Below are 56,980 nucleotides of genomic sequence, written 5' to 3' on the forward strand. Positions count from 1 at the left end.
GGCCTGCCCACCATCCCGGGCCTGCCGGGCGGCAACGGCGGAACCGGCACCATCCCCGGCCTGCCCACCATCCCGGGCCTGCCGGGCGGCAACGGCGGAACCGGCACCATCCCCGGCCTGCCCACCATCCCGGGTCTCCCGGGTGGTAACGGCGGAACCGGCACCATCCCCGGCCTGCCCACCATCCCGGGCCTGCCCGGTGGTAACGGCGGGACCGGCACCATCCCGGGTCTGCCGAGCATCCCCGGCCTGCCCACCATCCCGGGCCTGCCCGGCGGTAACGGCGGGACCGGCACCACGCCCGGTGGGTCGAACCCTGGCACTCCCGGCACCCCCGGAACGGGAACCGGCACCCCCGGCACCGCCACCGGTTCGGGCTCGGGGAGCGGAAACGGCACCGGTTCGGGCAACGGCAACGACAACGGGTCTAACTCCGGTGTCGGAACCGTTCCGGTCTCCGTTCCTGGTGTGATCGTCCCTGACGCCACACCGGGCACGGTGGCAGGATCCTGGGTCGACCCGGCATCAGCCGGCTTCGATCGCTACTCCCTGGCGGGAGCGCCGGCCAACGTGACCGGTGACTCCTCCAAGGAACTGGCCCGCACGGGCGCCATCCCGGCAGAGGCCACCCTGGTGGTGGGCCTGCTGATGATGGTCGGAGGATTCCTCCTCATGCCGAGGCGTCGCGGCTGACCTCGGAGCATCCGGTTCCTGAACCGGACCGGCCTGGCGGGCGGTGAGCACCGTCCACCAGGCCGGGCTCCCCCGGTCCTCCCGGACCGGACGACGCACGGAAAACACCCTCATCCCCTCACACTCCCCAACTCCGCACCCCTGAAGCACCCGCAACCGTCCGGGAACGGCCCCCACCGCTCCCGGACGGTTGCCCCATGTCCCGAAGGCGGCCCTCCGCCGTCGTCGCGCATCGAAGAATGGTGCACGTGAGCTAAATAAGCTCGCCGCATCCTGTCAGACCCCTCGGCTAGCCTGCTGTCATGCAATGGGCCGAGTATCCGATCCGGCGCGTGGAACCGGACGATCGCAGGCCGGCTCCGCGCGACGAATGGCCTGCCACCTTGCCGCCGGTCGCGCAGCTGCTCGAGGAAGGGCTGGATCTCGGCCCGGCCACGGTGTTCGTCGGGGACAACGGCACCGGAAAGTCCACCTTGGTGGAGGCCATCGCCCTCGCCTTCGGATTCTCTCCGGAAGGCGGCTCGACCGGCGCGATGCACTCGACGCGCGTGTCCGAGTCACCCCTTCACGAACATCTCCGGCTGATCCGCAATGCCGGCGCCTCCCGGCGCGGATACTTCCTGCGAGCGGAAGCGATGCACGGCTTCTTCACGTACCTCGAACGGAATCCCGGGACAAGGCCGGAGGCCGTCTTCCACGAGCTGTCCCACGGCGAGTCCTTCCTGGAACTGGCGGTGGAACGCTTCCGCGGCGCCGGCCTCTGGATCCTCGACGAACCCGAATCCGCCCTCTCCCTCTCAGGCTGCCTGGCGCTCATGGGCATCCTCAAAGACCTGATCGACCGCGGCGATTCCCAGGTCATCCTCTCGACCCACTCACCGCTCCTCGCCGCCCTCCCAGGAGCCACCATCTACGAGGTCGGCGCGTGGGGCCTCCGCGCCGAACCCTGGGAGGACCTCGACCTCGTCAAGAACTGGCGCAACTTCCTGAACGAACCCGAGCGCTATCTCCGCCACCTCTGATCGCCCACCGTCCCACAGATCAGAAGAACGACGACGGCGCGCGGCCGCCGCCCTGCCCGGGCACCTGGCCGCACACCGCCGTCGTCGTGCGTGCGTCTGCGGGAGCTTTACTCCGCGAGGATTGCGTCAATCTGTCCCAGGGCCTCCTTCATGCCTTCCTCCATGCCCATCTCCACGAGCTCCTGGAGCTGTTCGACGGTGTCGTTGTGGGATTCGATGGTCATCCGGGTGCGCCCGCCGAGGTCCTCGAGCGTGATCCGCATGGTGCCGGAGGGCGTGTTCGGGTCCGGATCGCCGTTCGTGTCGGCGAAGCCGTCCTCGATCTCCAGACCCGTGGGACGGGAGATCGAGAGGAACTTCCACCAGCCGTGGGCCTTCTCCCCCTCCGGGCCGGTCATGTGATACCTGGCCTGGCCGCCGGGAGCGAACTCGAAAGATGTGAACGTGGCGGGCCAGGTCGGCGGGCCCCACCAGCGCTCGAGCTGACGCGGGTCCTCCCAGAGCTGCCAGACGCGGTCCACGCCGGCGTCGAACTCATTGACGATGGTGAGGGTCAGGGCCTCGTAATCCTTGACCGAGCTGATGACTGTCATGTCGTTGCCTTCCTGTGCCTACCGAGTGTCCTGCGAGGTGGAGTCGTGCGGTGTTTCGGCGAGGATCCGGTCCATCCGGAGGGAGCGATCGCGCCAGATCTCCTCGTAGCGGTCCAGCACCCTGCGGGCCAGGGCCAGTCGTTCGTGATCGGCGCTCACCATCTGCTCCCTCCCCCGCTTGTCCTTGCGGACCAGGCCTGCACGTTCCAGGACGGCGACGTGCTTCTGAACCGCGGCGAAACTCATGGCGTAGAGGGCGGCGAGGCCGGACACGGAGCGTTCCGCCAGGGACACCTGCGTGAGAATGTCGCGTCGGGTGGCGTCGGCGAGTGCCTGGAAGAGTCGATCGAGCTCTTCCGGCTCGGGGGTTCGGAGCTGTTCTACAACCATTTGGTTGTACGTTATCGCTCGGGGAGGGTTGCGTCAAGGGTTCTGCTGTCGCGATGTGATTTGGATGACACAAATCCGCATCAGCGATGATGGCCCGATTTTGGGTCACACCGGGTGTCATTCAAGACAGCGTGTCGAGCTCCGGATGTGCTTCGTTGGGAGTGCACCTGCGCTAGAAGCTCTCGTTAGCTAGGAGGCGCAGTGCGACCAGTCGATATTGCGAAGCAGATCACTGCTCGCCGCCATTCGTCTTCTTCCGAGGTTCACTGGGTGCCTCGCGGGGAGAACCAATCCGGTGCCACATCCGGCAGCATCCAGGAGTGGGCTCCCGTGACGTGTCAGACACCACTTCACCGGCGCCTTGTACCTCTGGCAGCGAACTCACAACCACGTATGGTTCGAGTCCCAATAGGAGAGCTGGGAAGTCCCGGGGCTGGACTACACCGGTCAGGCAGACCGGATATGGTCGCAGCCCATGGCGGTCGCCTTCGGGCTGGGGTCACAGCTGACAGGCCATGGGCATATTCTCGATCTGCTGGCACAGTTCACTGACGGCAGCAATGGCCACCTGCGTCATCCAGCCGCGAGAGCGTCCATTTTGATTTCCTTGGCATCCAGCCTCTCGCCGGAGTTGGCACGCTTTATGGTAGTTGACCAGGAGTTCCAGCCGCCGCCACAGGCACTTCTTGCCAGGTCTCTTCGTAGAGCCCCCCATGGAAGCACCCATCTGGTCGCCGTGTCGTGGAGGGATCAGCTCGGCTTCCGATTACGGTCGACACCTTCGCGACCTGCTGCTTTGATGGCTGGGGCGGCAGCAATAGTGGATTAGATGCGACCGCTGTGCAAGGTGATAGTTCGGATGGAGCCTACCCAAGAGCAGCTCATCGGCTTCAGGAGCGAGCAGAGTGCAAGGGACCCGGAATGTAAGGCGTGCATGCCACGAGCCCGCCATTCAGTCAGCTCCGCGCGTGCATACTACAGAACAACGCGCCGCCCCCAGAGAAGTCGGGCGGAGGTTGCCTGGCGCGGACCACATCCACGGGCATGATTCGCCTCTTCGTCCATTTTGACTGGAAAAGCTCCTCCGGGCCGCGTACCGTCCGGGACTGTTCGAACAGATGTCGGTCGCCTCATAGAGGCGATTGCGTGAGAAGGTGACGTCGGAGGAGAGCCTTTGAGAAGCACACGGGAAAAACAGTCGCCGCGTGATCCTGCGTCGCCGAGCCTGTCAATGGCCGCGAAGCAGATCGCTCGTTACCCCCATCCAAGTTACTGGTTCGCGTCAGATTCGCAACGCCGGAACCGGATCTCCTTTGGATTCGGCTTGATTGCTATCTTCGTCCTTGGCGCCTTACTCCTGACGTGGTTCGGCGACCACAGCCTCAGAAACAGCCTGTTGCCCGCGTTCGTAGTGCCTACCTTCACCGCTGGCCTCATCCTCATCCTCCCCGCCTGGAACTTCTCAGTGTTCATCTGGATTGACAGGTGCGCTTCCTACGTCACATACCACCTCGGGCGCCTGATGACTGCGCTAGCCGTGGGAGTGATGACGGTGGAGGCGCTGGCGGCTATTGCATGGGCTCAGTTATCCCAGGCTGGTCAGCTCCAATGGGATGCGGAGGGCGTATCGATTCTTCAGGCCGCTGTCGCTGCCGTAGGGCTTCTTACCGTAGTGATGGCCTTTGCAGGGTCAGTCGTTACAGGGTCCTTCATTGATGCGCGCTGGGATCAGACCAGCTACCTGCGACGAAGGTACGCCGGCCGGGTCTTGCTGTGTTCAATCGCCGTGGCCGGGATCCATGCAGCAGCACTGACCGTTACGGTGTTGCCGCCCCAGGACCGCGCTATCCCGATGTCTCTGATCCTGGCCGTGTTCCTTCCTCTGCTGCGATGGCAGTCGCAGCGCATCGCCCAGAACGATTCGACCAAGGATCACCTTCGCACCTGTGCACGCAATGCCTGCGAAACGATGCAAACCTGGGCGAGTGAATCCGCGAAGCGTTCGGAACGAATCAGGCCGGCCAAGGAGTCCGCTCTGAGCGCCTTGGGAGTCTTCGCAGACGCTTTGAAGGCTGGAAACATTGCACCGGCTGGCACCCGGCAAGCGGACAGCGGCACTCTCATCGTCATCGACTACCTCCGCGAAGCACTCCCGGAAATCACCCAAATGCGAGCAAAGCTCGTCAAGAGCCAAGGGGCACGCTACCCCGAACCACTGGAGCCTTTCCACGACATGAGGCCGAGTGAGTTGCGCACTGCTGCCCTGCAGTACCTAAGGGAGCTCTACGAGCGGCTCGAGGACGCCCGTCATATTCAATACAGGCAGACCCCGGCCAAGACGCAACGGCGATGGCTGCTTCGCCGTGGCTGAAAACCGTCAACACGGTTTGGACGGCACCGACGCAGATCCGAGCTACAGTAGCGGGCCTCGCAGGGGGAACGAAGACTCTTCAGACCGCAGCCTTCCCTTCGAATTTGGGTCAAGTGTGCATCACTTCCCATGTGGCCGCTGCTTCATCATGTGTGAGGAGGCAACGGCCTTGCGTCGCTGTCAAAGCAAAGATGCTTGAGTTCAACCCCTCTGGCTGAGGTCCCTCCGAGTGTCCGCTCCGTATCGCGGGCATCACGACGTGCGAATCTACGAGGACGTTCGCGGCCCTCACTTCCGACACGTGCAGGATCCGGTCAGGGCACTTGCGCGCTTCGGCGTGCGATCTCGCTTTGTGAGTCACCTCGACAATCAGGAAGGGTAGCAATGGGCTGGATGGAGAAGATCGTCACCGCTGCAGGACACGTCTCGTTCTCGGCAATGCACGGTAGCTTGAACGGCTATGGCACTGCCATCGTGCGGATTCAGTTCCTGGCCCGTAGATATCTGCCGCAGATTACGGATGCGGTTCAGGCGCTCGGTTGGGAAGTCGAGGACGCCAATTGGGGTGCCTCCGGCGAAATCACGCTTATCCGCACAGGAGCAGGCTTAGCGGGTAAGCAGGCCGAGCTCGCCAGGGAGCTCTCAGTGGCGTTGGCTCCGATTCCTAACGAGATTCTCTTTCTGGAGCCGAAGGTCTCCCGGGTCGACTACTCCAGGCTGCCGAAATGGACCGTCCAGCAATCCTCTGGCGCTCCAGCGACATCACGCCACGTGGTGTTTGGCAGCAACCCAGGTAAGGCATTGCCTCGTCATTACGCCGTAGCACCGGCCAACGGCGCAGCGCGGATCCTCGACGGAAAGCCGCTCTGGAATTGGCCACCAAAATGGCGCGTCATAGGCCGGACACTCGCCTACCTCGCCGGCTCCTTTGCCACTCTCGCCGTTGGCGCCGGCCTCGAGCTGTTGGTTCAGAGTCAAAACCTCACCAGCGTTGCACGAGACATTCCCGGGGTAGCAATGCTCTACTGGCCAAGGAACCTCTTCCAGCTGGGTTTCACACTATGGCTCAGCGTATTGGGGGTCGGGCTTGCTATCGCCAGTGCGATCGCAATCGGACTTGTTCATCTAGTCCGATTGGTCGCTTCAAGGACGCGACCCGCTCCCGCGGGCAGCCACCCGGACAGACGGCCCGAACCGTCAACTACCGATACCCCAACCAGGACGCCGAAAATCGACGCTCCCAAGGAGTCGAGCAAATCAAGACACGCAGTTGGCTACCAGGTCATTAAGGTCGCGTTGTGCCTCTATACAGTTGGCGCGGGGTATGCGATTCCACCGGTTTGCGCGTATACCTCCGACCTTTGGGAGAGCACCGGCCCCGATAGCCTTGGCTATTTCGCACTAACCTTGGGTATCTTCGGTGCGCTCGGAGTCGGCGTCGGACTCTGGGCAGCCGCCCGGAAGATGACGCTCAGGCGCTACCCGCGGCTCGCCATAAATGTGGGCGCGATCGTTGCAGTCTGCGCTTTGTTGCTAAGAGCCCCGGCGTGGGCCTACTTAGATGGACTGGGAGCAGCTTGGCTGTGGGATAGCCTCGACTCGACCTCCCTACTGTCCCTGAGCACACAGTTCATCTTGTACCTTCTCGTTGCTGGGGCCTACGGCGCCATACTTCTGTGGTTTTTCCGTGTCGCCCCGTCGACGTTGAAGCATCTCATGCAGGTGCCCATACTGCTCATCCTCCTGCTCCAGGGATTCATCGTTCTGGGTCCGGCATGGCAAGCTGGCCGTTCACTGGGTGAGACCGGCACTGCTGCCAACGCTCGCGGCAACTACCCTATTGCCGCCTGCCTTGCACAGGCGCACACCATGTCAGAGTCCAAACCGGGCGCGTATGGAAGCTCTCAGGTGGCCGTGTGGATCCTTGCAGCCAAGGACGGGCGATTGATCGTCACCGACCGCGCGGAAGACGATCACCCGCTAGATCACCCCGGACGCATCCGGTCGCTCCCCGCCGCGGACTACGTCGTTCAGATGGTGAGGTATTCATCAGGCAACGCTTCAGCCGAGAATAAGTGCATCCAGAACTGACCATCGGCAGCCCCGACCAGTGCTATTTTGGCCGGGTCGCTCAGCTCGGTTGGGCACTTCCGCGCTGGGCAAATTGCCGATTAACCCGCTGAAAATCTCAGACCACTCCATGACAAGTGAGCCGCCCCGGCCCGGTCATCGATCTCCGACAACGGCAGCCACCCAAGCGACACACGCAGGTACAGCAAACGACATCTACGCCACTGAGCAATTGCTTTAAAGCCATCGATGCTGAATTCCTTCGCCGAGCGCCAAACTCACAGTCCACCGCACTCATCCGATCTACACGAGATCGTTGAACACAACCTCTGTTTAATCCGGACAACACGCAACGCCTTCAAGACGGTCCCGCGGAAAGGCGAAGCGCCCCCCGGCACGCACACACCATCTGAGCGGGCGACTTCGCGACTGGAAGTTCCCCAGCACCCCGAATCACTGGCTGCACCACCCATAACACCCAGCCGGGACTCAACTCAGCGGGCAGTCGACACCCGCCCACAAGGACGCGGCTCGAATCGGTCAACGATGCCGCCCATGCCACCCGTGTCCGAATGCAGATTCCGAGTGCACCATGCCAACTCCCGCCGCAGACGGCCTTCTCCGACTTGCCCCACGTCTGAGCTCTCGGCCAGGGGCTAAGACGGATGCTCCAGAAAAGTGTCCCGACAAGGTCTCCACTAATCACCCGCTTCAACCCCAAATACGCGACACTTAGTGTCATTCCGCGCGGTTCCCGACATCTGCGCCCTTCTTCGCGTCCTGCGCCTCAATGGGGGCGCAGAAATCGATTCCGGGCGCGGAACGGCCACGCGGAACCGACCCACCCCCACCGCTCGCGTCACGAAAACCCAACCCATTGCCCCGCCCCCACCCCGGCAGTAGCGTGACAGAACCGTCAAGTTGCATGACTCGATCAGGAGGATTCACGTGAACCGGTTACCCAGAAAAGCTGCGGCAGGCCTCTCCGCCCTGGCCCTGGCCCTCACGGCGGGGGCCGTCTCGCTGCCCGCCGCGCATGCCGACCCCCGGCACACCGAGAAGACCCCGACGGCGTCGGGTTACGGCGGCGCCGTCAGCACCGTCGACCCGGAGGCCTCCGCCGCCGCCATCGAGGTGCTCCGCAAGGGCGGCACCGCGGCGGACGCCGCCGTCGCGGCCGCCGCGACGCTCGGCGTGACCGAGCCCTACAGCGCGGGAATCGGAGGCGGCGGCTACTTCGTCTACTACGACGCGAAGTCCCGCACCGTCAGCTCCATCGACGGTCGCGAGACCGCGCCGGCCGGCATCACGCACGACGCGTTCATCAACCCGGCCACGGGCCAGCCGTACCCCTTCACTCCGGAACTCGTCACGAGCGGCGTCGCTGTCGGCGTGCCCGGAACGCCGGCCACCTGGGCCCGGGCACTCCAGCGCTGGGGCAAGCTCAGCCTGGGCGAGGCCCTGAAGCCCGCCATCCGGGTGGCCGACCGCGGTTTCGTCGTCGACGACACGTTCCGCCAGCAGACCCTCGACAACAAGGCCCGCTTCGCCGCCTTCACCTCCACCAGCAAGCTGTACCTGCCGGGCGGGGACGCTCCGGCGGTGGGCACGGTGTTCCGCAACCACGATCTCGCCGCCACGTACCGGCTGCTCGCGAAGCAAGGCACCAAAGCCTTCTACCGGGGCCCGCTGGCCCGCGAGATCGCGCAGACCGTGCAGGCTCCCCCGAAGACGCCGGACACCACGCTGCCGGTGCCGGTCGGGTCCATGACCGCGGCCGATCTGGCGAAGTACACGGTCACGGATCAGGGCAGCACCCACGTCACCTACCGAGGCCTGGACGTCTACGGCATGGCGCCGTCCAGCAGTGGCGGCACCACCGTGGGCGAGGCGCTGAACATCCTGAAGGCCTCCGAACTGTCCGGGATGAGCCCCACCCAGGCTCTCCACCACTACATCGAGGCAAGCTCCCTGGCCTTCGCGGACCGCGGGAAGTACGTGGGCGATCCGGCCTTCGTGAACGTCCCGACGGCGGCCCTGACCGATCCGCTGTTCGGCAAGGAGCGCGCCTGCCTGATCGATCCCGCGAAGGCGCTGCCGAAGCCGCTTGCACCGGGGGATGTCACGAACTACGACGGCGTCTGCCCGTCCTCCACGGCGAAGCCGGCCGAGGAGCGCGACACGGAGAACATCTCGACCACGAACCTGACGGTGTCGGACCGCTGGGGCAACGTCGCGGAGTACACCCTGACGATCGAGCAGACCGGCGGGTCGGGCATGGTCGTGCCGGGCCGCGGCTTCCTCCTGAACAACGAACTCACCGACTTCTCGACCGTCTGGAGCGCCGCCGACCCCAACCGGATCGAGCCCGGCAAGCGCCCGCGGTCCTCGATGTCCCCGACCATCATCCTGCGCGACGGCAAGCCCTTCCTGGCCCTGGGGTCACCCGGCGGCTCGACCATCATCACCACCGTGCTGCAGACCATCCTGAACCGGGTGGATCTGGGGATGAACGTCTCGGACGCGATCGCGGCCCCGCGAGTGTCCCCGCGGAACGGGGCGACGGTGGTGGCGGAACCGGCGTTCATCGAGAAGTACGGCGCCGGGCTGAGCGCGCTCGGCCACCAGCTGGTCGCCTCCGGAGACTCCTTCACCTCGGCCTCGGAGATCGGGGCGGCCACGGCGATCGAGTTCCGGCCGGACGGCAGCACGGTCGCGGCGGCCGAGCCGGTCCGGCGCGGCGGGGGTTCGGCGATGGTCGTGTCCGGCAGACGCTGAGCCGGCCACACGCGAAAAGACCGACGACGGCGGAACGGGGGGTTCCGCCGTCGTCGGCCTTCTCTGTCGGCTCAGGCTCTGTGTCGGCTCAGGCTCTCTGTCGACTCAGCGCGCCGCGCTCACCAGGCAAAGACACGCGTGGTGGACGGGAGGACCGGCATGGAGCTGGCACGGCCGCTGATGTCGGTGTCATTCGCCCTCAGGCCGGTGGGGTCGTAGTAGGAGGCGACGTGGCCGCCGGTCACACCGATCATCACCTGACCCACGTCGCAGCTGCGCGCGGAGATCGTGGTGAAACCTTGCCAGCCCGACCCCGCGGGGCGGATCGTGCGCGAGCTCCACTGGGTGGGCGTGGCGCCCGGGATGAGGTACTGGCGCAGCTCCCCGGTGGAGAGGGTCGCCATCAGGACGGCGGTCGGCTTGCCGTTGACCGTGATGGACGGTGCGGCGCCGATCGCGTTGATCGCCCCGCCCCCGCTGAAGACCTTGACGGCCCCTCCGATGGTCTTGCCATAGAAGTCGACCGGGTAGCGGTAGAGGTCGCCCGCCGCGGTGAGGCGGTAGAGGTAGTCCTGACCGGGGGAGTTCGCGACGGCGGACGGGAGATAGGCGGTCGTCAGGGACTTCTGGAACCAGCCGTTGCCCAGGGTGGTCACCGCGCCGTCGACGAACCGCTTCCAGGTGCCGTCCGCCTGCTTCTCGGAGCGGGAGCGGTAGAACTTGGTGGTGCCATCCGCAGCCGTGCCGAAGTAACTCTCCTGGAACGTCGACGCGTCCCCGGACGCCCCGGTCTGACGGAGGTAGGTCGCGTCGAAGGGCACCGCCGCGGAGGCATTCTGCTCCCAGCTCAGCTTCGAATTACTGAGACTGACGACGCCGACGCTCCGGTCCGCGTTCACGGTCTGCATGCCGGTATAGCAGTCAGCCGGAGTCGGCGTGGGCGTGGGGTACTGCGTGGCCGCCTGGGCCGGGGTTGCGGTGGCCAGGGCCAGCGCCGCGACGGCCAGGCCACCCAGGAGTTTGCCGGTGAGTTTCATGAGGAATCCTTCAGGAGATCAGGCGAGGACGCCGGTTATTCCAAGCGATGTATAAACACTCGAAGTGTAACCCTCGCGGGCCCTAGGGCGGGAGGGTTACGGCCCCAAGAGAAAAGGCTGGGCAAGCGCGCGGAACCCTGCTTGACTGAGCCTATGGCGCATCCACTGGTGTACATCCATTTCCCCGGCACGGCGCGGCAGGCGCTCGAGTTCTACCAGGGCATCTTCGGCGGCGAGCTAAGTCTGAACACGTTCGCCCAGTTCGGGCGCGACGACGGCCCCGCCGACGCCGTCGCCCACGGCATGCTGACGGGCACCGTGGAGCTGGCCGGGGCGGATGCCGCGGGCGAGGACCGGCCGTTCCAGGCCGAAGGGCTGATGCTGTCGCTGCTGGGCACGGCGCCCGGCGAGACTCTGCGTACCTGGTTCGACCAGCTCGCCGACGGTGGCGACGTCGTGGATCCGCTGCAGGTAAGGCCCTGGGGCGCGACCGACGGGCAGGTCGTGGACCGGTTCGGGGTGCGGTGGCTGGTGGGGTTTGAGGACTGAGGCGACGCGGGTGACCGCCGTGGACCCGCAGCCGATCCGCATCGAGTGCGACGCCGAGCCCTCCCTGGTCGACGTGCTCGCACTGTATGAGGCCGTCGGCTGGACGGCCTACACGGATGATCCCGAAACACTGTCAGCCGCGATCCGCGGCTCGTCATTCGTCGTGGCCGCCTGGGCCGACGACCGCCTCGTCGGACTGATCCGCGCGCTCTCCGACGACGCCACGATCATGTATCTCCAGGACATCCTGGTCGACCCATCCCATCACCGGAGAGGCGTCGGCCGCGCCCTGGCCGAGACCGTGCTCAACCGGTTCCAGCATGTCCGCCAGAAGATGCTGCTCACCGACGACGACCCGGCCCAGAAGGGTTTCTACGAGTCGCTCGGATTCACGCAGGTCGGAACGGACGGCGCCGAACGGCTCCGGAGTTTCGTCATCTTGGGCTAGCCGCCCACCGCACCCCTCCCTTTTTCGGTGCCCGGATTTCGTTCGGGTGCGGTAATTGCCGCACCCGGACGAAATTCGGGCACCGGAACCGCCGCCGCACCCCCGCACGCCCTCACCCACACCCAACACGTCAGATTTTTGTATCCCATCCACTCCGACGTGACCCACCCCACTTGACGCCCACCCTCGGCCCTCCGTAAACTTTCACTAAGCAAAACTTTCCTTCCACAATGTGGAATCTAGCCGTAAACGGCGAGAGGACACAGACGGAAGGACTCCGAAGACCACCAGCAGGGCAAAGACGCCCGGGAAGGACACGACATGACCTACTCCGTGAACTGCTCAATCCTCTTGACCGAGCTCCCCCTCCTCGAGCGCCCGGCCGCCGCCAAGGCCGCCGGCTTCGACGCCGTCGAGTTCTGGTGGCCCTTCGCCGAGGCTGTCCCGGGCGATACGGACGTGGACCAGTTCGTCAACGCGATCAACGACGCCGGCGTTCAGCTGGCCGGCCTCAACTTCTTCGCGGGCGACATGCCCGGCGGCGACCGCGGCCTGGTCTCCTGGAAGGGCCGGTGCGGCGAGTTCAAGGACAACATCGACGTCGTCGTCGGCATCGGTGAGCGCCTCGGCACCAAGGCCTTCAACGCCCTCTACGGAAACCGCCTCGACGGCTTCACCCCGGAGGAGCAGGACGAGCTCGGCCTGAAGAACCTGGTCGCGGCGGCCGAGGGCGTCGCGAAGATCGGCGGCACCGTGCTTCTGGAGCCCGTCTCCGGCACCCCCGCCTACCCGCTCAAGACGGCCGCCGACACCTTCGCGGTCATCGCCAAGACCCAGGAAGCCGGCGTGGACAACGTCAAGTTCCTGGCGGACTTCTACCACCTGTCCGTCAACGGCGACGACGTGGCCGCCGTGATCGAGAACCACACCAAGGACTTCGGCCACATCCAGATCGCCGACAACCCCGGCCGCGGCGCCCCCGGCACCGGCGACCTCCCGCTCGGCGAGTGGGTCAGCCGCAGCCGCGAACTCGGCTACACCGGCTACATCGCCCTGGAGTACAAGCAGCCCCAGGAATCGGCCTTCTCCTGGCTGGTCCGCTGAGCGGCTGCCGCCCCGGCCGCCCCAGCAACACCACAGATTTTTAGCTCACCTCAGCTAGCAAAGGATTTCCAATGACCAACGTCACTGTGATCGGCCTCGGCATCATGGGCCTGCCCATGGCCAAGAACCTCGTCAAGGCCGGCTTCACCGTCACCGGCTTCAACCGCTCCCAGGACAAGATCGACGCGCTCGTCGAGGCGGGCGGCAACGGCGCCGGCAGCATCGCCGAGGCCGTCAAGGACGCCGACGTCATCATCACGATGGTCCCGGACTCCCCGGACGTCGAAGGCGTCGTCTCCGGCCCCGAAGGCGTCTTCGCCAACGCGAAGTCCGGCACCCTCTGGATCGATGCCTCCTCCATCCGCCCGGACGTGGCCGCACGCCTCTCCGCCGACGCCCGTGAAGCCGGTCTCCGCCCGCTGGACGGCCCCGTCTCCGGTGGCGAGCAGGGCGCCATCGACGGCGTGCTGTCCATCATGGTCGGTGGCGAGGCCGCCGACTTCGAGGACGCACAGCCGGTCCTCAATGCCGTCGGCAAGACGATCGTCCACGTCGGCCCCTCCGGCTCCGGCCAGACCGTCAAGGCCGCCAACCAGCTGATCGTGGCCGTCAACATCCAGGCCCTGGCCGAGGCGGTCACCTTCCTCGAAGCGTACGGCGTGGACACCGACGCCGCCCTCAAGGTCCTCGGCGGCGGCCTCGCCGGCTCCAAGGTCCTCGACCAGAAGGGTCAGAAGATGCTCGACCGCAACTTCGACCCCGGCTTCCGCCTGGCCCTCCACAACAAGGACCTCGGCATCGTCACCTCGGCAGCCCGCGAAGCAGGAGTGGTGGTCCCGCTCGGCTCCGCCGTCGCTCAGCTGGTCTCCGCCCTCGTCGCCCGCGGCGACGGCGGCCTGGACCACTCCGGCCTCTTCAAGCTCACCACCGAGCTGTCCGGCAAGAACTGACCACTCGACTGACGTTGCGTGCTCAGCAGATGCGGCTTCCGGCCCGGAACACCCGCGACAACTGAGCACACAACACCCCAAGACCGTACGACGGCGCGTGCGCACCACCCGCTCACGCATCACCTCCCGCAACAAGGCCGCGAGAGCAGCCCACGCGCCGTCGTCGCACCCCTTTCAGACTTTTCAAGGAGCAAACCATGGCAAAGATGCGCACCGTTGACGCTGCCGTAGCCATCCTGGTGAAGGAAGGCGCCATTGAGGCGTTCGGCCTGCCTGGCGCGGCGATCAACCCCTTCTATTCCGCGATGCGCGCCAACGGCGGCATCCGCCACACGCTGGCCCGCCACGTGGAAGGCGCCAGCCACATGGCTGACGGCTACTCCCGTGCCGCCGACGGCAACATCGGCATCTGCATCGGCACGTCCGGCCCCGCCGGCACCGACATGATCACCGGCCTCTACGCCTCCTGGGCGGACTCCATCCCCATGCTCTGCATCACCGGCCAGGCGCCCGTGGCGAAGCTGCACAAGGAGGACTTCCAGGCCGTGGACATCGAGTCCATCGCCAAGCCCGTCACCAAGATGGCCATGACCATCCTGGAGCCCGGCCAGGTCCCCGGCGCCTTCCAGAAGGCGTTCCAGCTCATGCGCTCGGGCCGTCCGGGCCCGGTCCTCCTGGACCTGCCGTTCGACGTGCAGATGGCCGAGATCGAGTTCGACATCGACGCCTACGAGCCGCTCCCCGTGGAGAAGCCCCGCGCCAACGCCGTGCAGCTGGGCAAGGCCCTGGACATGCTGCTCGCCTCCGAGCGTCCGCTGATCGTGGCCGGCGGCGGCATCATCAACGCCGGCGCCTCGGAGAAGCTCGTGGAGCTGGCCGAGATCCTGAACGTCCCCGTGATCCCGACCCTCATGGGCTGGGGTGTCATCCCGGACGACCACCAGCTGATGGCCGGCATGGTGGGTCTGCAGACCTCGCACCGCTACGGCAACGCGACCTTCCTGGAGTCCGATTTCGTGATCGGCATCGGCAACCGCTGGGCCAACCGCCACACGGGCGGCCTGGACCTCTACACCCAGGGCCGCAAGTTCGTGCACATCGACATCGAGCCCACCCAGATCGGCCGCGTGTTCGCGCCGGACCTGGGCATCGCCTCCGATGCAGGCGCCGCGCTGGAAGGCCTCGTGGAACTCGCCAAGGAGCGCCAGGCCGCCGGACAGCTGCCCGACTACACCGCCTGGGTGGACGCCGCGCAGGAGAAGAAGGGCAAGCTGCAGCGCAAGACCCACTTCGACAACGTGCCGATCAAGCCGCAGCGCGTGTACGAGGAGATGAACCGCGCCTTCGGCAAGGACACCACCTACGTCACCACCATCGGCCTCTCGCAGATCGCCGGCGCGCAGATGCTGCACGTCTTCGGCGCACGCCGCTGGATCAACGCCGGCCAGGCGGGCCCTCTCGGCTGGACCGCTCCCGCAGCCCTCGGCGTGGTGCGCGGCAAGCCCGGCGAGACCGTGGTGGCCCTCTCGGGCGACTACGACTTCCAGTTCATGATCGAGGAACTGGCCGTGGGCGCGCAGTTCAACCTCCCGTACATCCACGTGGTGGTGAACAACTCCTACCTCGGCCTGATCCGCCAGTCCCAGCGCGGCTTCAAGATGGAGCAGAACGTCTCCCTTGCGTTCGAGAACATCAACTCCCCGGAGACCGCCGGCTACGGCGTGGACCACGTCAAGGTGGCCGAGGGCCTGGGCTGCAAGGCCATGCGCGTCCAGAACCCGGACGACCTGGGGGCCGCTTTCGAGAAGGCCCGCGCCCTGACCGAAGAGTTCCAGGTCCCGGTGGTGGTGGAAGTGATCCTCGAGAAGATCACCAACATCTCCATGGGCACCGAGCTGGATAATGTGACCGAGTTCGAAGAGCTCGCGGAAAAGGGCGAGGACGCCCCCACCGCGGTGGTCTCCCTGCTCGACTGACACCTCCACGTCCGGCCGGGCGCACCCGGCCGGACGAGGGCCCCAGGCTTCATGCCGCACCCCGGGTGGCCCGCCGTCGCTGTCATCAGCACGGCAGGCCGCCCGGACCTGAAACACCCACCGCACTGACGAAGGAGTCCACATGCGGATCGTGATCGCACCGGATAAGTTCAAAGGCTCGCTCTCGGCCCCCGAGGTCGTGGCGCACCTGGAAACCGGTCTGCGCGCCGTGGACGGCTCCCTCGACATCGTGGGCGTCCCCGTGGCCGACGGCGGCGAGGGCACCCTTGACGCGGCGATCGGCTCCGGCTTCTCCCGCCGGACGGTCCGCGTCGCCGGGCCCACCGGACGGCCCCTCGACGCAGACTTCGCTCTCCGCGGAGACGAAGCCGTCATCGAGATGGCCCTCGCCTCGGGCCTCGCCGTCCTCCCGGACGGTGTGAAGGACGGCCGCGGCGCCACCAGCCTCGGCACCGGCCAGCTCATCCGCGCCGCACTCGACGCCGGCGCCCGGACGATCGTGCTCGGCGTGGGCGGCAGCGCCAACACCGACGGCGGCGCGGGCGTCATCAAGGGCCTGGGCGGCCGTTTCCTGGACGCCTCAGGAGCCGAACTGCCCGACGGCGGCGCCGCGCTGGCCGCGCTGGACCGCATCGACCTCTCCGGGCTGGACGTCCGCCTGGAACAGACCCGTTTCGTCCTCGCCAGCGATGTGGACAACCCCCTCCTCGGAGCTCAGGGAGCACCTGCGGTGTTCGGCCCGCAGAAGGGCCTGAGCCCGGAGGACGTCACCGAGCTCGACGGCACCCTGGCGCACTTCGTGGAGGTTCTGGGCCGCGAGATCGGCCTCCAGGCGTCCACCGCCGCGGCGGCACCCGGCGCCGGGGCCGCGGGCGGTGTGGGCTACGCCGCCCTCGCCGTGCTGAACGCCGAGCGGCGGCGGGGGGTCGACGTCGTCCTCGACTTCACCGGCCTTGCCGAGAAGCTCGACGGCGCCACCCTCGTCATCACGGGCGAAGGCAGCCTGGATGAGCAGAGCCTGGGCGGCAAGACCCCGATGGGCGTCGCCGACGCGGCACGCGCCGCGGGGGTCCCTATCGTGGCCGTCTGCGGACGCACCACCCTCACCGACGCACAGATTTCCACATCCGGAATCCAGACCGTGTACTCGCTGACCAGCATCGAGGAAGATGTTGAGAAGTGCATCACTCAGGCCGGACCGCTGGTGGAGAAGCTTGGCGGCATCATCGCCAACAGCCTGATCAAGCAGAGCAACTAGAACAGGATCAGCATGTCTGAAGAACAGAACACCCCCGCAGAGTTCGACCTCGTCATCCGCGGCCAGCGCGTCCTCACCAGCGCCGGCATCGCGCCGCGCGAGGTCGGCGTCAAGGACGGCCGCGTCGTGGCCATGGAGCCCCTCGGCAACAACCTGGTGGGCGCGGAGACCGTCGAGCTGGCCGATGACGAGACCCTCATCCCCGGCCTGGTGGACACGCACGTGCACGTCAACGAGCCCGGCCGCACCGAGTGGGAGGGCTTCGCGTCCGCCACCCGCGCCGCTGCCGCGGGCGGCGTCACCACCATCATCGACATGCCGCTGAACTCCGTTCCGCCCACCACCAGCGTGGAGAACCTCGAGCTCAAGCGGTCCGTGGCCCGTGACCAGGCGTTCGTGGACGTCGGGTTCTGGGGCGGGGCCATCCCGGGCAACACCGGGAACCTCCGCCCGCTGCACGACGCCGGCGTCTTCGGTTTCAAGTGCTTCCTCCTGCACTCCGGCGTGGACGAGTTCCCGCATCTGGAAGCGGACGAGATGGAGACGGACCTCGCCGAGCTCCGCAAGTTCGACTCCCTCATGCTGGTCCACGCCGAGGACTCCCACGCGATCGACCGCGCCCCGCACGCCGAGGGTGACGTCTACGCGAAGTTCCTGGCCTCCCGCCCCCGCGGCGCGGAGAACAAGGCCATCGCGGAGGTCATCGAGCGCACCCGCTGGACCGGCGCCCGCTCGCACATCCTGCACCTCTCCTCCTCGGACGCGCTGCCCATGATCGCCACGGCCAAGCGGGACGGCGTGAACGTCACCGTGGAGACCTGTCCGCACTACCTGACCCTGAACGCCGAGGAGATCCCCAACGGCGCCACGGCGTACAAATGCTGCCCGCCGATCCGCGAGGCGTCCAACCGCGAACTGCTGTGGAAGGGCCTCGAAGAGGGCACCATCGACTGCATCGTCTCGGACCACTCCCCCAGCACCCTGGACCTCAAGGACCTGGAGAACGGCGACTTCGCCGTCGCGTGGGGCGGCGTCTCCTCGCTGCAGCTGGGCCTCTCGCTCATCTGGACCGAGGCGCGTCACCGCGGCATCCCGCTCGAGAAGGTCATCTCCTGGATGTCCACCCGTCCGGCCGAGATCGCCCGGGTCCCCAATAAGGGCCTCATCGCGGTCGGTTATGACGCGGACTTCTCCATCTTCGCCGCGGACGACGCCTTCGTGGTGGACGTCCAGCGTCTGAAGCACAAGAACCCGATCACCCCTTACGACGGCCGGGCCCTGTCCGGCGTCGTGCGCAAGACCTTCCTCCGCGGCCAGGTGGCCGACGGCACCCAGCCGATCGGCAAGCTGATCCGCCGCGGGGGCATCTAGGCGGCAGGCATGAGCGCCCAGCCAGTACACCACCGCTCCGACGCCGGACATCCCGTTCCGGCGGGCGGTCCCCGCACGGGGGCCGTCCGCCGGGCGGCGGCGCCGGACACCGCGCAGGGTGCGCGTCCCCGCATGGCCGCACACGGGGCCGCACTCTTCTTCCAGACTCCGGAGGAGCTCACCGACGAACAGTTCGCGCGTCTCGAAGAGCTCATCCTGACCCGTTTGCACCACCTGAATGCGGACGCCGAGGCGATGCTCTGGAACGTCCCGGACGCCGAGCTCGAAGATGCCCGGGAGACCGCCCTGGCCGAGGACGCGGCGGCTCTTGAGGCCGCCGACGCGGGGGCTTCGGCGGACGACGGGCTCGTCCACGAGGTCGACGTCGACCTCGCCGCCGATCAGGTGCGCGTGGACGGGGTGCCGGTCTCCTTCAGCGGGGTCGAGTACCGTCTGCTCCGCTATCTGGTGCAGCACTGCTCCCGCTCCGTGCCCCGGCAGGAACTCGCTGATTTCCTGATCTCCCTGGATGCGACGGCAGCGCCCCGGTCGATCGATGTCTATGTGAGCCGGATCCGCCGCAAGCTCGGTCCCGTGCGTCACGTAGTGGAAACCGTGCGCGGAGGCGGATACCGTTTCCAGGCAGGCAGGCACTCCCGGGTGCGCGGCCCCGCCGAGTACAGCATCTGAACGACAGCGCCTGATCCCGCCCATCGCATCGGACCGGAATAGGTGTGCCCCCGGAAGCGCTGTAGTCCTCAGAGACGAGGAGGGGTGGGTCGTCCCGGCCGTCTCGGACCGAAAATCCGCGGCGCCGCGGCCGGGCGGCCCTGCCCCTGACCATTGCGATTGACCATTGCGACCGACCACCTCCGCCAGGCCCCTGTGCGGCAGAGACCACTGACCAGAGACCACTGACGAGAACGAGGATCCACCATGACTGCACCGAGCACCGTCAAGCTTCTTCCGGGCGCCGAAGCCCCTGATTTCGCCTTGACCGACGCCCGTGGCGAGACCCACAGCCTCTCGGACTACCGCGGCAAGAACGTGGTGGTGTACTTCTACCCGAAGGCCGCGACCCCCGGCTGCACCACCGAGGCCTGCGACTTCCGTGACTCCCTGGCCAGCTTCAAGGGCCACGGCTACGAGGTCCTGGGCGTCTCCCCCGACAGCCAGGACGCCATCTCCACCTTCGCCGACGACTTCAGCCTGACCTTCCCGCTCCTCGCGGACGAGGACCACAAGGTCGCGCTGGCCTACGGCGCGTGGGGCGAGAAGCTGCTCGACGGCGAGGTCGTCGAGGGCATCGTCCGCTCCACCGTCGTGGTGGACCCCGAGGGCAAGGTCAAGCTGGCCAAGTACCAGGTGGCCGCCGAGGGCCACGTCTCCGAGCTGAAGACCGAACTGGGTCTCTGAGCCCTCTCGCACCAGCTCGGCCGCGAGAAGCCAGTTGAGCACAGTCTCCCCTCCCGGGATTGTGCTCAACTGGCTTCTCGCGCACCGTCAGACCAACCGGCCTGCACCAGCGCTCGACGGATCTTCTGCAGAACACGTGGGAAGAACCCGTCAAGGTCCTCCTTGCCGACCCTGACCTCCCGCCAGCCGAGTTCCTCGGTGAGAGCCTGCCGTCGAATGTCCCTCGTGTACTGGCCGGGCGAGCCGTGATGACCGCCGTCGTACTGTATTGACACCCGGAAATCCGGGTACGCAAGGTCCGGCCACACCACCGCTTTCCCATCCCGCCTCCGGAGGACGTGGTTGAGATGGGGCTCCGGGAATCCATGGTCCACGAGCAGCAGCCGCAGCGTCGTCTCCTGGGGTGAATCAGCTCCGACCCTGATGCGGTCGAGTGCCGCGCGGGCCTTCTTCACGCCACGCATTCCGGCATGCGCGACGACCGTTCGTTCCAGGTCGGCCACCGTGCAGATCGCTCGGCGCGGAACCGGCGCCTCCGGTCCGTGTTCACACACCAGATGGTCCCCTACGACCACGAGCTCATCCACGCTCAGACGAAGCGCCAGGTCCAACCAGGTCCTCCACGGGCTGGTGATCCGCAGCCCGTCGAGCATCACCACTTCGCCCACACGGAACGTCATCATCCGGCCCACCACATTGAGGCGCCGGGCACGGTTCCGGCCGCGGGGCCTGCCCAGGTGAACGCGCCAATCGCCTTGATGACGTCGCGGCAGCGGAAGCCCTGTCAATTGAGCCGCCGTGAGGTCCATGACGACGGCGCCGGGATCGTCCGCCGTATAGGCCAGAAGCGCCGCGGGACCCCTCAGTCCGGCCTCGAGAGGCACCCTGATGCCTCTCGACACGACCGCCACATCCCGTGCGCGGCTCCTGCTGCGGCTCAATCCGGCGTCGCGGGCTTGGAGCGCAGTGAAGGATCCACCCGCCAGTTCCGGCGGCAGAGGTTTACGCTGCATGGTCCATGCTTGCGCGGATCGGACCGACGTGGGCCGTTATCCACAGGCTATGTACCCTCCGCCAACGCGAGAAGCCAGTTGGGCACGGTCCCGAGGCGGAATACCGTGCCCAACTGGCTTCTCGCGAGCAAGAGGGGAAGGGGAGACTACTTCCCCGCCACCGTGTCCGAGGACAGCTTCTGCGCCAGCCAGATCGGGACGATCGACACCACGATCAGGACCACGGCCACCACATTGACCACGGGCGCCTGATTCGGGCGGAACAGGTTCTGCAGGATCCAGATGGGGAGCGTGGTCTCGCCCGCACCGATCGTGAACGTGGTCACGATGATCTCGTCGAAGCTGAGCGCGAAGGCCAGCAGACCACCGGCCAGGAGAGCCGAGCGGAGCTGCGGGAACGTCACCTGCCAGAAGGTGGTGAACACCCCGGCGCCCAGATCCGCGGACGCCTCCTCGAGCCCGGGGTTGACCCGCCGCAGCCGGGCGATGACGTTGTTGAACACGGTCACGATGCAGAAGGTCGCATGGGCCACCACCACGGTGAACATGCTCAGCGGCACGCCCAGGATGGTGGTGAACATGTTGTTCAGCGCGATGCCCGTGACGATACCGGGCAGTGCGATCGGCAGGATGACCAGCAGGTTCACCACGTCACGCCCGAAGAAGCGGTACCGCTGCAGCGCCAGGGCGAGCAGCGTTCCCAGGACGAGCGCGATCAGCGTCGCCACGGCGCCCACCCAGAGGGAGGAGACCAGAGCCGAGCGCACGCCGTCGTTCTCAAAGGCCCGCGTCCACCACTCCAGCGTGAAGCCCTTGGGCGGCCAGCCGAAGGTGCGGTCGGCGTTGAACGAGTTGACCACCACCAGGAGCAGCGGCGCGTAGATGAACAGCAGGACCAGCCCCGTGATCAGGCCGAGGATCCCTTTGGCACTCCGTGAAAGTCTCATGGGACGCCTCCTTACAGCTCGTCCAGGGCGCCGGTCCGGCGCACCACCAGCAGGTAGATCATGATGATCGCGATCGGGATCAGGGAGACCGCCGACGCGAAGGGGAGATTGTTCGCCGCGCCCACATTGCTGTAGACCACGGTGCCGAGCATCTGGGTCTTGCCGCCCACGATCTGCGCCGTGATGTAGTCGCCCAGGGTCAGGGAGAACGTGAAGATGGTCCCCGCGATGATCGACGGCACCAGCAGCGGCATGACCACCAGGCGCACCGTCGTCCAGGGCTTGGCGCCCAGGTCACCGGAGGCCTCGAGCAGATTGCCGGGCACCTTCTCGAAGCCGGCGTGGATCGGCAGGATCATGTACGGCAGCCAGATGTAGGAGAGCGTGAGGATCACGGCCGTCTCCGAATACCCGGGAGAGCTCACCCCGAGCGGGGCGCCCAGCCATTCGAGCAGCCCGCCTTCGGCGAGCACATTGCGCCAGGCGTACGCCTTGACCAGGTAGCTCGCCCAGAGCGGCATGAGGACCGCGGCCAGCAGGAGTTTCTGCCAGCGGGCGGAGGCCACCTTCGCGATGAAGAACGCCAGCGGGATGGCGACGACGGCGTCGATCACCGTCACGAGCACGGCGATCCACAGCGTGCGCAGGGCGATGCCCTGGTACACCGGGTCGAAGAGAGCCTGCTTGATGTTGTCCAGGGTCCAGACCTGGGACACCTTGCCGGTGAACGTGTCCACGCTCCACAGCGCGGTAATGAGCAGGGTCGCGAGGGCCGCGATGTAGACGAGGACCAGCCAGCCGGCCGGCGCCGTGAGCAGACCCGCCAGGCGGGCACGGGGTGAGCGGTACAGGAACCCGGAGAGCGGGCTCACTTTGGCCCGGGGGACGCCGCCGGAGGCGCTTCCCCGTCCCGGATCGACGCCGGGCCGGCTGAGCTGGAGTGACATGATCAGCCCTTGATTTCCGTCCAGGCCTTGGTCCAGGCCGAGTAATCCGTGCACTTGGCATCGGTGCGGCCGTCCAGGCACTTCTCCACGGGCGTGGTCCAGTACCAGATCTTGGACGCGTAGTCGGCGTCCTTCACGTGGTAGCTGTCGCAGAACTTCTTGTCCGTGGTGAGCTCACAGGCCTTCGGGTTCGCCGGAGCCTCGCCGAAGTACTCGGCCACGGCGGCCTGGGCCTTGGGGCTCGCGATGTAGTCGAGCCACTTGTAGGAGCAGTTCGGGTTCTTGGTCTTTGACCCGATCATCCAGGTGTCGGACCAGCCGGTGGCCCCTTCCTCGGGCAGCACGGTGGCGACCTTGGTGCCGTTGCCGGTGGCGATGTTCGCGCCCACCTGCCAGGTGGTGCCGATGACGGTCGAGCCGGAGGCGAAGGACTGGACCTCCTTGGTGACGTCGTTCCAGTACTCGCCGACGTTCTTCTTCTGGTCCTTGAGCAGGTTCTTCGCGGCGTCCAGCTGCTTCTCATCCAGCGCGTAGGGGTTCTTGATGCCCAGATCCGGCTGGTGCTTCATGAGGTACATGGCGGCGTCCGCGATGTAGATGGGTGAGTCGTAGGCGGTGACCTTGCCCGCATGCTGCGAGCCGTCCTCGAACACCGATTTCCAGGAGGTGGGCGCGGGGCTCACCTTGTCCGTGCGGTACATCAGGACGTTGGCGCCCCAGCCGTGCGGCACGCCGTAGTTCTTGCCGTCCACGGTGTTCCAGGCCTTGTCCTTGAGGAACGGCGAGATGTCGCCGTAGTTCTTCAGCAGTCCGGTGTTGACCTGCTGGACGTCGCCGCCGGCCACCAGGCGCAGCGAGGCGTCACCGGAGGCGGAGATGACGTCGTACTGGCCGGTCCGCATGAGGGTGACGGCCTCGTCCGAGGTGCCGAACGGCTTGAAGCTGACCTTGCAGCCGGTCTCCTTCTCGAACGGCGTCACCCAGTCGACCTTGGGATCGTTGGAGCCGTCTTCGACGTAGCCGGGCCAGCCGAGGATGGACACCTGCCCTTCGCCCTGTCCGATCTCCTTCATGGCCGGGGTCTGGGCGGCGTTCCCGCCGCCTCCGCTGGAGGTGCCACAGGCGGTGAGGGCGAGCGCGGCGACGGCTGCGATGCCCGCCACCTTGAGGCGCATGCTGTTCTGAGCCACTGTTCTGTCCTTTCGGTGCTTACTGCTGAGTGAATCGTGAGGTCTTGATGAACGACGACCGCGCACGGCCGGCCGGGTGCCGGCGTTCGCGCCGCGCCGGGTGCCGGAAGCCCGGGCCAGGCCGGGCGTCAGGCCGCCTCGGGCAGCCAGACGGCGTCCCGCTCGGCCCAGGAGACGGTGACCCGCCGGCCTTCGAGGGCGTCCGTGTCCGGCACGTCCTCATGGATCAGCGCGACGACCGTCGGACCCGCGTCCAGGGCGATGTGGACCTGGGTGGCGTGGCCGATGTAGACGGCCGAGGTGACCTGGCCGCTCAGGGCGCGGGGGCCGGCGTCGTGCGCCGTGGCCTCCCAGTCGAGGCGCAGGCGTTCGGGGCGGAGCACGAAACTGGCGCCGGGGCGGGCTTCGGTGCCGCCGATCCCGGACGGGAGGATGTTCGAGGTGCCGACGAAGTTGGCCACGAAGCCGCTGAGCGGACGCTGGTAAATCTCGTGGGCGGAGCCGATCTGGGCGATCCTGCCGTTGCTGAACACCCCGATCCGGTCGCTCATGGTCAGGGCCTCCTCCTGGTCGTGGGTGACGAAGATGAAGGTGATGCCGAGCGACCGCTGGAGTTCCTTGAGTTCGATCTGCATCTGCTGGCGCAGCTTGAGGTCCAGGGCGCCGAGCGGTTCGTCGAGGAGGAGGACCTTGGGCTCCACCACGAGGGCCCGGGCGAGGGCGACGCGCTGCCGCTGGCCGCCCGAGAGCTGCGCGGGGCGCCGGTCCAGGAATTTGCCGAGCTGGACCCGGTCCAGGGCTTCCGCGGCGCGTTCCCGTCGCTCGGCCTTCGCCATCCCCCGGACCCGGAGCCCGTAGGCGACGTTGTCGATGAGGGACATGTGGGGGAAGAGCGCGTAGTCCTGGAAGACGGTGCTGACGTCCCGTTCGAAGGGCGCCTTGGTGCTGACGTCCACTCCGTCGAGCTCGATGGTCCCTGAGGTGGGGAGTTCGAAGCCCGCGATCATGCGCAGCACGGTGGTCTTGCCGGAACCGGAGGGTCCCAGCATGGAGAAGAACTCGCCCTGGCGGATGTCGAGATCCACCCCGTCCACGGCGTTCACCTCGCCGAAGGTCTTGACGAGGTCCTTCAGCCGGATGGCCGGGACCGCGTCCCGGGCCTCGGGGGCGTCCACCGCTGTGGAGGACGCCGGGTGGCGCATCGCCTGTTCGCTCATCGCAGTGCCTTTTCTGTGGTCAGGGGCCCTTTCACGGCCCGGAATCCGGAGTGCGCGGCCACCGTGATGTGGCTCACATGCAACTTCTGGGCTAAAGACTATTACTTAAGAGGATTTATGTATAGACCCTGATTCCGAGCCCGGCTAGCATGGCGTGTAAGCCGGGATCCCGGCCCGCTCCAGCCGCACCGACGCCGCGGGGAGCCACGCCAGGAGGGGGTTCACGCATGTCGCTCTCACCCCTCGGCGCGTCCCGCAGCCTCGCCGCGCTGTTCACCCCCATCAAGTCCGGGGGCCTGGTGGACGAGGTCTGCTCCCGGATCGAACTGGCCATCGAGACCGGCCTGCTCACGGCCGGGCAGCGCCTGCCCAATGAGGTGGAACTCGCCTCCGCCCTGGGCGTTTCAGCCGTCACCACTCGCGAGGCCCTCTCTCAGCTCCGCGGCCAGGGGCTCATCCGCACGGTGCGCGGGCGCAGCGGCGGCAGCTTCATCGCCGACGACGCCCTGCCGTCCCCGCAGAAGGCCCGCCAGCGCCTCGCTTCCCTCACCCGGCTCCAGATCAGCGACCTCAGCCTGCACTACCAGGCGATCGCGTCCGCCTGCGCCGGCCTGGCCGCCCGGCGTGCCACCGCGGACGATGTCGACACGCTCGAAGAACTCGCCTTCCTGCCCGGCAAGGACACCGAGGATCCCCTGGCCTGGCGCATGGCGCACTCCGAATTCGTCCTGGAGATCGCCGCCGCCGCGCGATCCGCACGCCTGGCCCGCGAACTGCTCCGCATCCAGGCGGAGCTCGGCACCTTGACGCTGCTGCCCTTCGGGGAACAAGCTTTTCGCGTGGAGGCCACCCGGCTCCATCAAGCCCTCGCCACCGCCATCGGACAGCACGATCCCCCCACCGCAGAGTCCCTGGTGCGCGAACTCATCCAGAACATCAGTTCATGGCTGCTCAGCGAACTCGCCACGGAGCAGCTCAGCCGCAAGGAGGCGGCTCATGACACACACTGACCCCATCACCCTTCCCCAGCCCGCCGAAGACGCCCCCGAGTCCATCCGGCACCTGAACACCCTGCTCGACACCCTCGACAGTCACCTGGTGACCTGGGCGGAGCAGACCACCGCCTGGCTCGCGGCGACGCCCCGGATCACGAGCACCGCCGTGGACAAGGTCATCCGCCCCGCTGTCGAAGCACTGCTCCACCAGCCGGGCTCCCCGTTCGCGGGGGCCGGTTTCGTCGCCAACCTCGGCCTCCTGGCGCCCGACCGCAGCTATATCGCCTGGTGGCAGGGCGACGACATGGAGCGCGTCGACGCCCTGGCGAACTTCAGTCCCCAGCCCGTCAGCCGGTACATGCGGGCCGAGTGGTTCCGCGTCCCCGTCTCGACCGGCCTGCCGCACGTCACCGGCCCGTACATCGACCTCCTCTGCACGGACGAATACGTCTGCACCTTCACCCACCCGGTGTTCCGTGACGGTCTCGTGGCGGGCATCGTCGGGATGGACGTGACGGCGCAGAACCTCGAGGTGATGGCCCTCGCGTCCCTCCGAACGCTGGGTCCGGAGGCCGCCCTGGTGAGCGACGCCGGCCGCGCAATCGTGGCCGTGAGCCCCTCGGTGGACCCGGGCGACGCCGTGCACGTGGCTCCGGGCGCGGCCTCCTACCGCCTGGGTCGCCACTTCACGGCCCACACCGCGGTCACGCCCGTCGGCTGAGCGTCGCGGGCGAGGCGCCGCCGGCGGGCAGTACGGGCGGACGGTACGGGCGGACAACGCCGGGCCCGGGAGCCCGGCGTCCGGCGCCCGCCGTCCATCGCCTTCGTGACACGTCCGCACGCCTGTGACGCTTGACACCCACCCCTCTCGCGCCGTTCAATAATTACGCATATTGAAAATCAACTTTCGCAATGCGAAATTGTGAGGAGCTTCCGTCGGGACGGTCTCACGCGGCGTCACAACCGCGCCCATCCCCGACCGGGACGCCTCCACGCAGAGGACAGAGGACACATGACGCTCGACGAATTCAACGCCCTGTCGCGGGAGGACGCCATCGCCGTCGTCCGCCCGTGCCTGGACATCCAGCGCTGGATCGAGGCCGTGGTGGACGCGCGCCCCTACGCCTCGGCCGGGGAGCTGAGTGAGACGGCCGGGTCCGTCGCGGACCCGTTCACGGCGGAGGAACTCGAAGCCGCGCTCGCGCACCACCCGCGGATCGGGGAGCGGGCCAAGGGGGACAGCAAGGAGGCCTCGCTGTCCCGCAATGAACAGTCCGCCGTCGACCCCAGCGACCGCGAGGTCCAGGAGGCCCTGGCCACCGGCAACGCCGCTTACGACCAGAAGTTCGGCCGGGTCTTCCTGATCCGCGCCGCAGGCCGCAGCGCTCAGGAGATCCTGGCTGCGCTGAACGAACGCCTGGGCAACACCCCGGAAGTAGAAGACATCATCGTGGCCGAGCAACTGCGCCAGATCGCCGTGCTCCGCCTGGAAGGAGCCGTGCAGGCATGAGCGTTTCCCAGATCACCACCCACATCCTGGACACCGGTTCAGGCCGGCCCGCGGCCGACGTCCCCGTGATCCTCTTCGCGGGCGCCGACGGCGCCTGGACCGAGGTCGCCCGTGGCGCCACCGACGCCGACGGCCGGATCAAGAACCTCGGCCCCGAGTCCGTCCCCGGCGGCACCTACAAGCTCAACTTCGCCACCGGCGCCTACTACGAGGGCCAGGGCCAGTCCACGTTCTTCCCGGAGGTCGAACTGACGTTCGCCGTGGCGGACACGGGCGAGCACTACCACGTTCCGCTCCTCCTGAGCCCCTTCGCGTTCTCCACGTACCGGGGCTCCTGACTCTCTCACTTCCCTTCCCCCGAACCGCCAGTAGGCGCCCGTATCGCCACCGCATACGGGCGCCTACTGGCGGTTCGCGCATGAGTGGGGAGGACTGCGAAGGATCCTGCGGGCCTGCACGGGAAGCTCGCAGGGAACATCCAGTGATCCGGGATACCCTTGAAGGCATGCAGCAGGACCCCGCCTCCTCAGGCGACACGACGTTCGAACAGCGCCAGATCACCGTGCGTACCGCCCCGAAGTACGTGCCGTTCCTGGTGCTCGGCGGTCTGATCGGCCTGGCCGTCGCCGCGATCTCCGCTTTCGGGTTCCCCAACCCCCAGTCGGCTTCCAACCCGGCCCGGTCCTATGACCCCAGCACGGTCTTCGGGTTCCTTGCCGTCCTGTTCGCCGGCCTCGGCGTCGTCCTCGGGGCCATCGTGGCGCTGATCCTGGACCGCGTGGGCCGCAAGCGCAGCCGCATCGCCACCGTTCAGGCCCTCACCCCGGAAGAGGACCGCGCGGCCGAGCAGGCCGAACGGGACGCCGACGCCTGACGGCGTCCACCCACCTCCCCCGCGGCCTCCGCACCGCTGCTGAACAGGCTCTTCACCGCTTTCCGCGACCCTCGCGCCGGCGCCCGGCGCGCGACGGCGGAGGGCCGCCGTCGCGGTTCCCGTCACAGGGCGGCGCGTCCCTCCGGACATGCGATAATTGAGCAGTGGCACGCGGCGACGGAAAACTCACACACGATCTTCTTCCCGGCGAAAAAGGCCCCCAGGACGCCTGTGGCGTCTTCGGCGTCTGGGCACCGGGCGAAGAAGTGGCAAAACTGACCTACTACGGCCTTTACGCTCTGCAACACCGCGGACAGGAATCCGCCGGCATTGCGACGAGCGATGGGCAACGCATCAACGTCTACAAGGACATGGGACTCGTGTCCCAGGTGTTCGACGAGACCACCCTGAACACCCTCACGGGTCACCTCGCGGTGGGGCACTGCCGGTACTCCACCACGGGTGCGAGTCACTGGGCCAACGCCCAGCCGACCCTGGGAGCCACCGCCAACGGCACCGTGGCCCTGGCGCACAACGGCAACCTGACCAACACCGCCGAACTCCGCCAGATGATCATGGACCGCACCGGCGGCCAGCTCAGCGGCGAGATGAAGCAGGGCAACACCTCGGACACCGCCCTGGTCACGGCCCTGCTGGAGGGCGACAACGGCAAGACCCTGGAGCAGACGGCGCTCGAGCTGCTGCCCAAGATCAAGGGCGGCTTCTGTTTCGTCTTCATGGATGAAGGCACCCTTTACGCCGCCCGCGACACCTACGGCATCCGCCCGCTGGTGCTCGGCCGCCTGGAGCGCGGCTGGGTGGTGGCCTCCGAGCAGTCCGCTCTCGCCACCGTCGGCGCGAGCTTCATCCGCGAGATCGAGCCGGGCGAGTTCCTGGCCATCGACGAGAACGGCGTCCGCACCCAGCGCTTCGCCGAGGCGACCCCGGCCGGTTGCGTCTTCGAATACGTCTACCTGGCCCGTCCGGACGCCTCGATCGCCGGCCGCTCCGTCTACGAATCCCGCGTGGAGATGGGCCGTCAGCTGGCCCGCGAGAACACCCACGAGGCGGACATCGTCATTCCCGTGCCGGAATCCGGCACCCCCGCCGCCGTCGGCTACGCCGAAGAGTCCGGCATCCCGTTCGCGCACGGCTTCGTGAAGAACTCCTACGTGGGACGCACCTTCATCCAGCCCTCGCAGACGCTGCGCCAGCTGGGCATCCGCCTCAAGCTCAACGCCCTCGAGTCAGTGATCCGCGGCAAGCGCGTGGTGGTGGTGGACGACTCGATCGTGCGCGGCAACACCCAGCGCGCCATCGTGCGCATGCTGCGGGAGGCCGGGGCCAAGGAGGTCCACGTCAAGATCTCCTCGCCGCCCGTGCAGTGGCCGTGCTTCTACGGCATCGACTTCGCGTCCCGCGCGGAACTGATCGCCTCCGGCGCCTCCATCGAGGAGATCTCCAAGGCGATCGGCGCGGACTCCCTCGCGTACATCTCCGAGGACGGCATGATCGCCGCGACCCACCAGCCGCGCGAACGCCTCTGCACCGCGTGCTTCACGGGCAAGTACCCGATCGCCCTTCCGGATCCGGAGCTGCTCGGCAAGAACCTGCTGGAGCGCGAGGACGAGGCCCCGGCCGACACCCAGGCGGTCCCCGCCCCCACGGCCGGGCCGTCCGAGGAGCCGCAGGTCGCTCCCACGGGTGAGGTCGTCGCGGGCGCCACCGGATGCGATCCGGGCCCCGACTCCGAGTTCGAGAACTTCCTGACCGACGCAGACAAGCGCCCCGCTTCCTAAGCCGCGCCCACCAGAAAGGCAGCCATGAGCTCCTCCCCCGCCGAGAACGGCATCACCTACGCCTCCGCCGGCGTCGATGTGGAAGCCGGCGACCGCGCCGTCGAACTGATGAAGGACGCCGTCAAGGCGACCCACAACTCCTCCGTGCTGGGCGGCGTGGGCGGCTTCGCCGGCCTCTTCGACGTCTCCCGCCTCCTGACGTACCGCAAGCCGCTGCTCGCGACGTCCACGGACGGCGTCGGCACCAAAGTCGCGATCGCCCAGGCCATGGACATCCACGACACCATCGGCTTCGACCTGGTGGGCATGGTGGTGGACGACATCGTCGTGGTGGGCGCCGAGCCGCTCTACATGACCGACTACATCGCCTGCGGCAAGGTGGTCCCGGAGCGCATCGCGGACATCGTCCGCGGCATCGCCGCGGCCTGCTCCGTGGCGGGCACCGCGCTGGTGGGCGGCGAGACGGCTGAGCACCCCGGTCTGCTGGGTGAGCACGAGTACGACGTCGCGGGCGCGGCCACCGGCGTGGTCGAAGCCGACGCGCTGCTCGGCCCGGAGCGGGTCAAGGCGGGCGACGTCGTGATCGGCATGGCCTCCTCCGGCCTGCACTCCAACGGCTACTCCCTGGTCCGCCGCGTCATCAACCACGCCGGCTGGGAACTGGACCGTCAGGTGTCCGAGCTCGGCCGCACCCTCGGCGAGGAGCTCCTGGAGCCCACCCGCGTGTACGCCGCCGACTGCCTCGACCTGACCCGTGCCTTCCCGGTGAACTCCGGCAAGGGCATCAACGGATTCAGCCACGTCACGGGTGGTGGCCTGGCCGCCAACCTGGCCCGCGTGCTGCCGCAGGGCCTGCTGGCCACGGTCGACCGCAACACCTGGGAACTGCCCGCGATCTTCAAGCTGGTCTCCGAGCTGGGCAACGTGCCGCTCGCCGATCTGGAGCGCACCCTGAACCTGGGTGTGGGCATGGTGGCGATCGCTTCCCCGGAAGCCGCGGATGCCGCCGTCGCGCGTCTGAACGAGCGTGGCCTGCCGTCCTGGGTCATGGGCACGGTCGCCGAGGACACCGGCGCCTTCACCGGCACGGTCGACTACGTCCAGGGCGCCAAGGGCGTCGACGGCGGCGCGGTCCGCCTGGTGGGCCAGTACGCCTGACCCTCCCCCCTCCCTCCCCCTCATCGACTGCTCCATAGGATGTCGTTTTCCCCCGGAAATCGGGGATTTCGACATCGTGTGGAGCAGTCGATCTTTGAGGGGTGAGGTCCGCTCCCCGTTCGGTGTCGCACGGTGTGACACGGGCCGTGCCAGAATGTGTCCGCGCCACGCATCACATCGACCTCTGGGGGAATCCTTGACCGAGAACACCGCCGCCTCCGGCCAGCCGCAGCCCGAGGGTGATCCCCGGCAGAACGACCCCTGGGAGCAGCCCCAGTACGGCGTCCGCTCGTCCGCGGACGTTCCGCCCTGGCACCCGGAGGCCAATGCGCAGCAGCGTGCGGCCGCCGTCCCGCCGCAGCCGGCGCCCGGCGAGGACGTCGTGCGGGGAACCCTGTTCGCACTGGTGGTTCTTCCGCTCGGAATCATCGTCTGGATGCTGCTGTGGGAGGTGCATGTGATCGCGTCGATCGTCACCTTCGGCGTGGCCGCCGGTGCCGCGCGCCTCTATGTCGTCGGCACCAGGGGCCGCCTGAGCCGCACCGGGGTCTGGGTGATCGTGGGCATCACCGTCGCCACCGCGATCCTCGCGTTCGTCGGCGGAGTCTGGCTCGACGCCGTCGACTTCCTGGGCGGTTCCCCTCTCGCCAGGATCTTCGACCCGGAGCCGTGGCGCCTCATGGCGGACAACCTCGCGTCGAACCCCGACTTCGTCAAGGGCTATTCGGGCGATCTGCTCATGTCCCTGGCGTTCGGCGCGCTGGGCTGCTTCTTCACCCTCCGTCGTCTCTTCGCGGCCACCAGGAATCACTGAGCCCTCCTACCAACGATCGACTGCTCCATTGGATGTCAAAATCCCCCATTTCCGGGGAAAAACGGCATCCTATGGAGCAGTCGATCGTTAAGGAGGGGGGTGTTACTTCAGGCCGAGCTGTGCGGTGGGGACCTTGGCCGTCTCGCGGGCGGTCAGTGCGGACACCGCGGCGATCACGCAGATGACCGCGGCGAAGATCGACGTCTGGACCCAGCCGCCGGGGCCGGTGCCGCCGATCGCCGAGACGATCGTGGGGGCGAAGCCGGCCATGAGGAAGCCGAGCTGGGTTCCCACGGCCAGGCCGGAGAAACGGACCTGGGTGCTGAACATCTCGCCGTAGAAGGACGGCCAGACCGCGTTCGCCGCCGCATAGCCGCACGAGAAGTACACGATGGCCGCCGCGAACATCAGCGGGACGGAGCCGGACTGCAGACTCAGGAAGAACAGCGGCGTCATGACCGCGCTGGACAGGGCGCCGTAGACGAACAGCGGCTTGCGGCCGAAGCGGTCAGCCAGCGTGCCGAAGAACGGCTGGGTGCCGAGCGCCACCACGTTCGCCACGACCACGAGCCACAGCGTCACGGTGCTGTCCACATGGGCGACCTGCTTGCCGTAGCTGATGGCGAGCGTTCCGAAGACGGTGCTGATCGCGGCGATGAAGGCGCAGCAGACGACGCGGACCACGTCACGCCAGTGATACTTCATCAGCTCGACGAAGGGCAGCCGCGCCTTCTTGGCCTCGGCGAAGGTGGTGGGCTCGTGCAGGCTGCGGCGGATGAAGAACGCGACCACGACGACGGCGGCGCTCAGCCAGAACGGGATGCGCCAGCCGATGCCGTACTTGAGGTCGTCCGGCAGGGCGACGATGGGGATGAAGGCCAGGGCGGCGAGGATCTGCCCGCCCTGCGTCCCGGTGAGGGTCCACGAGGTGAAGAACGCGCGACGGTCGTCGGGGGCATGTTCCAGCGTCATCGAGGAGGCGCCGGCCTGTTCACCGGCCGCGGAGAGCCCCTGGCAGAGGCGCGCGAGGACCAGGAGAGCAGGCGCCCACCAGCCCACCGTCTTGAAGTCCGGGAGGCAGCCGATGACGAAGGTCGAGGCGCCCATCAGGACCAGGGTGAACATGAGCACCCTCTGTCGTCCGAGACGGTCGCCGAAGTGACCGAGGAAGACCGCGCCCACGGGCCGGGCGATGTAGGCGAAGCCGAAGGTCGCGAAGGACATGATGGTGGCGTTCGCGTCGGCGCTCGGGAAGAACACCTTGGGGAAGATCAGCGCCGCGGCGGAGCCGAAGATGAAGAAGTCGTAGTACTCCACCGCGCTGCCGAGGAAGCTGGCCAGTGCGGCCTTCCGGGGAGTGCCGGAGTGGCCCGCGGCCGCTCCGGAGGGGACGGCGCCCGGCGCTGCGGGCGGAAGGGTCTGATTCATGGGATTCCTTCGGTGTGACGGCGATGTCGCATCAGGGTGGAGTCGCTGGGGTGAATGCGGGCGGCCGGCCCGGATCACGGTTTCGGCTGGCGAGAGAATTCCCGCTCGGCAACAGCTTCCGGATCATGAGAGCTGTTGGTGCGATATAGAAGATTCTGGCTGTGAGCGCCGTCACTGTCAAGAATTTTTCTCACGATCTAGATATAGCTCTCACAATGTGGCAATCTTCTCTTCATGAGCGAGAAGGAAACCGGCAAGACGGACATGATCGGCAAGGCGCTGAGCCTGCTGGTGCTGCTGGGCGACGAGCCCCGTGGCGCGAGCGCCGCGGAGCTGGCACGCCGATCCGATCTGCCGTTCAGCACCGCCTACCGGCTGCTCGGATCCCTGACGCGGGACGGTTTCGTGGATTACGAACCCGAGGGGCGGCGGTACCACCTAGGGCTCCGGGTCTTCCAGTTGGGGCAGCGCGTCTCCAACCACCACGGCTTCGCCGGGACAGCGCGGCCGGTCCTGCAGCGGGTCACCGAAGGCACGGGCGAGGCGACGATCCTCTCCGTCCGCGATCAGCACCGCTACCTGACCGTGAACAAGGTGGACGGCCCCCAGATGTTCCGCGTCACGAGCGACCCCGGACACCTCGGCCAGCTGCACACGACGGCGGTGGGCAAGGTCCTCGTGGCGTTCGCGCCGGAGGAGGAGCGGGAGGCGCTCCTGGCCGAGCTGGAGCTGACGCCCCTCACCGAGCACTCGATCACGGACCGCGAGGCGTTCCGCGCCGAGATCGCCCGCGTCCGGCACCAGGGCTTCGCCCTCATGGACGAGGAGAACGAGATCGGCATGCGGGCCATCGCAGTGCCGGTGCTCGCGGGCCACGGCGGTGTTCTCGCGGCCCTCGCCACCGCGGCGCCGGTATTCCGGATGAGCGTGGAGCAACTGCAGGGCGCCGTCCCCCTCCTGCGGGACGCGGCCGGCGAGCTGGCCGCGCGCCTGCCGTCGCGATGAGCGCAGTGGCGAACCTCGCGACGAGGTGGGCACTCGATCACAGCGCCCGCTCGCGACATTCGTTCGTCATACGAACACTTGTACCTGATGTGAACATCGTGTGTACCCTGGGTCATACCGTCCGGCACTGAACCCTCAGGCCGACAAAGGAGCGAAGAGCATGAGCACTCGAGCAGGATCATTCCTGGTGGGCCTGGTGGGCGAGGGCGTCCTGCCGTCCCTCACCCCGCCGATGCACGAGCGGGAGGGCGACCGGCAAGGTCTCCGGTACCTGTACCGTCCCCTCGACCTGCTCGAGACCGGCCTACCCGCCGCCTCGATCGGTGAGCTGCTCCGCTGGGCCTCCGACCTCGGCTTCAACGGCCTGAACATCACGCACCCCTGCAAGCAGCTCGTGATGGCGCACCTCGACGAGGTGTCCGAGGATGCCCGCCGCCTCGCCGCGGTGAACACCGTCGTGATCGAGGACGGACGCTTCATCGGCCACAACACCGATTTCTCCGGCTTCGCCCGAGCCCTCGCCGACGGTCTGCCGGGAGCCTCACTGGAGCGGGTGGTGCAGCTGGGTGCGGGAGGCGCCGGATCCGCCGTCGCCTATGCGCTCCTGACCGCCGGCGTCGGGGTGCTGGATCTGGTGGACACTGACCCTGCCCGGTGCGCCGAGCGGGCCGAGAGCCTGCGGGCGCTGTTCCCCGGCGCGGTCGTCACCGCGCACTCCCCGGAAGAGCTGCCGGCGCTCCTGCCGCTCGCCGCGGGCCTGGTGCACTGCACGCCCGTCGGGATGGCGGCGCACCCCGGCGTCCCGCTGGATCCGGCGCTGCTGGAGCCCCGGCACTGGGTGGCGGACATCGTCTACCGGCCGCTCGAGACCGAACTGGTGCGCCGGGCCCGGGCCATCGGCTGCCGCGTCCTGGACGGGGGCCGCATGGCGGTGGGACAGGCCGCCGACGCCTTCCGGCTGTTCACCGGCCTCGACGCCGACGCCGTCCGCATGCGCGAGCACTTCCTGGAGCTGATCGCGGCGGAGGACGCCTCAGCCGGCGCTGCCCCGGACAGCACCACCGCCGCGGAAGGAGGCCGCTGATGCGCACGGGAGTCGCCACCGTCTGCCTGTCCGGCACACTCCGCGAGAAGATGCAGGCCTGCGCCATCGCCGGCTTCGACGGGATCGAGATCTTCGAACCCGATCTGATCACCTCCCCGCTCAGCCCCGAGGACGTCCGCTCCCTGGCCGCCGACCTCGGCCTCGGCCTGGACCTGTACCAGCCGTTCCGCGACTTCGACAGCGTCCCCGAGGACCTCCTGCGGGAGAACCTCCGCCGCGCCGACGCGAAATTCCGCCTCATGTCCCGGCTCGGCATGGACACGATCCTCGTGTGCAGCAACGTCGCCACCGCGCAGATCGACGACGACGGCCTGCGCGCCGAGCAGCTCGCCCGCCTCGCGGAGCTGGCCGGTGAGCACGGGGTGAAGGTGGCCTACGAGGCGCTGGCCTGGGGCAAGTACGTCAACGACTACGAACACGCGCACCGGCTCGTCGAGATGGTGGACCACCCGAACCTCGGCACCTGCCTGGACTCGTTCCATATCCTCTCCCGGGACTGGGACACCGCGCCGATCGAGGCCTTCGACCCGGAGAAGATCTTCTTCGTCCAGGTGGCGGACGCCCCGCGCCTCTCCATGGACGTCCTGTCCTGGAGCCGCCACCACCGGGTGTTCCCGGGCGAGGGGCAGTTCGATCTGGCGAAGTTCATGGGCCACGTGATCCGGGCGGGCTACTCCGGTCCGGTCTCCCTCGAGGTCTTCAACGACGTCTTCCGGCAGGCCGATGTGGACCGCACCGCAGTGGACGCCATGCGGTCGCTCATCTGGCTGGAGGAGCAGAGCGCGCGCTGGCTCACCGAGCAGGACGGGGACTCGGAAGGGGCGCGCCGTCGTCGTCATCCGATGGAGCTGGCCACCCTGCCCAGGGTTCCGGAGCCCGCCGGCTTCGACTTCGCCGAGGTGAAGGCCGAGGACACCGCCGGTCTGGAGACGCTGCTCGGGCAGCTGGGCTTCAGTTTCGCGGGACGGCACCGCACCAAGGACGTCCAGCTCTGGACGCTGGGCCAGGCGCGCGTCATCATCAACGAGCAGGCGCCCTCCCAGGCCGAGCCCGCGATTGCCGCGCTCGGCTTCGACGTCGAGTCACCGCTGCTCGCCTCCGCCCGCGCCCAGCAGCTGAAGGCGCCCTCGGTCGCCCGCACGGTGCAGGCCGACGAGGAGGTCTTCCAGGGGGTCTCCGCCCCGGATTCCACGGAGATCTTCCTGTGCCAGAGCCGGCCCGGCGGAGTCGCCGTGTGGACGCACGAGTTCGGTGACGGGGAACGCCCCGGAGAAGCGAGCGGCGCCGCGAGGATCGACCACGTGAACCTGGCGCAGCCGTGGCAGCACTTCGACGAGGCCGTCCTCTTCTACACGAGCGCCCTGGCGCTGGAACCCGCGCCGTTCGCGGAGGTGCCGAGCCCCACCGGCCTGGTCCGTTCGCAGGTCATGCAGACCTCCGACCGTGCCGTGCGCCTGGTGCTCAACCTCGCCCCCGTGATCCAGCAGGGCCTCGGCCCGGGTGGGAATCCGGGCCGCAAGACCTACCAGGAGCACATCGCCTTCGCCGTGGACGACCTGGTGGCCACAGCCCGCGCGGCGAAGGACCGGGGGCTGGAATTCCTGCCCATCCCGGCCAATTACTACGAGGACCTGGACGCCCGGTTCCAGCTCGATCCGGAGTTCCTGGCCACCCTCCGGGACCTCGATCTCCTCTACGACCGCGACGGCGACGGCGAGTTCCTGCACTTCTACACCGCCACGGTGGGCAGCGTCTTCTTCGAGATGGTGGAGCGACGCGGCGGCTACGACGGTTACGGCGCCGCGAACGCCCCGGTCCGCCACGCCGTCCAGTACGACGCCCGTCAGGATCGGCCGTCCGCCTGAGCGGCACGGCCCGGCACGAGGAGGTGTCTCATGGCGAACTCCGCATCCGGTGACTCCGTGGTGGACCGCGTGGTGCGGCTGCTGGCCGCCTTCCCGGAGGGCACCCCACGACTCAGCCTCTCCGACCTCGCGGCCCGGGCGGGGCTTCCGCTGTCCTCCGCGCACCGCCTCGTCGGGCAGATGAGCGATCACGGGCTCCTCGACGTCGAGGAGGGCGGCGCGGTCAAGCCCGGGCTGCGCCTCTGGGAACTCGTCAGCAGGAACGCGCCCACCCTGGAGCTGCGCACCGTGGCCCTGCCGTTCATGGAGGACATCCAGCAGGTGCTCCGGCAGAACGTGAACCTCGCCGTGCTGGATGGGCAGGACGCCTTGTTCGTGGAGCGGCTCTCCCGGCCGGGCTCCGTGACGAACCGCGCGACGGTCGCGGGCCGGCTTCCCGTGTACATCTCCTCGGCGGGTCTGGCGCTCATGGCGTTCCAGCCCCGGGAGGTCCAGGCGGAGTACGTGGCGCGGCAGACCCTCGCGGGCGCCGTGCCGGAGGACGAACTCCGCCAGCGGCTCGCGGAGACCGCCCGCAACGGGTATGCCCAGCTCGTGGGGATCCTCGACCCCGAAACGTCGGGCATCGCCGCGCCCGTGCTCGACCCGCAGGGCCACGCGGTGGCCGCGCTCGGCGTCGTCGTCCCGGTGACGGAGGTGCGCCTCCGGGAGATCGTGGCGGCGCTCCAGGCCGCGGCGCAGGGCGTGCGGCGCGGCCTGGAGACGATCCGGCGGGCTTAGTCCACCGGGCGCGACGTCGGGACGAACAGCAGCGCGGCCAGCGCCGCCACCGCGGCGAGGGCGAACACGTAGAAGCCCCACGGATAAGCGATGCCTCCGGCGACGAGTGCTCCCGTGACGGCAGGGCCCAGGATCGCTCCCACGCGGCCCACGCCCGCGGAGAATCCGAGCGCGGTGCCCGTGAGTTCGCGGGGGAAGAGCTGGCTCACCCAGGCGTACACCAGGACCTGCGCGCTGAACACGAACACCCCGGTGACGAAGACGGCCAGGTCGAGCAGGATCTCGTTCTGGAGCTTCAGGCTGAGCAGGGCGAGCAGCACCGCGGCCAGGCCGAACCAGAGCAGGGTGATCCGCTTGGTGCCGTGCCGGTCGGCGAGCCAGCCGGCCAGCAGGAGCCCCGCCACGGCGCCGAGGTTCAGGATGAACAGCAGGGCGAGGGACGAGCTCATCGAGTACCCGGCACTCGCCATGAGGGTCGGAAGCCAGGTGTTCAGGCCGTACACGAGCAGCAGCCCCATGAAGGACGCGGCCGCGATGCCCGCTGCGATGAGCGGGTACGGCTTCCGCAGCAGGACCTTCAGGCCCGGCTTCGCGCCGACGTCTGCCACCGCCTGGCCGCCCTCGGAGGCGCCCACGGCGAGCCGGTCCACCGTGGTGTCCGGCAGGCGGAACCACAGGATCGGCGCGAGGACGAGGCCGGCGACGCCGCCGATCACGAACACCGCGCGCCAGTTGGGAATGAGGGCCAGCGCGAGCAGCGACGTCACGACGGCGCCGGCGTGATAGCCGGTCATAGTGCGGGTGGTGGCGCGGGCGGCCGAGGACGCGGGGGCGAAGTCGTTCATGTAGGCCAGAGCCGCGGGCAGGCAGGCTCCGAGGCCGACGCCGGCGAGCAGCCGGAAGGCGCTGAAGACCGCGACGTTCGGGGCCACGGTGACGGCCAGGGTGAAGACGGAGAACCACAGCACGCAGGCCACCAGAAGGCGCTTGCGGCCGAAGCGGTCGGAGAGCGGCGCGATGAAGAGCGCGCCGAGCCCCACTCCCACGAGCGAGAGGGTGGCGGCCAGGGTGGCTCCGGCGGGATCGAAGCCGAGGTCCTTGCTCTTGAGCAGGGTGGGGATCACGGCTCCGAGGACCACCAGGTCGAAACCGTCCAGCACCATGGCCAGCCAGCAGAGGGCGGCCGGCCCGGAGGACCGGGGGCGGGACTGGACGAGGGAAGCGGACGGCGGGGAGGGGGACGGCGTTGTCACGAAAGGACCTCCTGAAGGGAATGGGCGTGAGAGGTGTATCACTTTCCCAACCCGGTCCGGAACGCGGTTTTCCATTGAATGGAACAGGACTTGGCCCGGAAGGTGATCCGGAGCACACTCGTCAGAGTCGTTCCGGACCGATCCGATGAGGGGTCGGTCCCTGCCGAAAGAGAGGCGCCCATGAGCCAAACTGAGACCCTCCGCACCCAGGTGGCCATCGTGGGAGGCGGCCCCGCGGGGCTCATGCTGTCCCATCTGCTGGCCACCCGGGGCATCGATTCCGTGGTGCTGGAGGCCCGCAGCCGCCAGGCGATCCACGAGACGGTCCGTGCCGGCATCCTCGAACACGGCACGGTGAATCTGCTGGTGGACTCGGGGGTCTCCGACCGGGTGCTGCGCGAGGGCGACCGGCACGACGGCATCGAACTCCGCTTCGACGGCGAGAGCCACCGCATCGACTTCCAGGAACTCGTCGGGGAATCGGTCTGGCTGTACCCGCAGACCGAGGTGTTCGCCGACCTCGCCGCGCGACGGGAGGCCGACGGCGGCGACGTCCGGTACGGGGTGTCCGGCGTGACGGTGCACGACGCCGCCTCCGATCCCCGGGTCACGTTCACGGACGCCGAGGGCCGGGACGTCGAGCTGCGCGCCGATTTCGTGGTGGGCGCGGACGGGTCCCGCAGCCACTGCCGGGGGCTGATCCCGGAGGACCGCCGTCGCCGGTACTTCAAGGAGTACCCCTTCGCCTGGTTCGGCATCCTCGCCGAAGCGCCCCGCAGCGCGGACGAGCTGATCTACGCGAACTCGCCCCAGGGCTTCGCGCTCATCAGCCAGCGCACCGAGACCATGCAGCGGATGTACTTCCAGTGCGATCCCGGGGAGTCGGCCGCCGAGTGGGGTGACGAGCGCATCTGGGCCACGCTCCGCGAGCGCGTGAACGGCAACGGCTTCGAACTGGTGGAAGGTCCGGTGCTGGAGAAGGTGGTGCTCCCGTTCCGCAGTTTCGTCCAGGCGCCCCTGCGTCACGGGAAGCTCTTCCTGGCGGGCGACGCCGCTCACACCGTCCCACCGACCGGCGCCAAAGGCCTCAACCTCGCCCTCCATGACGTCAGGATGCTCTTCGAGGCGTTCGATTCCTACTACACCGGCGGCTCGGAGGACCTGCTCGACGGCTACAGCGAGCGCGCCCTCGGCCGGGTCTGGAAGGCTCAGCACTTCTCGTCCTGGATGACGTCGCTGCTGCACGCCGCCCCCGGCGAGAGCGATTTCGACCGGGCCCGCCGGCGGGGCGAGCTCGACTCGGTCGTGTCCTCAGCCCACGGCCGGGCGTACCTGGCCGAGTCGTACACGGGGTGGCCGGATCATGGGTGAGGGCCGCCGTCGTCGTGCACTCAACTTCGCCTTGTTCGCTAGGCGAACACTAGTGCGTTATTCGAACGTCCCGGGTATGCTGGATCACACAGCACCCGGTTCGACCCCGGTCCTCGCCGGTGAACCCCTCCCCGACCGCTCTCAGAGCCGACCACTTCCCGAAAGGAGCCGGCCATGACCTCAGGGCCCCGCACCGTGCACCCTGACCCCGACGCCGCAGCGGAGACGCAGGCCGATCTCAACGCCGAGATCGCAGCGACCGCCGCCTCCTACCGCGAGGAACTCCTCGGCGGCGCCGCCCCGGAGACCCAGCCGCGGCTCGACTTCGCGCCGTACCGCAGCTCGATCCTGCGCCACCCCACCAAGAGCCTGCACCACGCGGACCCGGAGACCATCGAGCTGTTCTCCCCCGCGTTCGGGCATCAGGACGTCCACGCGCTGGAATCGGACCTGACCATCCAGCACAACGGCGAACCCCTCGGCGAGCGGATCATCGTCTCCGGCAAGGTCCTCGACGGCGACGGCCGCCCCGTGGCCGGGCAGCTCGTGGAGATCTGGCAGGCCAACTCGGCCGGCCGCTACATCCACAAGCGGGACCAGCACCCCGCACCGCTCGATCCGAACTTCACGGGCGTCGGCCGCTGCATCACGGGCGAGGACGGCTCCTACCGTTTCGTCACCATCAAGCCCGGCGCGTATCCGTGGAAGAACCACCTCAACGCGTGGCGCCCGGCGCACATCCACTTCTCACTCTTCGGCTCTGAGTTCACGCAGCGCATCGTCACCCAGATGTACTTCCCGGGCGACCAGCTCTTCCCGCTGGACCCCATCTACCAGTCGATCGTGGACCAGGACGCGCGGGACCGCCTCGTGGCCCGCTACGATCACGACCTCACCCGCCCCGAATGGGCCCTCGGCTACACCTGGGACATCGTCCTGACGGGCGCCCACCGGACCTGGACCGAGAACGAAGCCTTCGGCGACGCCGGAGACGAGGAGTAGACTGCCATGACCGAACAGACCCCGGGCACCCTCACCCCCACCCCCGGCCAGACCGTGGGGCCGTTCTTCGGCTACGCCCTGCCGTTCCCGAAGGACAACGAACTGCTGGCCCCCGGCACCCCTGGCTCCATCCGCTTGCAGGGCACCGTGTACGACGGCGCCGGCCACCCGGTCCCGGACGCCATCCTCGAGATCTGGCAGCCGGACAGCGCGGGGCGGGTTCCGCGCCGCACCGGCTCGCTCGTGCGGGACGGCTACACCTTCACCGGCTGGGGCCGCGCCTCCACGGGGAACACCGGCCGCTTCACCTTCACCACCGTGAACCCGGGTCCCACCGAGGAGGGCGCCGCGGCGTTCATCGCCGTCGCGGTGTTCGCCCGCGGGCTCATGAACCGGCTGTTCACGCGGATCTACCTCCCGGAAAACCCGGAATATCTCGCCACGGACCCCCTGCTCTCGTCCCTGCCGGAGGACCGCAGGGGCACCCTGGTCGCGCGGCGCGACGCCGACGGCGGCCTCAGCTGGGACGTCCGGCTGCAGGGCGACGACGAGACCGTCTTCCTGGACTTCGAGGGCACCTCCACCCCGACGGGGGCATCCCGGTGACGGACTTCGGACTGCTCAGCGCCATCACGGCGTCCCCCGAGGTCGACGCCCTGACCGGGGACCGCGCCGTGCTGACCGCGCTGCTCGATGTGGAGAGCACCTGGTCCGCCGTGCTGGAGGACGCCGGGCTCGTCCCGGCCGGGGCTGCGGACGCCGTCGCGGAGGCCGCCGATCCGGACCTGTACGACCCGGCGTCGCTCGCCCGGCAGGCACAGGGCGGCGGCAACCCCGTCATCCCGCTGGTCGCCGCGCTCAAGGCGCAGGTCCGCGGGATCGACCCCGCCGCCGTGAAGGCCGTGCACGCCTCGCTGACCAGCCAGGACGTGCAGGACTCCGCCCTCATGCTGCTGGCGGCCCGAGTGCGCGCGGAGCTGCTCCGCGAACTCTCCCACACCACGACGGCGCTCGCCCGGCTCTCGGAGGAGCACGCGGACACGCTGTGTGTCGGGCGCAGCCTGGGCCAGCACGCGCTGCCGTACACCTTCGGCCTCAAGGCGGCCCAGTGGCTCCAGGGCCTCAACTGCGCCGGTCGCCGACTCGGCGAGGCCACCCTGCCCGCCCAGTTCGGCGGGGCCGTCGGCACACTCGCGTCCGCCACGCTGCTCACGGCGGGCTCCTCCGCCTCCCCCTTCGCCCTGGCACAGGACCACGCCTCCCGGCTCGGGCTCGCCACGGCCCACGTGCCCTGGCACGGCGACCGCCAGCCGGTGACGGTCCTGGGCGACGCCCTCGCAGGGATCCTGGACGCGGCCGGCAAGATCGCCGGGGACGTCCTGTTCCTGACCCGTCCCGAGGTCGCCGAACTGGGCGAACCGACCGGGGCGGGCCGCGGCGTGTCCTCGGCCATGCCGCAGAAACAGAACCCCGTGCTGTCCGTCCTCCTCCGCAGCGCCGCGCTCCAGGGACCCACCTTCGCCTCGCAGCTGCACCTCGCCGCGGGACTCTTCAACGACGAACGGGCCGACGGCGCCTGGCACAGCGAATGGCCCGCCCTCCGGTCCCTGCTGAGCCTCTCGCTCGGCGCGGTGCTCACCTTGCGCGAAATGATCGAAGGCCTGCGTGTTTTCCCCGACGCCATGCGCCGCAACCTGGATCTCACCGGTCCGCTGCTGCTGAGCGAAAGGGTCAAAGCCGCCGTCGCGCCGCTGCTCGGTGATGCCGGGCAGGAGGCGCTCCAAGCAGTCGTCGACGCCGCGCTCCGGGAATCTCCCGAGCGGCGGGCGGACGCCTACGCCCGAGGGCTCCGGGCGGCGGTGCCGGTCGAGGCCCTGAGTGACGACGCCCTCGCGCAGCTGCTCGACCCCGCCGGCTATCTCGGGGAAGCCGAGGAGATCCGCCGCAGGATCCTCGACTCGCTCCCGGACGCACCCGACGCTCAGGACGAAGGAGCCACCCGTGACTGACACGATCGACACCGCCGCGCCCGCCCTCAAGGCGGTCCTGCTCTCGCCCCGCCGGGACCTCGGAGACCGGCCGCTCCTGGCGCTCGGCCCGTCCCTCGGCACCTCCACCGTGCTCTGGAATGAGACCGCGGCCCTGCTCGCGGACGAGTACGACGTGATCGGCTGGGATCTCCCGGGCCACGGCGTCTCCCCGGCCGCCGCACGCCCGTTCCGCATGGAGGACCTCGCCGCCTCGGTGCTATCGCTGGTGGATTCCATCGCCCCCGGCGCCCGCTTCCACTACGCCGGAGTCTCCCTCGGCGGCGCGGTGGGTCTCCAGCTCGCCCTCGACCACGGCGATCGGCTGCTCGGTCTGTCCGTGCAGTGCAGCGGCCCCAAGCTGGCCACCGAGGAGAGCTGGCTCGAACGTGCCGGCACCGTCCGGGCCCAGGGCACGGCCGTCATGATCCAGGGATCCGCGCAGCGCTGGTTCGCGGCGGGATTCATGGAACGCCGGCCGGAACAGAGCAGCCGACTGCTGCACGTCCTGCGGGACACCGAGCGGAACAGTTACGCAGCGTGCTGCGAGGCACTCGCAGCCTTCGACGTCCGCGACCGCCTGGGCGGGATCACCGTCCCCGTGCAGCTCGTCGCCGGGGTCGAAGACCAGGTGGCGCCGCCGTCGCTCGCCGAGGAGACCGCAGCGGCCATCACCGCGGGAGGTGGCACGGCGACCGTCGAGGTGCTCGACGGCGTCGCCCACCTCGCGCCGACCGAGGCGCCCCAGACGGTCGCCGCCCTTCTCCGTTCCTTCCTCCAGGAGGTCTCCGCATGAGTGAACAGCCACAGGATTCCGCACGCAACGGGGTCGTCCAGCCGGACTCCACCGCGCGCCAGATCCACGACGCCGGCATGGTGGTCCGCCGCGAAGTCCTCGGGGACGCCCATGTGGACCGGGCCAACGCCGCCAAGAACGAGTTCACCGAGGACTTCCAGGACATGATCACCCGCATCGCCTGGGGCGGGATCTGGACTCGGCCCGGGCTGTCCCGGCAGATGCGCTCGGCCGTGACCCTGACCGCCATGGTGGCGCACGGTCACTGGGAGGAGTTCGCCATGCACGTCCGCGCGGCGCTGCGGAACGGGCTGACCCGCGAGGAGATCAAGGAGATCCTCCTCCAGGCCGCCATCTACTGCGGGGTCCCCTCCGCCAACACCGCTTTCAAGACCGCACAGCAGGTCTTCGCAGAAATGGATCAGCCCTCATGAATCAGGCCTATGTGTACGACGCCGTGCGCACGCCCTTCGGCAAGTTCGGCTCCGGGCTGGCGGGGGTGCGTCCCGACGACCTCGCCGCGCACATCGTCCGCGAGTCGGTGCGGCGCGCCCCGGGTCTCGACGCCGCCCGGATCGACGAGATCGTCTTCGGCAACGCCAATGGCGCGGGCGAGGAGAACCGCAATGTGGCCCGCATGGCAGGCCTGCTCGCGGGGCTGCCCGTCTCCGTGCCCGGGACCACCGTCAACCGCCTCTGCGGGTCCTCCCTGGACGCGACGATCATCGCCTCCCGGCAGATCGAGACCGGCGACGCCGACCTCCTGCTGGTCGGCGGCGTGGAGTCCATGAGCCGCGCGCCGTGGGTGCTGCCCAAGACCACCCGCCCGTTCCCGGCCGGGGACATGACCCTCGCGTCGACCACGCTCGGCTGGCGCCTGGTGAACCCTGCGATGAACCCGGAGTGGACCGTGTCCCTCGGGGAGGCCACCGAACGGCTGCGGGAACGGCACCGCATCAGCCGCGACCGGCAGGACGAGTTCGCCGCGGAGTCCCACCGGCTGGCCGCCGCGGCCTGGGACGAGGGCTTCTACGACGCCCTCGTGTCCCCCGTTCCCGGCACCGAGCTGCTCCGGGACGAGGGCATCCGCCCCGGGACCACCACGGAGAAGCTCGCCGGCCTGAAGACCGTCTTCCGCCCGGACAACGGCGACCGTTCCGGCACGACGACGGGCGGCACGGTCACGGCGGGCAACGCCTCGCCGCTGTCGGACGGGGCCTCGGCGGCGTGGCTGGGCTCCGAACGGGCCGCCGGGCTGCTCGGGATGGATCCCGTGGCGCGCGTGGCAGGCCGGGGCGCGCACGGCAATGACCCGCAGTTCTTCGGTTTCGCGCCCGTGGAGGCGGCGAACCAGGCCCTCGCCCGGGCCGGCGTCCGCTGGGAGGAGGTGGGCGCCGTCGAGCTCAATGAGGCGTTCGCCGCCCAGTCCCTGGCCTGCGTCGACGCCTGGGGCATCGACCCGGGCATCGTCAACCGGCACGGTGGCGCGATCGCGATGGGTCACCCGCTGGGCGCCTCCGGGACGCGGATCCTCGGCACGCTGGCCCGCTCGCTCCAGGCGAGTGGCGAACGCTGGGGTGTCGCTGCGATCTGCATCGGCGTCGGGCAGGGCCTTGCCGTGGTGCTGGAGAACGTGAGCGCGGGGGTGAAGGGCTGATGCTGACCTTCCTCGACTCCGTGACCGAGGCGGTCGCGGGAATCCGTGACGGGTCCACCGTGATGATCGGCGGTTTCGGCAACGCCGGGCAGCCCTTCGAACTGATCGATGCGCTGCTGGACTCCGGCGCGACCGATCTGACCGTGGTGAACAACAACGCCGGGCAGGCCGACCAGGGCCTCGCGCTGCTCATCAAGGAGGGCCGGGTGCGGAAGATGATCTGCTCCTTCCCGCGCCAGTCCGACTCCTGGCACTTCGACGAGAAGTACCGGGCCGGCCAGATCGAACTGGAGCTCGTCCCCCAGGGCAATCTGGCCGAGCGCATCCGCGCGGCGGGGGCCGGGATCGGCGGGTTCTTCACGCCCACCGGTTACGGGACCATGCTCGCCGAGGGCAAGGAGACCCGCTTCCTGGACGGCGTGTGGCAGGTGTTCGAGACGCCCATCCACGCCGATGTCGCGCTGATCAAGGCGCTCAAGGCCGACGGCAAGGGCAATCTGGTGTACCGCAAGACCGCCCGGAACTTCGGCCCCATCATGGCCGCCGCCGCACGGCACACCATCGCCCAGGTCTCCGAGATCGTGCCGGTCGGCGCCCTGGACCCGGAGCACGTCGTGACCCCGGGCATCTACGTCAACAGCATCGTGAAGGTGGCCTCATGAGCACGCTTCCGTCCCTTCAGACCTCGCCCGAGATGCTGGGCCGGTCCGAGCTCGCCGCGCTCGTGGCCCGCGACATCCCCACGGGTTCCTTCGTGAACCTGGGGATCGGGCAGCCTACGCTGGTCTCCAATTTCCTCACCGAGGAACAGAACGTCACCCTCCACACGGAGAACGGCATGCTCGGCATGGGGCCAGAGGCCGTGGGCGAGCAGATCGACGGCGACCTCATCAACGCCGGGAAGATCCCGGTCACCGAGCTCCCCGGGGCGTCCTACTTCCATCACGCCGACTCGTTCGCGATCATGCGCGGCGGCCACCTGGACATCTGCGTGCTGGGCGCCTTCCAGGTCTCCGCCACGGGCGATCTGGCGAACTGGCACACCGGCGCCCCGGACGCGATCCCCGCGGTCGGCGGCGCCATGGACCTGGCCACGGGCGCCAAGGACGTGTTCGTGATGATGAGCCTGCTCACCCGCGACGGCGCCTCCAAGCTCGTGGAGACCTGCACGTACCCGCTCACGGGCGTCGGCTGCGTGACCCGGGTCTACACGGAACGCGCAGTGTTCCTCATCGGGCGCGACGGCGTCACGGTGCGGGAGACCTTCGGCTGCACCGTGGAGGAACTCCGCTCCCTCGTGCCGATGCCGCTGCTCACCCCTGCCGGCTGAGCCGGGAGGCCCGAGCCGACCCCGCGAGGCCACCGCGGAGCGGCCACATAGGATAGGTGATCATGAGAGAAGCAGGACCAGCTGCCCCGCAGGCCGGCGATCAGTATGTGCAATCGCTCGCCCGCGGCCTCGCGGTGATCAGGGCCTTCGACGCGAACAACCCGCACATGACTCTGAGCGAGGTCGCCGTGCGGACGGGCCTGACCCGTGCCACCGCGCGCCGCTTCCTGCACACCCTGGTGGAGCTGGGCTACGTCCGCACGGACGGCAAGACCTTCGCCCTGACCGCTCTCGTGCTCCAGCTCGGCTACTCGTACCTGTCCGCCCTCACGCTCCCCCAGCTGGCTCAGCCGCATCTGGAGGAGCTGTCCGTGCGGCTCGGGGAGTCGACGTCGGCCGCGGTGCTGGACGGGAACGACATCTTCTACGTCGCCCGCGTGGCCACCCGCCGCATCATGACCGTCGGCATCACGGTGGGGACCCGCTTCCCGGCGTACGCCACCTCCATGGGGCGCGTGCTGCTGGCCGGGCTTCCGGATCCGGAATTGCGCGCCTACCTGGATGCCGTGACGCTCGAAGCGCTGACCCCGCGCACCGTGACCACCCGAACGGACCTCGTCGCGGAGCTCGAGAAGGTCCGCATCCAGGGGTGGTGCCTGCTGGATCAGGAGCTGGAACTCGGCCTGATGTCCGTGGCGGCGCCCGTGCGCAACGCCGCCGGGAAGACCGTGGCGGCCGTGAACGTCTCCCTGCAGGCCCAGAACGTCGCCGGCCAGGACGACCCCGAGGCGTACCTGGCCTCGGTGACCCGCGAGATCGTGGGGACGGCGGCGCTCATCTCCCAGGAGATCTCCGCGCGGGCTTAATCCCGAGCGAGGCGACACCAGCCCATAGCTTCACCGGACGCTCCATAGCATGGACACCAAGTACCTCACCACCACGAAGCCAGGCAGCACGGGCCGCCAGGTGGCCAGCCCTCGGATCCTTAAAACGCCACTGTGGAGATCAGCGCCAGAAAAGGAGTGTGGTGCCTCTCCCTCCACGGGCAACCGGACGCCTCCTTCGTCGTCACCCAGATTCAGCCGCTGCCCCGTCGCGGCCATGTTTCTCCTGCAGTGGACACACCTGCGGCTGGCTTACCTAAAGGAGAGCCGGGCCGTCAGACATTGATCCGCGATGCTCAACCGACTAGCTTAATCGTCGGATTCCCGCATGAATTCAACGCAGGAAGCCAGTTGTAGAAGAACCTAGTGGTAAGCACATGCGGTTGTGGCCACCAACTCTAGAGTTGGTGGCCACAACCGCATGTGCTTACGGAGCCCGAGCAGCTAGTCGTTCACATGATGCACCGGTGAGGATGCCTCCCTAAGCTTGCGTCTACGCCTTATCCAGACCACAAACGTCCATACGGCACCTACGAGGAACACCAGCGAAGCGATCATGCGCCACCACGCGAATGGTTGCCACACGCCAAATAGTAGGGACCATGCAAAAAGAATCAGAGATTGCCATGGAATGCTAGATTCATTTCTCATCGTTAGGTACCTCTATTTGTAGTTGCGTAAGGATACGTTGTTTAGACGCCGGCGCAACCGGCAATCGTGAAACCGATTCCTGCCAGCGTACCTGCTAGGGCCCAGCCTACGACCTCACCACCTGGGGCGAATAGGGTCACCAAACCTAGCGCGATGCCACCGGCACAAGTGACGCTAATCATGCCGCCGTTACGACCAGTGTTGACATGAGCGACGTGATCGCCATTGATGTACACGTCCAAGTACCCGGGGCATGAGGCTGGAGCCTTCCCGGTCCAGGGATGTGAAACCCCAAGGCTGATACAGAACGAGTAGTACTTGCCGGCCGGCTCGCGAACCAGACCGGGGCGATTCTTGGTGATCAGCTTTTCCGGCTCAGCTGACGATGTAAGCGTCGAGGTGTCAGGCGCAATGGGCTGCACAACCGAAGGTCTTTGGGTAGCAGGTTGAGCCGAGGGCATTGATGCAGCGTTCGCAGCACCCATGGGGGCGCCTGCGACTAAGAGGGTCATAGTGGCAATCAGCAGAACTTTTCGGACTTTCGACAGCATTCTTCACGCTCCTTGATCCCGTAAATTATGAACTCAACGTAACAGTTCTCAACACAACCGTCTATGGAATTCACTTGACAAAACGGCTCTCGCCAATCGTGATATAGTACTCCCCGCTGCGGGTCAAGGCGAGAATTCTGGTGCACTCCTGGAGATTTAGCTCAGTCGTTATACGGACTCGGATGGGAAGGAGTGCAAAAGCGGTTTCCGAAGGCGAAGTCCAGACTGACTCCGCTGACGATCATCCATCGCATCAGGGTTACGTGGACTTCGCCGGGCCACAGGCTGCGTCAAGAGCTCTGCGCCGCGGCGTGCGAGTTCGGCGTCCAGGAGTTCCTGCCGCCACGGTGCGGGGATGTCGTGGCTGGTGGCGACATCGGAGCGCATCATCCATTCGGGCATCCGGTCAGAGATCCTGGAAGGCGTCGTGGTGGTCTGTCGGCGGCGGAGCTCCAGTTCGGTGGTCAGGCGTGAGACGAGGGCGCCTGATAAGGATGCGTGAGGACGCGCCAGGTTCGAATGCTTCGTCTTCGCGCTACGCGGCGGGCATCTGCTCGCGGCGCGCGGCTTCGCGGTGCAGGGAGGCGTCCAGCCAGCGGGCCTTGCAGATCCGATCGGCCACTTTCACGTCGCTAAGGGCTCCATGCAGGCGGCGCCGCCAGGGGGTCTCGGGGCGCTATTTGAACCAGTCGCGCATGAGCGGCAGGCGGACGACGTCGACGTCCTGGCGGACTCAGGAGCGGGCACGACGAAGGCCCCGGGGCCGGATCACTCCGGCCACGGGGCCTATAAGGGGAGGGGACTCATCCCGTCATCGCATCAGCTGATGCGGCGGGTGTCAGTCTCATCCTCCTCGTCGAACGCGTCGGCGTACTTGTCCTCGTACTCCGAATAGTCCGGTTCAAGAGGGTCCGCTTCGAAAGACGCCGCGGAACCACGACGACCGGATACCTGAGAATTGGCGGAGCCAAGCTCACGTTGCAGTGCTGAATAGTCAGTGCTCGGAGAGTAGTACTTGATGTCCCGAGCCTGCTTGGTTGCCTTAGCCTTTTGACGGCCGCGCCCCATGGCGTGACCCCCTCTGTACGTCGATCCGGAGGTGGTCGCCCTGGCAGGTAGCGAGGCCCCGGAATGTTTGGTCAATGTTTCGTACTTCTAGATTACATGGTTTCGCATTATCGCGTGCGGCGGTGACCCCTCGGGACGCGTGTTTCCGGGCAGGCGAGAGTGCCATGCGGGGGTGGCTTGGGTAGAGTCATGAGTAGCATCGCCCCGCGCCACCACGCGTTCCTGCGGCCGCAATCCGGGCCGCCGGACCTTTGGTGCGGGCAGAAGAAGGCATGATGGACGACACGGTGGGAGTTTGGCTATGAGCGAACCGACGCAAGGGCACGACGACGGCGCCGGGCAGCCAGGAGCCGCTCCAGGCCCGGGTCAGCCCTCCCAGAGTCCCGGTCACCCCGGACAGCAGCCGCCCCTGCCGCCCGCCGGACAGCCGCAGTCCCAGCCGACGCAGGGCTTCCCACAGCAGCCGCAGCCCCCGCAGGGCTACCCCCAGCAGCCCCAGCAGCCCGGCTACGGCGCCCCCGGCGCTCCGGTGAACCCCGGGAACCCCGCCGGCAATCCGGCACCGGGCCAGCCGTCCTACGACCCCCGCACCAACACGTACGGCGGCCAGCAGAACGGGCCCCAGAACGCCGGCCCCCAGAACGGCCCCGCCTACGGAGCCCCCACCGGCTATCCGGGCGGCTACCCCGCCCAGCAGCCCCCGGCGAAGAAGAGCAACAAGGGACTGGTGATCGGCGGCGCGGTGGTCGGCGGCGTCGTCGTGATCCTGCTCGTGGTCTGGCTGGTCAATCTGGTGGTGGGCGGCATGACGCCCCAGGCCGATCCGACCGCACCGCCGGCCACGTCCAACGGCCGCACTACCCCCGCTCCCGGGCAGAGCGGCAGCGCCGCGCCCTCGGATGCGGAGACCATCAGCGCCCTGGACGCCAAGAAGGGGCAGTGCTTCTGGGGCTACCCGGACAACAGCAACTCCCGCCTCGTGGTCGTGGACTGCGGCGAGAACCACTCGGCCCAGCTGGTGAACGTCTACTACTACCAGCAGGACGAAGCCTTCCCCGGGGTGGACACGTTCAAGACCAAGGGCCGGGAACTGTGCCGCACGGCCAGCCTGTCCAGCGATGTGGACTCCCTGAACCTGCGCCAGCGCTTCGCGTATCCCAGCCAGAAGAGCTGGGACGCCGGCGACCGCCGCGTGGACTGCATCGTCTTCTCCGATGACGGCAACACTCTCACCAAGAGCCTGACCAAGTAGGGTCGCGCCGGCATCCCGCCGCACGCAGGACAAAGAGCCACGCACAAAGGGCCACGCACGACGAAGGGCCGCACCCCGTGGGGTGCGGCCCTTCGCGTGTCTGAGCGCGAGCGGCTACTTGCGGTTCACGGTCAGTTCGCCGAGGTCCTCGCTGGTGTCCACGAGCACGGTGTCCCCGTCGGCGATCTCACCGCTGAGGATGGCCCGGGCCAGCCGGTCGCCGATCTCCTTCTGCACCAGCCGGCGGAGCGGCCGGGCGCCGAAGGCGGGATCGTAACCGGTCATGGCCAGCCAGGCACGGGCGCCGTCGCTGACCTCGAGGGTCAGGCGGCGGTCCTGCAGGCGTTTGGCCAGATCCTTGACCTGAATCTCCACGATGTCGTTGAGCTGCTCCACGGAGAGCGGCTCGAACATGATGACCTCGTCCAGACGGTTCAGGAACTCCGGCTTGAAGGCGGAGCGGACCACCTCCATGACCGCGGTCTTCTTGGTCTGATCGTCCAGATTCGGGTCCACCAGGAACTGGCTGCCGAGGTTGGACGTCAGGACCAGGATGACGTTGCGGAAGTCCACGGTGCGGCCCTGGCCGTCGGTGAGGCGGCCGTCGTCGAGCACCTGGAGGAGGATGTCGAAGACCTCGGGGTGAGCCTTCTCCACCTCGTCCAGCAGGACCACGGAGTACGGACGGCGCCGCACGGCCTCGGTCAGCTGGCCGCCCTCCTCGTAGCCGACGTACCCGGGAGGGGCGCCGACCAGGCGGGAGACCGAGTGCTTCTCCGAGTACTCGCTCATGTCGATCCGGACCATGGCCCGCTCGTCGTCGAAGAGGAAGTCCGCGAGGGACTTCGCCAGCTCCGTCTTGCCCACGCCCGTGGGGCCGAGGAACAGGAACGAGCCGGTGGGGCGGTTCGGGTCGCTGATGCCGGCGCGGGCACGCCGCACGGCGTCCGAGACGGCCGCCACGGCCTTCTTCTGGCCGATCAGGCGCTCCCCGAGGAACTCCTCCATCTGCAGGAGCTTCTGGCTCTCGCCCTGAAGCATGCGCCCGGCCGGGATGCCGGTCCACGCCTCGATCACCTCGGCGATGTCCTCCGCCGTGACCTCATCGGCCACCATGGCGGCGGGCTTCTCGCCGAGCTCCGCTTCGGCCGCGGCCGCCGCGCTGAGCTCGCGCTCCAGCGTCGGGATCTCGCCGTAGAGGATGCGGGAGGCCTCGCCGAGGTCACCCTCGCGCTGAGCCTTGTCCGCCACGGAACGCAGTTCGTCCAGCTTGGCCTTCAGCTCACCCACACGGTTGAGTCCGGCCTTCTCGGCCTCCCAACGGGCGTTGAGGGCCGCCAGCTCCTCCTTCTTGTCCGCCATGTCGGCGCGCAGCGCGGCGAGCCGTTCCACGGAGGCCGGGTCGGTCTCGTCCGCCAGGGCCAGTTCCTCCATGGTGAGGCGGTCCACGGAACGGCGCAGCTGGTCGATCTCCTCCGGGGCGGAGTCGATCTCCATGCGCAGCCGGCTCGCGGCCTCGTCCACCAGGTCGATGGCCTTGTCCGGAAGCTGTCGGCCGGAGATGTACCGGTTCGACAGGTTCGCGGCGGCCACCAGGGCGGAGTCGGCGATGGCCACCTTGTGGTGGGCCTCGTACCGTTCCTTCAGGCCACGGAGGATGCCGATGGTGTCGTCCACGCTCGGCTCGCCCACGTACACCTGCTGGAAGCGGCGTTCGAGCGCCGGGTCCTTCTCGATGTTCTCGCGGTACTCGTCCAGCGTGGTGGCGCCGATGAGGCGCAGCTCGCCGCGGGCCAGCATGGGCTTGAGCATGTTGCCCGCGTCCATGGCGCCCTCGCCGCTGGCGCCGGCGCCCACCACGGTGTGGATCTCGTCGATGAACGTGACGATCTGCCCGTCCGAGTTCTTGATCTCCTCGAGGACGGCCTTGAGGCGCTCCTCGAACTCGCCACGGTACTTGGCGCCTGCCACCATGGACCCGAGGTCCAGGGAGATCAGGGTCTTGCCCCGCAGGCTCTCCGGGACGTCCCCGGCGACCATGCGCTGAGCGAGCCCCTCGACCACGGCGGTCTTGCCGACGCCGGGCTCACCGATCAGCACCGGATTGTTCTTGGTGCGGCGGGAGAGGACCTGGATGACACGGCGGATCTCCGAGTCACGGCCGATCACCGGGTCCAGCTTGCCGGAGCGCGCGACGGCGGTCAGGTCCGTGCCGTACTTCTCCAGCGCCTGGAAGGTGTTCTCGGGGTCCGGGCCGTCCACTTTGCGGTCCCCGCGCACGCCAGGGAGCGCGGCGAGGAGCGCCTGAGGACTGGCGCCGGCGTCCCGCAGAAGGCGCGCGACGGCGTCGTTCCCGGCGGCAAGGCCCAGGAGCAGGTGCTCGGTGGAGACGTAACTGTCCCCCATCTTCTCGGCCTCGCTCTGCGCGGCCTGGACGGCCTGCAGGGCGGAACGCGAGAGCTGGGCCTGGGCGACGGATGCGCCCGAGGTGGACGGCAGCGCCTTGATGGCGGCGCTGGCCTGGACGCTCACGGCGTCCGGATCGACGCCGGCGGCCTTGAGGAGGGCGACGGCCACGCCTTCCCGCTGGTCCATGAGGGCCTTGAGGAGATGAGCGGGCTCGATCTGCGGATTACCCGCGGTGGAGGCATTCATGGCCGCTGCGGACAGCGCCTCCTGGCTCTTGGTGGTGAACTTGACGTCCAAAAAAGGCTCCTTTCAGCACACTCTGGACCACGGTTTGGTTCTACTCTTCATCAAAGCGCTGACAGGTGACTCCCGTCAACGCATCTAACTTGAGTCTACTTAACTCAACTTTGAGAGTCAAGTTATCCACAGGCTGTTTTCGACGTCGTCGGGGTGGTCCACGGGCATAGGATGCGAGCATGACCGTGCTGATCGACCCGCCCTTCTGGCCTGCCCATGGCACGGTGTTCTCCCATCTGGTCTCGGACGCGTCACTCGAGGAACTGCACGGCTTCGCGACCGCGGCGGGCATCCCGGAACGGGCCTTCGACGGCGACCACTACGACGTCGCCGCCCGCCACTTCGAGCGCCTGGTGGCCGCAGGCGCGACGCCCGTGGGCGGCAAGGAGCTGGTGCGACGGCTCGCCGCGAGCGGGCTCCGCATCCCGGCCCGCGAGCGCCCGTCCAAGATCGTCCCGGCCCTCCGGGAGCGCTGGTCGCGGCTCCTGCCCGAGGACCCGGAGCTCGGCGAGGACCTCCTGCTGCGCTGGGGCGAACCGCACCGGAACTACCACTCCCGGGTCCACCTGCTCAACGTCCTCGAAGCCCTGGACCTGCTGCTGCCGGGGTCCGGCCTGCCCGTGGAACGCCACCGACCGCTCCTGCTGGCCGCCTGGTTCCACGACGCGGTCTACCAGGGGGTCCCCGGCCAGGACGAGGAGGAATCGGCCCGGCTGGCCGAGCGCGGTCTGGGGGCGCTGTCGGTTCACGGCGCCCTGCCGGCCGAGGAGGCCGCAGAGGTGGCCCGGCTGGTCCGCCTCACCACGAACCACGATCCCGCGCCGGACGATCTGCCCGGCCGGCTCCTCTGCGACGCCGATCTCTCCGTCCTCGCCTGGCCCGCGCCGCGCTACGCCCGCTACCTTGCCGCCGTGCGGGCGGACTACGCCCAGGTGAGCGATGCGGATTTCGCGCGGGGACGGGCCGCCGTCGTCGAGCAGCTGCTGGCGCTGGAGCCGCTCTTCCACAGTCCGCTGGCCCGGGAGCTCTGGCTGGACGCCGCGCGCGACAACCTCCGAGGCGAGCTCGACGCCTTCCGGCGGGCGGAGAGCCGCTGATGCACGCCGCTCATCGCCAGCTGCCCTTCACCGTCCGCCTCGAATGGGGGCTGCGCGGCGCTCAAGCGGTGCTCCCGGGGGCCGGGGCCGCCGTCGTGGTGGACACGCTGTCCTTCTCCACCGCGGTGTCCGTGGGGGTCGAGGCGGGGCTCGCGGTCCTGCCGTTCCGCGCCGCGCCCGGCGACGGCGAGCTGCACGACGCCGCGGCCCGCCTCGCGGAGGAGCGCGGCGCTCTGCTCGCGGGGCGACGCAGTCTCAGCCGCCTGAGCCTGTCCCCCAGTTCGATCCGCGCCCATGGCGCCGCGCACGCGGGCCGCGAACTCGTGCTGCCCTCGCCCAACGGCTCGGCCATCTCCGAGCACCTGGCGGGCCGGGTCCCCGAGCTGCTGGCCGGGACCCTCCGCAATGCCGGCGCGACGGCGACCTGGCTGGGACGCCACCTGCCGCCGTCCGCGGTGGTCGTGGTGGTCGCGGCCGGGGAGCGCTGGCCCGGCGGCGCCCTGCGGCCCGCCGTCGAAGACCAGCTCGGCGCGGGCGCCGTGCTCGCGGCGCTGCTGCGATCGGCGCCGGGCCGGGCCCGGGAACAGCTGTCGCCGGAGGCGCGGGCCGCGGTCGCGGTCTTCGAAGCCTTCCGGGACGAT

At 68.3% G+C, this 56,980-nt stretch carries 50 protein-coding genes and 1 pseudogene (1 of these 51 cut by a window edge); 39 read left to right on the forward strand and 12 right to left on the reverse strand.

Going from position 1 to position 56,980, the window contains the following annotated elements; all coding sequences use genetic code 11:
* Together AB6732_RS11660 and AB6732_RS11665 are read left to right on the forward strand one after the other, a co-directional pair.
* A pseudogene (locus AB6732_RS11660) lies at positions 1-693 on the forward strand (hypothetical protein); the annotation flags it as partial.
* 302 nt (positions 694-995) lie between these two features.
* Positions 996-1,715: an AAA family ATPase gene (locus AB6732_RS11665; protein ID WP_370960128.1), complete on the forward strand. Its 720-nt coding sequence runs from the start codon at positions 996-998 to the stop codon at positions 1,713-1,715.
* A 107-nt stretch (positions 1,716-1,822) separates the two neighbouring features.
* Here AB6732_RS11665 and AB6732_RS11670 read toward each other — a convergent pair whose 3' ends face one another.
* A complete protein-coding gene (locus AB6732_RS11670) occupies positions 1,823-2,308 on the reverse strand; it encodes an SRPBCC domain-containing protein (protein ID WP_370960129.1) in 486 nt (161 codons plus the stop codon).
* 18 nt (positions 2,309-2,326) lie between these two features.
* Complete coding sequence (locus tag AB6732_RS11675; protein ID WP_370960130.1) at positions 2,327-2,698, reverse strand: ArsR/SmtB family transcription factor; 372 nt, start codon at positions 2,696-2,698, stop codon at positions 2,327-2,329.
* Between the two features lie 1,174 nt (positions 2,699-3,872).
* Here AB6732_RS11675 and AB6732_RS11680 point away from each other — a divergent pair.
* From AB6732_RS11680 to ggt, 3 genes are all read left to right on the forward strand, one after another.
* Positions 3,873-5,069 (forward strand): hypothetical protein, encoded by a 1,197-nt coding sequence (locus AB6732_RS11680; RefSeq protein WP_370960131.1) that lies wholly within the window; start codon positions 3,873-3,875, stop codon positions 5,067-5,069.
* A gap of 393 nt (positions 5,070-5,462) precedes the next feature.
* Positions 5,463-7,160 carry a hypothetical protein gene (locus tag AB6732_RS11685; RefSeq protein ID WP_370960132.1) on the forward strand — a complete coding sequence of 566 codons (1,698 nt, stop codon included), beginning with the start codon at positions 5,463-5,465 and terminating at the stop codon, positions 7,158-7,160.
* A 927-nt stretch (positions 7,161-8,087) separates the two neighbouring features.
* A complete protein-coding gene (ggt, locus tag AB6732_RS11690) occupies positions 8,088-9,917 on the forward strand; it encodes a gamma-glutamyltransferase (RefSeq protein ID WP_370960133.1) in 1,830 nt (609 codons plus the stop codon).
* Between the two features lie 119 nt (positions 9,918-10,036).
* Here ggt and AB6732_RS11695 read toward each other — a convergent pair whose 3' ends face one another.
* Positions 10,037-10,954 carry a hypothetical protein gene (locus AB6732_RS11695; RefSeq protein WP_370960134.1) on the reverse strand — a complete coding sequence of 306 codons (918 nt, stop codon included), beginning with the start codon at positions 10,952-10,954 and terminating at the stop codon, positions 10,037-10,039.
* A gap of 153 nt (positions 10,955-11,107) precedes the next feature.
* On the opposite strand from AB6732_RS11695, the gene AB6732_RS11700 reads away from it, so the two are divergent.
* The 9 genes from AB6732_RS11700 (at position 11,108) to bcp (ending at position 20,047) form a co-directional block, all read left to right on the forward strand.
* On the forward strand, positions 11,108-11,503 hold the full coding sequence (locus AB6732_RS11700) for a VOC family protein (RefSeq protein WP_370960135.1): 396 nt from the start codon (positions 11,108-11,110) through the stop codon (positions 11,501-11,503).
* Between the two features lie 10 nt (positions 11,504-11,513).
* Positions 11,514-11,951, forward strand: coding sequence for a GNAT family N-acetyltransferase (locus tag AB6732_RS11705; protein WP_370960136.1), 438 nt, complete (start codon positions 11,514-11,516; stop codon positions 11,949-11,951).
* Positions 11,952-12,272: 321 nt separating this feature from the next.
* On the forward strand, positions 12,273-13,055 hold the full coding sequence (locus tag AB6732_RS11710; RefSeq protein ID WP_370960137.1) for a hydroxypyruvate isomerase family protein: 783 nt from the start codon (positions 12,273-12,275) through the stop codon (positions 13,053-13,055).
* A gap of 71 nt (positions 13,056-13,126) precedes the next feature.
* Entirely contained in the window at positions 13,127-14,005 is an 879-nt protein-coding gene (locus tag AB6732_RS11715) for a 2-hydroxy-3-oxopropionate reductase (protein WP_370960138.1), read from the forward strand.
* A 197-nt stretch (positions 14,006-14,202) separates the two neighbouring features.
* Positions 14,203-15,981: a glyoxylate carboligase gene (gene gcl, locus AB6732_RS11720; RefSeq protein ID WP_370960139.1), complete on the forward strand. Its 1,779-nt coding sequence runs from the start codon at positions 14,203-14,205 to the stop codon at positions 15,979-15,981.
* A 142-nt stretch (positions 15,982-16,123) separates the two neighbouring features.
* Positions 16,124-17,260 carry a glycerate kinase gene (locus AB6732_RS11725; protein ID WP_370960140.1) on the forward strand — a complete coding sequence of 379 codons (1,137 nt, stop codon included), beginning with the start codon at positions 16,124-16,126 and terminating at the stop codon, positions 17,258-17,260.
* 12 nt (positions 17,261-17,272) lie between these two features.
* A complete protein-coding gene (allB, locus tag AB6732_RS11730) occupies positions 17,273-18,631 on the forward strand; it encodes an allantoinase AllB (protein WP_370960141.1) in 1,359 nt (452 codons plus the stop codon).
* Between the two features lie 9 nt (positions 18,632-18,640).
* Positions 18,641-19,321, forward strand: a complete 681-nt coding sequence (locus AB6732_RS11735; RefSeq protein WP_370960142.1) for a winged helix-turn-helix domain-containing protein — start codon at positions 18,641-18,643, stop codon at positions 19,319-19,321.
* A 246-nt stretch (positions 19,322-19,567) separates the two neighbouring features.
* On the forward strand, positions 19,568-20,047 hold the full coding sequence (gene bcp, locus AB6732_RS11740; protein WP_370960143.1) for a thioredoxin-dependent thiol peroxidase: 480 nt from the start codon (positions 19,568-19,570) through the stop codon (positions 20,045-20,047).
* Between the two features lie 65 nt (positions 20,048-20,112).
* Here the strand turns inward: bcp and AB6732_RS11745 are convergent, their stop codons facing one another.
* The 5 genes from AB6732_RS11745 to AB6732_RS11765 all read right to left on the reverse strand — a co-directional run bounded on the left by AB6732_RS11745 (position 20,113) and on the right by AB6732_RS11765 (position 25,361).
* On the reverse strand, positions 20,113-21,060 hold the full coding sequence (locus tag AB6732_RS11745; RefSeq protein WP_370960144.1) for an endonuclease domain-containing protein: 948 nt from the start codon (positions 21,058-21,060) through the stop codon (positions 20,113-20,115).
* A 146-nt stretch (positions 21,061-21,206) separates the two neighbouring features.
* Entirely contained in the window at positions 21,207-22,007 is an 801-nt protein-coding gene (locus AB6732_RS11750) for an ABC transporter permease (protein ID WP_278267423.1), read from the reverse strand.
* A gap of 11 nt (positions 22,008-22,018) precedes the next feature.
* Positions 22,019-22,954 (reverse strand): ABC transporter permease, encoded by a 936-nt coding sequence (locus tag AB6732_RS11755; RefSeq protein WP_370960145.1) that lies wholly within the window; start codon positions 22,952-22,954, stop codon positions 22,019-22,021.
* A 2-nt stretch (positions 22,955-22,956) separates the two neighbouring features.
* Positions 22,957-24,144, reverse strand: a complete 1,188-nt coding sequence (locus tag AB6732_RS11760) for an ABC transporter substrate-binding protein (protein ID WP_307498121.1) — start codon at positions 24,142-24,144, stop codon at positions 22,957-22,959.
* Between the two features lie 128 nt (positions 24,145-24,272).
* Positions 24,273-25,361, reverse strand: a complete 1,089-nt coding sequence (locus tag AB6732_RS11765) for an ABC transporter ATP-binding protein (RefSeq protein WP_370960146.1) — start codon at positions 25,359-25,361, stop codon at positions 24,273-24,275.
* A gap of 227 nt (positions 25,362-25,588) precedes the next feature.
* On the opposite strand from AB6732_RS11765, the gene AB6732_RS11770 reads away from it, so the two are divergent.
* From AB6732_RS11770 to AB6732_RS11805, 8 genes are all read left to right on the forward strand, one after another.
* On the forward strand, positions 25,589-26,371 hold the full coding sequence (locus AB6732_RS11770) for a FadR/GntR family transcriptional regulator (protein ID WP_370960147.1): 783 nt from the start codon (positions 25,589-25,591) through the stop codon (positions 26,369-26,371).
* On the forward strand, positions 26,358-27,077 hold the full coding sequence (locus AB6732_RS11775; RefSeq protein WP_370960148.1) for a cache domain-containing protein: 720 nt from the start codon (positions 26,358-26,360) through the stop codon (positions 27,075-27,077). The genes AB6732_RS11770 and AB6732_RS11775 overlap by 14 nt, the downstream gene beginning before the upstream one ends.
* A gap of 291 nt (positions 27,078-27,368) precedes the next feature.
* Positions 27,369-27,866 (forward strand): 2-oxo-4-hydroxy-4-carboxy-5-ureidoimidazoline decarboxylase, encoded by a 498-nt coding sequence (gene uraD, locus AB6732_RS11780; RefSeq protein WP_370960149.1) that lies wholly within the window; start codon positions 27,369-27,371, stop codon positions 27,864-27,866.
* Positions 27,863-28,204 (forward strand): hydroxyisourate hydrolase, encoded by a 342-nt coding sequence (uraH, locus tag AB6732_RS11785; protein ID WP_370960150.1) that lies wholly within the window; start codon positions 27,863-27,865, stop codon positions 28,202-28,204. Before uraD ends, uraH begins: the two co-directional genes overlap by 4 nt.
* A gap of 167 nt (positions 28,205-28,371) precedes the next feature.
* The gene (locus tag AB6732_RS11790; protein WP_370960151.1) at positions 28,372-28,740 is read left to right on the forward strand and encodes a hypothetical protein; all 369 of its coding nucleotides are present in this window, start codon (positions 28,372-28,374) and stop codon (positions 28,738-28,740) included.
* Positions 28,741-28,904: 164 nt separating this feature from the next.
* Complete coding sequence (purF, locus tag AB6732_RS11795; RefSeq protein WP_370960152.1) at positions 28,905-30,539, forward strand: amidophosphoribosyltransferase; 1,635 nt, start codon at positions 28,905-28,907, stop codon at positions 30,537-30,539.
* Positions 30,540-30,563: 24 nt separating this feature from the next.
* Positions 30,564-31,697, forward strand: a complete 1,134-nt coding sequence (gene purM, locus AB6732_RS11800; RefSeq protein ID WP_307498128.1) for a phosphoribosylformylglycinamidine cyclo-ligase — start codon at positions 30,564-30,566, stop codon at positions 31,695-31,697.
* A gap of 196 nt (positions 31,698-31,893) precedes the next feature.
* Complete coding sequence (locus AB6732_RS11805) at positions 31,894-32,511, forward strand: hypothetical protein (protein WP_370960153.1); 618 nt, start codon at positions 31,894-31,896, stop codon at positions 32,509-32,511.
* A gap of 102 nt (positions 32,512-32,613) precedes the next feature.
* On the opposite strand, the gene AB6732_RS11810 is transcribed toward AB6732_RS11805, so the two are convergent.
* On the reverse strand, positions 32,614-33,939 hold the full coding sequence (locus AB6732_RS11810; RefSeq protein WP_370960154.1) for an MFS transporter: 1,326 nt from the start codon (positions 33,937-33,939) through the stop codon (positions 32,614-32,616).
* A 234-nt stretch (positions 33,940-34,173) separates the two neighbouring features.
* Between AB6732_RS11810 and AB6732_RS11815 the strand changes: the two genes are divergently transcribed.
* From AB6732_RS11815 to AB6732_RS11830, 4 genes are all read left to right on the forward strand, one after another.
* Positions 34,174-34,944: an IclR family transcriptional regulator gene (locus AB6732_RS11815; protein ID WP_208186956.1), complete on the forward strand. Its 771-nt coding sequence runs from the start codon at positions 34,174-34,176 to the stop codon at positions 34,942-34,944.
* A 160-nt stretch (positions 34,945-35,104) separates the two neighbouring features.
* Positions 35,105-36,028, forward strand: coding sequence for a shikimate dehydrogenase (locus AB6732_RS11820; RefSeq protein WP_370960155.1), 924 nt, complete (start codon positions 35,105-35,107; stop codon positions 36,026-36,028).
* Complete coding sequence (locus AB6732_RS11825; protein WP_370960156.1) at positions 36,028-37,914, forward strand: bifunctional sugar phosphate isomerase/epimerase/4-hydroxyphenylpyruvate dioxygenase family protein; 1,887 nt, start codon at positions 36,028-36,030, stop codon at positions 37,912-37,914. Before AB6732_RS11820 ends, AB6732_RS11825 begins: the two co-directional genes overlap by 1 nt.
* 30 nt (positions 37,915-37,944) lie before the next feature.
* Positions 37,945-38,694, forward strand: coding sequence for an IclR family transcriptional regulator (locus AB6732_RS11830; RefSeq protein ID WP_370960157.1), 750 nt, complete (start codon positions 37,945-37,947; stop codon positions 38,692-38,694).
* Here the strand turns inward: AB6732_RS11830 and AB6732_RS11835 are convergent.
* Positions 38,691-39,857, reverse strand: coding sequence for an MFS transporter (locus AB6732_RS11835; RefSeq protein ID WP_370960580.1), 1,167 nt, complete (start codon positions 39,855-39,857; stop codon positions 38,691-38,693). The genes AB6732_RS11830 and AB6732_RS11835 overlap by 4 nt on opposite strands.
* Before the next feature lie 270 nt (positions 39,858-40,127).
* On the opposite strand from AB6732_RS11835, the gene AB6732_RS11840 reads away from it, so the two are divergent.
* From AB6732_RS11840 to AB6732_RS11885, 10 genes are all read left to right on the forward strand, one after another.
* The gene (locus AB6732_RS11840; RefSeq protein WP_370960158.1) at positions 40,128-41,318 is read left to right on the forward strand and encodes a 4-hydroxybenzoate 3-monooxygenase; all 1,191 of its coding nucleotides are present in this window, start codon (positions 40,128-40,130) and stop codon (positions 41,316-41,318) included.
* Positions 41,319-41,492: 174 nt separating this feature from the next.
* Positions 41,493-42,320 carry a protocatechuate 3,4-dioxygenase subunit beta gene (pcaH, locus tag AB6732_RS11845; RefSeq protein WP_370960159.1) on the forward strand — a complete coding sequence of 276 codons (828 nt, stop codon included), beginning with the start codon at positions 41,493-41,495 and terminating at the stop codon, positions 42,318-42,320.
* A gap of 6 nt (positions 42,321-42,326) precedes the next feature.
* Entirely contained in the window at positions 42,327-42,926 is a 600-nt protein-coding gene (pcaG, locus tag AB6732_RS11850) for a protocatechuate 3,4-dioxygenase subunit alpha (protein WP_370960160.1), read from the forward strand.
* Positions 42,923-44,329: a lyase family protein gene (locus AB6732_RS11855; protein WP_370960161.1), complete on the forward strand. Its 1,407-nt coding sequence runs from the start codon at positions 42,923-42,925 to the stop codon at positions 44,327-44,329. Before pcaG ends, AB6732_RS11855 begins: the two co-directional genes overlap by 4 nt.
* Positions 44,322-45,143, forward strand: a complete 822-nt coding sequence (locus AB6732_RS11860) for an alpha/beta fold hydrolase (RefSeq protein WP_370960162.1) — start codon at positions 44,322-44,324, stop codon at positions 45,141-45,143. The genes AB6732_RS11855 and AB6732_RS11860 overlap by 8 nt, the downstream gene beginning before the upstream one ends.
* Positions 45,140-45,577 carry a 4-carboxymuconolactone decarboxylase gene (gene pcaC, locus AB6732_RS11865; protein ID WP_370960163.1) on the forward strand — a complete coding sequence of 146 codons (438 nt, stop codon included), beginning with the start codon at positions 45,140-45,142 and terminating at the stop codon, positions 45,575-45,577. The genes AB6732_RS11860 and pcaC overlap by 4 nt, the downstream gene beginning before the upstream one ends.
* Positions 45,574-46,800, forward strand: coding sequence for an acetyl-CoA C-acyltransferase (locus AB6732_RS11870; RefSeq protein WP_370960164.1), 1,227 nt, complete (start codon positions 45,574-45,576; stop codon positions 46,798-46,800). Before pcaC ends, AB6732_RS11870 begins: the two co-directional genes overlap by 4 nt.
* Entirely contained in the window at positions 46,800-47,462 is a 663-nt protein-coding gene (locus AB6732_RS11875; protein ID WP_370960165.1) for a 3-oxoacid CoA-transferase subunit A, read from the forward strand. The genes AB6732_RS11870 and AB6732_RS11875 overlap by 1 nt, the downstream gene beginning before the upstream one ends.
* Positions 47,459-48,130: a 3-oxoacid CoA-transferase subunit B gene (locus AB6732_RS11880; RefSeq protein ID WP_370960166.1), complete on the forward strand. Its 672-nt coding sequence runs from the start codon at positions 47,459-47,461 to the stop codon at positions 48,128-48,130. Before AB6732_RS11875 ends, AB6732_RS11880 begins: the two co-directional genes overlap by 4 nt.
* 62 nt (positions 48,131-48,192) lie before the next feature.
* Positions 48,193-48,996, forward strand: coding sequence for an IclR family transcriptional regulator C-terminal domain-containing protein (locus AB6732_RS11885; protein ID WP_370960167.1), 804 nt, complete (start codon positions 48,193-48,195; stop codon positions 48,994-48,996).
* Between the two features lie 2,039 nt (positions 48,997-51,035).
* Here the strand turns inward: AB6732_RS11885 and AB6732_RS11890 are convergent.
* Positions 51,036-51,284, reverse strand: a complete 249-nt coding sequence (locus tag AB6732_RS11890) for a DUF3073 domain-containing protein (RefSeq protein ID WP_066216292.1) — start codon at positions 51,282-51,284, stop codon at positions 51,036-51,038.
* 301 nt (positions 51,285-51,585) lie between these two features.
* Between AB6732_RS11890 and AB6732_RS11895 the strand changes: the two genes are divergently transcribed.
* Positions 51,586-52,536, forward strand: a complete 951-nt coding sequence (locus tag AB6732_RS11895; protein WP_370960168.1) for a septum formation family protein — start codon at positions 51,586-51,588, stop codon at positions 52,534-52,536.
* Positions 52,537-52,650: 114 nt separating this feature from the next.
* Here AB6732_RS11895 and clpB read toward each other — a convergent pair whose 3' ends face one another.
* Complete coding sequence (gene clpB, locus AB6732_RS11900) at positions 52,651-55,242, reverse strand: ATP-dependent chaperone ClpB (protein WP_370960169.1); 2,592 nt, start codon at positions 55,240-55,242, stop codon at positions 52,651-52,653.
* 179 nt (positions 55,243-55,421) lie between these two features.
* Between clpB and AB6732_RS11905 the strand changes: the two genes are divergently transcribed.
* The gene (locus tag AB6732_RS11905) at positions 55,422-56,339 is read left to right on the forward strand and encodes a DUF4031 domain-containing protein (RefSeq protein WP_370960170.1); all 918 of its coding nucleotides are present in this window, start codon (positions 55,422-55,424) and stop codon (positions 56,337-56,339) included.
* Positions 56,339-56,980: the 5' portion of a 2-phosphosulfolactate phosphatase gene (locus AB6732_RS11910; RefSeq protein ID WP_370960171.1), read on the forward strand. Its footprint extends 141 nt past the window's final position; only the first 642 of its 783 coding nucleotides appear in the window; the start codon lies at positions 56,339-56,341; its stop codon lies off the right edge, out of view. Before AB6732_RS11905 ends, AB6732_RS11910 begins: the two co-directional genes overlap by 1 nt.

It is taken from the genome of Arthrobacter sp. RCC_34 (assembly GCF_041360795.1).
Lineage (GTDB): Bacteria > Actinomycetota > Actinomycetes > Actinomycetales > Micrococcaceae > Arthrobacter_E.

Excerpts from the sequence above, each read along its gene's own strand:
- AB6732_RS11665 (WP_370960128.1), top strand. The coding sequence starts at position 996 with ATGCAATGGGCCGAGTATCCGATCCGGCGCGTGGAACCGGACGATCGC.
- AB6732_RS11670 (WP_370960129.1), bottom strand. The coding sequence starts at position 2,308 with ATGACAGTCATCAGCTCGGTCAAGGATTACGAGGCCCTGACCCTCACC.
- AB6732_RS11675 (WP_370960130.1), bottom strand. The coding sequence starts at position 2,698 with ATGGTTGTAGAACAGCTCCGAACCCCCGAGCCGGAAGAGCTCGATCGA.
- AB6732_RS11685 (WP_370960132.1), top strand. The coding sequence starts at position 5,463 with ATGGAGAAGATCGTCACCGCTGCAGGACACGTCTCGTTCTCGGCAATG.
- AB6732_RS11695 (WP_370960134.1), bottom strand. The coding sequence starts at position 10,954 with ATGAAACTCACCGGCAAACTCCTGGGTGGCCTGGCCGTCGCGGCGCTG.
- AB6732_RS11700 (WP_370960135.1), top strand. The coding sequence starts at position 11,108 with ATGGCGCATCCACTGGTGTACATCCATTTCCCCGGCACGGCGCGGCAG.
- AB6732_RS11710 (WP_370960137.1), top strand. The coding sequence starts at position 12,273 with ATGACCTACTCCGTGAACTGCTCAATCCTCTTGACCGAGCTCCCCCTC.
- AB6732_RS11715 (WP_370960138.1), top strand. The coding sequence starts at position 13,127 with ATGACCAACGTCACTGTGATCGGCCTCGGCATCATGGGCCTGCCCATG.
- gcl (WP_370960139.1), top strand. The coding sequence starts at position 14,203 with ATGGCAAAGATGCGCACCGTTGACGCTGCCGTAGCCATCCTGGTGAAG.
- AB6732_RS11725 (WP_370960140.1), top strand. The coding sequence starts at position 16,124 with ATGCGGATCGTGATCGCACCGGATAAGTTCAAAGGCTCGCTCTCGGCC.
- allB (WP_370960141.1), top strand. The coding sequence starts at position 17,273 with ATGTCTGAAGAACAGAACACCCCCGCAGAGTTCGACCTCGTCATCCGC.
- AB6732_RS11735 (WP_370960142.1), top strand. The coding sequence starts at position 18,641 with ATGAGCGCCCAGCCAGTACACCACCGCTCCGACGCCGGACATCCCGTT.
- bcp (WP_370960143.1), top strand. The coding sequence starts at position 19,568 with ATGACTGCACCGAGCACCGTCAAGCTTCTTCCGGGCGCCGAAGCCCCT.
- AB6732_RS11745 (WP_370960144.1), bottom strand. The coding sequence starts at position 21,060 with ATGCAGCGTAAACCTCTGCCGCCGGAACTGGCGGGTGGATCCTTCACT.
- AB6732_RS11750 (WP_278267423.1), bottom strand. The coding sequence starts at position 22,007 with ATGAGACTTTCACGGAGTGCCAAAGGGATCCTCGGCCTGATCACGGGG.
- AB6732_RS11755 (WP_370960145.1), bottom strand. The coding sequence starts at position 22,954 with ATGTCACTCCAGCTCAGCCGGCCCGGCGTCGATCCGGGACGGGGAAGC.
- AB6732_RS11765 (WP_370960146.1), bottom strand. The coding sequence starts at position 25,361 with ATGAGCGAACAGGCGATGCGCCACCCGGCGTCCTCCACAGCGGTGGAC.
- AB6732_RS11770 (WP_370960147.1), top strand. The coding sequence starts at position 25,589 with ATGTCGCTCTCACCCCTCGGCGCGTCCCGCAGCCTCGCCGCGCTGTTC.
- AB6732_RS11775 (WP_370960148.1), top strand. The coding sequence starts at position 26,358 with ATGACACACACTGACCCCATCACCCTTCCCCAGCCCGCCGAAGACGCC.
- uraD (WP_370960149.1), top strand. The coding sequence starts at position 27,369 with ATGACGCTCGACGAATTCAACGCCCTGTCGCGGGAGGACGCCATCGCC.
- uraH (WP_370960150.1), top strand. The coding sequence starts at position 27,863 with ATGAGCGTTTCCCAGATCACCACCCACATCCTGGACACCGGTTCAGGC.
- AB6732_RS11790 (WP_370960151.1), top strand. The coding sequence starts at position 28,372 with ATGCAGCAGGACCCCGCCTCCTCAGGCGACACGACGTTCGAACAGCGC.
- purM (WP_307498128.1), top strand. The coding sequence starts at position 30,564 with ATGAGCTCCTCCCCCGCCGAGAACGGCATCACCTACGCCTCCGCCGGC.
- AB6732_RS11810 (WP_370960154.1), bottom strand. The coding sequence starts at position 33,939 with ATGAATCAGACCCTTCCGCCCGCAGCGCCGGGCGCCGTCCCCTCCGGA.
- AB6732_RS11815 (WP_208186956.1), top strand. The coding sequence starts at position 34,174 with ATGAGCGAGAAGGAAACCGGCAAGACGGACATGATCGGCAAGGCGCTG.
- AB6732_RS11820 (WP_370960155.1), top strand. The coding sequence starts at position 35,105 with ATGAGCACTCGAGCAGGATCATTCCTGGTGGGCCTGGTGGGCGAGGGC.
- AB6732_RS11825 (WP_370960156.1), top strand. The coding sequence starts at position 36,028 with ATGCGCACGGGAGTCGCCACCGTCTGCCTGTCCGGCACACTCCGCGAG.
- AB6732_RS11830 (WP_370960157.1), top strand. The coding sequence starts at position 37,945 with ATGGCGAACTCCGCATCCGGTGACTCCGTGGTGGACCGCGTGGTGCGG.
- AB6732_RS11835 (WP_370960580.1), bottom strand. The coding sequence starts at position 39,857 with ATGGTGCTGGACGGTTTCGACCTGGTGGTCCTCGGAGCCGTGATCCCC.
- AB6732_RS11840 (WP_370960158.1), top strand. The coding sequence starts at position 40,128 with ATGAGCCAAACTGAGACCCTCCGCACCCAGGTGGCCATCGTGGGAGGC.
- pcaH (WP_370960159.1), top strand. The coding sequence starts at position 41,493 with ATGACCTCAGGGCCCCGCACCGTGCACCCTGACCCCGACGCCGCAGCG.
- pcaG (WP_370960160.1), top strand. The coding sequence starts at position 42,327 with ATGACCGAACAGACCCCGGGCACCCTCACCCCCACCCCCGGCCAGACC.
- pcaC (WP_370960163.1), top strand. The coding sequence starts at position 45,140 with ATGAGTGAACAGCCACAGGATTCCGCACGCAACGGGGTCGTCCAGCCG.
- AB6732_RS11870 (WP_370960164.1), top strand. The coding sequence starts at position 45,574 with ATGAATCAGGCCTATGTGTACGACGCCGTGCGCACGCCCTTCGGCAAG.
- AB6732_RS11875 (WP_370960165.1), top strand. The coding sequence starts at position 46,800 with ATGCTGACCTTCCTCGACTCCGTGACCGAGGCGGTCGCGGGAATCCGT.
- AB6732_RS11880 (WP_370960166.1), top strand. The coding sequence starts at position 47,459 with ATGAGCACGCTTCCGTCCCTTCAGACCTCGCCCGAGATGCTGGGCCGG.
- AB6732_RS11885 (WP_370960167.1), top strand. The coding sequence starts at position 48,193 with ATGAGAGAAGCAGGACCAGCTGCCCCGCAGGCCGGCGATCAGTATGTG.
- AB6732_RS11890 (WP_066216292.1), bottom strand. The coding sequence starts at position 51,284 with ATGGGGCGCGGCCGTCAAAAGGCTAAGGCAACCAAGCAGGCTCGGGAC.
- AB6732_RS11895 (WP_370960168.1), top strand. The coding sequence starts at position 51,586 with ATGAGCGAACCGACGCAAGGGCACGACGACGGCGCCGGGCAGCCAGGA.
- AB6732_RS11905 (WP_370960170.1), top strand. The coding sequence starts at position 55,422 with ATGACCGTGCTGATCGACCCGCCCTTCTGGCCTGCCCATGGCACGGTG.